This is a genomic window from Streptomyces beijiangensis (assembly GCF_017315755.1).
In the GTDB taxonomy this organism is placed as follows: Bacteria; Actinomycetota; Actinomycetes; order Streptomycetales; family Streptomycetaceae; genus Streptomyces; species Streptomyces beijiangensis.
Genome location: NZ_JAFLRJ010000026.1, coordinates 1 through 44,269, shown reverse-complemented (window position 1 = coordinate 44,269; position 44,269 = coordinate 1). Strand labels below are relative to the sequence as shown.

Sequence of the window (44,269 nt, the reverse complement as noted above, 5' to 3'; positions counted from 1 at the left end):
CTTCTGCGCCTTGTAGACGACGGAGGAGAGCGCGGGCACGGTGACCGTGGCCTTCGCGTCGGCGCCGGTCCTCACGTCGGCCGAAGTGCCGTACAGCGCACGGAGGTCGGTGCCCGCCGCGCCGGTCGGGACCTCGACCGTCTTGGCCTCGGTGGCGTTGTTGACCGCCACCAGGTAGTCGGTCCCGGTCTTGGCGTCGGTACGGGAGAAGGCGTACACCGAGTCCTTGGCGTACCGCTCCGTCTGCACGCCGTCCGTGAGCGCCGGGTTGGCTTTGCGCAGCTTGGAGAGAGCGGCGATCTCCTTGTAGAGCACCGCACTTGAGTCGTACGCGTCCGAGGCCGCCGTACGGTCGGTGCCCAGCTCGTCGTCGTCCAGGTAGTCGGCGGTCTTCGAGGCGAACATCGGCTGGCGGGCGTCCTTGTCGCCGCCCGATCCGGTGAAGCCCTGCTCGTCGCCGTAGTAGACGACCGGGTTGCCGCGCGACAGGAACATCACCTGATTCACGAGCTTGTCGCGCTGCACCAGCTCGGCGTCGCTCGCTTTCGGGTTGTCGGCCTTGAGGAAGTAGCCGATGCGGCCCATGTCGTGGTTGCCGGTGAAGGTGACCTGCTCGTACGCGTTGGCCTTGTCGGTGGTGTACCGGTAGTCCTGCGCGAAGACGTTCGCGAGCTGGGATGCGGGCGCGCCCTGGGAGGCGTACTGCCGGGCCGCGTCCTGGAAGGGGAAGTCGAGGGTCGAGTCGAGCCGGCCCTGCGTGACGTACGGGGAGGTGATCTTCGGGTCGGCGGAGTAGACCTCACCGAACATGAAGAAGTCGCTGCGGCCCCGCTTGGCGGCGTACGCGTCGAGCGCCGTCGCCCACTGGGTCCAGAAGTCCATGTCGACGTGCTTGACCGTGTCGATCCGGAAGCCGTCGATGCCGAAGTCCTCGACCCACTTCTCGTAGATCTTCTCCATGCCCTGCACGACCTCGGGACGCTCGGTCCACAGGTCGTCGAGCCCGCCGAAGTCGCCCTGGTCGGCGGACTCCCCGGCATAGGTGGAGTTGCCCCGGTTGTGGTACATCGTCGGGTCGTTGAGCCACGACGGCGTCTTCACATTCTTCTCGGCGGCGGGGACCGTCGGACTGTACGGGAAGGAGTCCACGTCGACGGCCGGGAACTTCTTCGTGCCGTCCGAATAATCAGAGTCGTCGAAGGGCACCCCGTCCTTCGTCAGATACGGGAAGGCCCCCTTCGACAGGTAGTCGTAGGACTTCTCCTCGTAGTCGACGACGTCGGCCGTGTGGTTGGTGATGACGTCGAAGAAAACCTTCATGCCCTTGTGGTGGGCCGAGTCGATCAGCTTCTCCAGGTCGGCGTTGGTGCCGAAGTGCGGGTCGACCTGGGTGAAGTCCGTGATCCAGTAGCCGTGGTAGCCGGCCGACGCGTCGGCCCCCGTGCCCTGCACCGGCTTGTTCTTGAAGATCGGCGCCATCCAGATGGCGGTGGTACCGAGCCCCTTGATGTAGTCGAGCTTCTGCGTCAGCCCCTTCAGGTCGCCGCCCTGGTAGAACCCCTTGTCCGTGGGGTCGTACCCGGTCTGCAGCCGCGATCCTGTGAGCCCGCCCTTGTCGTTCGAGGAGTCCCCATTGGCGAAACGGTCCGGCATGACGAAGTAGAACTGGTCCCGCGTCAGGTCGTTGCGTGCGGGTACGGAGGCGAGCGCGGCGTCCGAAGGCGCTGCGGGCGCCTTCGCCGCGGCGGCGACCGGTATCGCCGGCACGAGCGCCGCGCACAGCGCGGCAGCGACGGCGACAGCCGTTCTTCGCAGGGATTTCACGGGGACTCCTCGGTGGTGCGGAAGAGATTCAGAGAGCGGGAAGGGTTCAGCTGCGCCAGGTGTCGCTGAGTGCGACTTTTCCGCTCGCCGGGACAGTGGCGGTGCGATTGGCGCCGCTCTCCCAGGTGACGGTCCCGGCGGCGTTCTTGCGGATGTACTTGTACGAGAAGGCCGTGCCGGCGGACAGTGCGACGTCGAGCTTCCAGACGGGGTAGCTCGCGGGGTCGAGCTTGAGTGCGCTGCCGGTGTTCCAGCTGCCGAGCGCCGCCTGGTCGCCGGTGACGTAGATGTTCTCGCCGAGGACCGTGGTGGCGTTGACGGCGAAGGAGGCGCCCGAAGCGGTGGTGTCCCCACCGCTCGAAGTGCCCCCGCAGGTACGGGCGTTGACCTGCAGCGCGAGTGCCGTATTGGCGGCGAGCGTCGCCGTGAACTGGCCCGAACCGTTGACCGTCACACCGGTGTTGTTCTGCACGTTGCAGTAGTCACCGGCGGCCAGCGACGTCTGGAAGGTCCTGGTCAGCGCGGAGGACTCGTGGTTGATGGCGACGTACGCCTTGGAGCCCCGCCCGAAGGCGATGGCGTCTCCGCCGTTGTCCCACCAGTCGGTGACGGCCTGCCCGCGTGCGGTGTTGCGGAAGCCGACCATGGAGGCGATCTCGGTCCAGGCGTGCTGGCACTTCCACCCGTCGCTGTAACAGGCGTTGACCGTGCCGCCGTTGGGCGGACCCGCGTCCTTGTCGCTCCACTCGTAACCGGAGTTGATGTCGGGCGAGCCGTAGGGGTAGGCCAGCATGAAGACGTTCGCCAGGGTGTAGTTGGCGCCGTCCTTGTAGTTGAGGGTGTCGCCGCCGCGCTCGGTGTCGTGGTTGTCGACGAAGACGGCGGACGTGGCGCTGGACATGAAGCCCCAGCCCTCGCCGAAGTTCTTCAGATAGGCCAGGTTCTGGTTGTTGAAGACGTCCTTGAGGCTGCGGCCGTAGCGGAACTCCTGGACATCGCCGGTGCCGGTGTACTCGGTCGGCGACACGGCCTCGCCCGCCCCGTAGATCGCCTCCTGCTTCCAGTACACGCCCGGATTCGTCAGCCTCGACTTGATGTTGGCGAGGTCCGCCTCGGGCATGTGCTTGGCCGCGTCGATCCGGAAGCCGTCGACACCGAGCGACAGGAGGTCGTTCAGATAGCCGGCGATCTTCCCGCGGACGTACTCCTCGCCGGTGTCCAGGTCCGCGAGCCCGACGAGCTCGCAGTTCTGTACGTTCGCCCGGTCCTGGTAGTTGGAGATCGCCGCGGTGCAGTCGTCCATGTCGGCCGCCGAGTACAGGCCGGGATAGTTGTACTTGGTGTACGACGACCCACCGGTCCCGGTGCCCGACCCCGACGTCATGTGGTTGATGACGGAGTCCGCGACGACCTTCACGCCCGCCGCATGGCAGGTGCTGACCATGTTGGCGAAGCTCGTACGGTCGCCGAGCCGGCCCGCGATCTTGTAGCTGACGGGCTGGTACGAGGTCCACCACTGGCTGCCCTGGATGTGTTCCTGGGGCGGTGAGACCTGGACGGACCCGTAACCCGCCGGGCCGAGCTGATCGGTGCACGCCTTGGCCACCGAGTCGAACTTCCACTCGAAGAGGACGGCGGTGACGTCCTTGTCGCCGGTGGGGGCGGCGTGAGCGGGGGCGGACGCGACGACCACGGAAAGCGCGGCGGCCACCGAGAGAGCCAGCGCGGCGGAGAGGGATCTGCTTGCCATGTTTCCTCCTGCACGTGGGGGGAGGCAGCGATGAATGTTCTTGCTGCAAGGCTGCAAGCTCTTGCTGCGCAGCAGACCGTACGAGCCCCTCCGACCGCGGTCAACCCTTTGGACATGACGGGATTACACGGGGGAAACAAAGAGAATCCCCTGCGAGAAAGATCTTCCGCAAGAGATTGCAGCAATGCTAGATTCGGCTCACGCAGAGAGACCTGGGACCACCTCCCCGCCACCGCCCAGCCTGGGCAGGTCCCGGGTCTCCCTTTGCCGTCAGCGCGGTTGACGAAGTCCCGCGACGAGGAGCTCGACCAGCCGGCGCGCGTCGTACCGCGGATCGGCGTCGGCGCCGATGCACAAGTTCCCGACACCGCGCATGAGTTGGTACGCGTCCAGGCCGGAGTCGATCTCACCGGAGGCGGCGGCAGCGCCCAGGAGCTCGGTGCACACCGGCAGGAGCCGGTCGAGGAAATAGGCGTGCAGCGCCTCGAAGCCGGCACTGTCGGCCTGCAGCGCGGCAGCGAGTCCGTGCTTGGTGACCAGGAAATCGACGAACAGACCGATCCACTGCCCGAGGGCGGCGTGAGGCGTCGGACCGGCCGCCAGCAGAGCCGGGCCCGCCTCGGCGCAGGCCTCGATCTGGTGCCGGTAGACGGCGATGACAAGATCCGCACGCGTCGGGAAGTGGCGGTAGATCGTGCCAAGTCCGACGCCGGCCTTGGCCGCGATGTCACGTACCGGCGCCTCCACGCCCGACGTGACGAACACCGCGGCGGCCGCGTCGAGCAAGGTCTCGTTGTTGCGCCGGGCATCCTTCCGCTTGGACTGGCCCGCGCGCCCTGCACCCTCGTCGCTGTCGTTCACCGCGCCGCACTCTCCGCTGTCGGGCTTGCCAAAACGGAACACTGTTCCGTATCGTCAAACGGAACGGTGTTCCGTTTGCTCATGATGCCAGAGCAGGGGCCCGGCGACCAAGCCATGCAAGGCAAGGCAAGGCAAGGCAAGGCAACGGAGGACGACAACCATGCAGTACCGCACTTTGGGCCGCACCGGTGTGCAGGTCAGCTCCCTCGCGCTCGGCGCGATGAACTTCGGCACGATGGGGCGCACCACCCAGGACGAGGTCACCGCCCTCGTCGATGCCGCCGTCGAGGGCGGGATCAACCTCATCGACACCGCCGACGTGTACAGCGGCGGCGAGTCGGAAGAACTGGTCGGCAAGGCCATCGCCGGCCGCCGCGACGACATCGTGCTGGCCACGAAGGCGAGCCTGCCGATGGGCGACGAGCGCAACCACCAGGGCAGCTCGCGCCGTTGGCTGGTCACCGAGCTGGACAACAGTCTGCGCCGTCTCGGTGTCGACCACGTCGATCTCTACCAGATCCACCGGTGGGACCCGCGCACCAGCGACGAGGAGACGCTGTCGGCCCTGACCGACCTGCAACGCGCGGGAAAGATCCGCTACTTCGGCTCCTCGACGTTCCCCGCGTACCGCATCGCGCAGGCCCAGTCGGCCGCTCGTGAGCATCACCTGGGCCGCTACGTCACCGAGCAGCCCAGCTACTCGATCCTGCAGCGCGGTGCCGAGAGCCACGTGCTGCCCGTGACGGAGCAGTACGGGCTCGGTGTGCTGGTGTGGAGCCCGCTGGCCTCGGGCTGGCTGTCGGGCGCGATCCGTGAGGGCCGGACCGTCACCACCAGCCGCTCCGCGTTCCTGCCGCAGCGCTTCGACACGGCCGTCCCCGCCAACCGGGCCAAGCTCGATGCCGTCGAGCAGCTGGCCAAGGTCGCCGACGAGGCCGGCCTGACCATGATCCAGCTCGCGCTCGGTTTCGTGACCGCGCATCCCGCCGTGACCAGCGCGCTCATCGGTCCCCGCACCCTGGACCACCTGCACTCACAGCTCGCCGCCGCCGACACCGTGCTCACCGCCGACGTACTGGACGCCATCGACACGATCGTCGCCCCCGGTGTCGACCTGGCCGCGCACGAGAAGAACGACGCCCCTCCCGCCCTGCTCGACCCGGCACTCCGCCGCCGCTGAACTCCGCTGAACGCCCGCTCAGTGATCGGCGGAGGGCGACTCCGCCGAGGCGTGCAGCAGCAGGTCGCGCAGCGCCGCGGCGGCGTCCGAAGGCTCGGTGGGGGTGAGGACGACCTGGTCGGCGGTGGTCGAGGGGCCCGTGAGGGGGATGACACGCAGGCCGGGCGGCTGCTGGTCGAGTGCGGACTCCACGGTGATGCCGATGCCCGTTCCCGCGGCGACATGAGCGGCGATGGCGTGCACGCTGTCGGCGGTCCTGATGATGCGCAGGTCGGCTCCGCCGATGTGGAAGGCGGCCAGGAGGCGGTCGCAGAGACCGCTGTTGATCTGGTGGGGCCAGGTGAGCAGGGCGGTGGTGGACAGTTCGGACGCGCTCAGCTCGGTATGTCCTGCGAGGGGGTGGGTCGCGGGTACGAGCGCCATGAACCTCTTGGTGGACAGCACCTGTGCCCGTACGCCGGTGACGTCACCGGTCGCCCAGCCGATGCCGAGACCGAGCGTCTCCGCCCGCAGTCCGGTGAGCTGGGCCGTGGTCGGCATGGTCTCCGGCACGATCGTCACGTCGGGGAACCGGTCGCGCAGTTCCGGCAGGCAGCGCAACAGCAGCTGGTGGCAGGTGTACGCGGCGTGGGCGACGACGAGGGTGGTGCGGGCCCCGTCGCCGGCGGCCAGGGAGCGGCCGCGCTGCTGGAAGCGGAGCAGCTGCGCGAGGGTGGCGTGGGCGTCTGGCAGCATCGCCGCACCGAGGTCGGTCAGTGACACCCGGCGGCTGGTGCGGTGGAACAGCCGGCCGCCCAGGGTGGTCTCCAGCCGCCGTACGGCGTCGCTGACCGTGGGCTGCCCCCGGTGCAGGCGCTCGGCGGCACGGCCGAAGTGCAGTTCTTCGGCGACCGCGACGAATGCTTCCAGTTCCATCTTGTCCACGGGACCAGGCTAACCCCATCGATCGGTGTGACCGATCGCTGCATGCCGAAGTTCGGCGTTGATGCCGTGCCGTACTCAGGCTGAGATGGCTGGGCAAGCAGGGGCAGGCAGGGATCTCCCCGATGCCCCTCGTTTTCCCGCGACCGGAAGCAGCGAAAAGCACATGACACTCAACGACATTGCCCGTGAGCACGAGGCGCCGACCGTCACGGTCACAGTGGTCCACCACTCGGTGCACGGGCACACCCGGGTCCTGGCCGAGCACCTCGCCGACGGGGCGCGGCTGGTGCCCGGCGCCCGCGTGCATCTCGTCGAGATCCGCCCCGAGGACGTCGTCGCGGGCCGCTGGCACGATGCGGAGGTCATGGCGCTGCTCGAGCGTTCCGATGCGATCGTCTTCGGCTGCCCGACACTGATGGGCAGCGTGTCGGCGGTGTTCAAGGCGTTCATGGAGGCGGCGTTCACGCCGTTCACGACGCAGGCGTGGAAGGACAAGCTGGCCGGCGCGTTCACCATGTCCGCCTCGCAGAGCGGCGACAAGCTGACCGTACTGGAGCAACTGGCCGTCTTCGGGGCGCAGATGGGCATGCAGTGGATCGGCGTGGGCGACATGCCGGGCAACAACTGGAGCGGTGGCACCCGCGACGATGTGAACCGGCTGGGCTCGTGGCTGGGCCTGATGAGCCAGAGCCACGCCGACCAGGGGCCGGAGCACGCCGGATCGCGCGGCGACCTGATCACCGCGGGGCGGTACGGCGAGCGGATCGCCCGGCTGACCCAGCGCTGGGTCAACGCCGTGCCGTACGACACCCCCCGGATGACCGAACACGAGGCCCGCGCCCTGTCGGCCTCCCTCAGGGAGACCGCGGACGCGCCGGCCTAGGACCGCGCCTGCGCCGTCGAGCCACGCACCACCAGCTCCGGCTGGAAGACGAACTCCGTGCGCTGGACCGGGTTTCCGCCGATCTCCTCCAGTAGCGCGCCGACCGCGGCCGTCGCCATCGCCTGGACGGGCTGGCGCACGGTCGTCAGCGGCGGGTCGGTGAAGGCGATGAGCTGCGAGTCGTCGAAGCCCACCACCGAGACGTCGCCGGGCACGTCGAGCCCCCGGTCACGGGCGGCCCGTACGACGCCGAGCGCCATCATGTCGCTGCCGCAGACGATGCCGGTGCACCCCTGGTCGAGCAGCGCACCGGCGGCCACCTGGCCGCCCTCGACGCTGAAGAGGGTGTGCTGGACGACCCCCGACTGCCCCTCCCCCACCGCTTCCAGGAACCCCTGCTGCTTACGGCGCGACGGCACGTACCGCAGCGGTCCGACCGCGAGCCCGAGCCGCCGGTGGCCCAGGTCGGTGAGGTGGCGTACGGCCATCCGCATCGCGGCGTGGTCGTCCGGCGAGACGAAGGGCGCGCTGATCCGCTCGTTGTAGCCGTTGATCAGCACGAACGGGACCCCGCGCTCCGTGAGCGAGGCATAGCGCGACGGGTCCGACGAGGTGTCGGCGTGCAGACCCGAGAGGAAGACGATTCCGCCGACCCCCCGCTCCACCAGCTGCTCCACCAGCTCGTCCTCGGTGGCGCCGCCGGGCATCTGGGTGCACAGGACCGGGGTGTACCCGTGCCCCGCGAGCACCTGCTCCACCACCTGCGCGAACGCCGGGAAGATCGGGTTGGTGAGCTCGGGGGTCACAAGACCGATCAGTCCCGCACTGCGCTGCCGCAGCCGCACCGGGCGTTCGTAGCCCAGGACGTCGAGCGCCGCGAGCACCCGCTGACGCGTGGTGTCCGCGACGCCCGGCTTGCCGTTCAGGACCCGGCTGACCGTCGCCTCGCTGACCGAAGCCTGCGCGGCGATGTGCGAGAGCCGGGGAGCGGTCGTCACACCGCCCACCACACCGTGCTGTCCGCGGGGAGTACGAACTCGTCGCCCTCGACCGTGACTTCGGCGCTGGCGAGCAGGGTGCGGCCCGGCGTGGGGAGACGTACCCCGGCGCCCGTCGTGTTGACCGTGCAGACGAATCCCTCGCGGGCGAAGACCAGTACGCCCTCGGGTGCGTCGTGCCACTCCACCGACTCCCCTGCGCCCAGGCCAGGTTGCTGCCTGCGTACGGCGAGCGCGCTGCGGTAGAGCTCCAGCGTGGAGTCGGGGTCGCCGGTCTGCGCCTCGACGGAGAGCCCGGACCAGGTCGCGGGCTGCGGGAGCCAGCTGCCTCCGGCGCCGAATCCGTACGAGGACCCGGAGGTGGTCCACGGGATCGGCACCCGGCAGCCGTCGCGGAAGCCGTCCTGGCCCTGCGCGCGGAAGAAGGACGGGTCCTGGCGGACCTCGTCAGGGAGGTCCGTCACGTCGGGCAGGCCGAGCTCCTCGCCCTGGTAGACGTACGCCGAGCCGGGCAGCGCCAGCATCAGCATCGTCGCCGCGCGGGCGCGCCGCAGGCCCAGCTCGCGGTCTCCCGCGGTACGGATCTGGGTGCCGCCGGGCGGGTTGGCGAAGCGCGTCGCGTGCCGGGTGACGTCGTGGTTGGAGAGCACCCAGGTGGCGGGCGCGCCGACCGGCTTCATCGCGGCGAGCGAGGTGTCGATGCACTCGCGCAGCTTCTCGGCGTCCCAAGGGGTGCCCAGGTACTGGAAGTTGAAGGCCTGGTGCAGCTCGTCGGGGCGCACGTAGTTGGCGGTGCGCTCGACGGTCGGGGTCCATGCCTCGGCGACGGCGATGCGCTCGCCCGGGTACTCGTCGAGGATCTTCCGCCAGGAGCGGTAGATCTCGTGGACGCCGTCCTGGTCGAAGAACGGCATGACGTCATTGCCGAGCAGTTTCAGCTGGTCGCTGCCCCCGAGGTCCGGCAGCCCCTCCGCCTTGACGAGGCCGTGGGCGACGTCGATACGGAACCCGTCGACGCCCATGTCGAGCCAGAACCGCAGGATCGAGCGGAACTCGTCGGCGACGGCCGGGTTCTCCCAGTTGAGGTCGGGCTGCTCGGGCGCGAAGAGGTGCAGGTACCACTCGCCGTCCGCGACCCGGGTCCAGGCGGGGCCGCCGAAGATGGACTCCCAGTCGTTGGGCGGGAGTTCACCGCTCTCGCCCTTGCCCTCGCGGAAGTGGTAGCGACCGCGCAGCGGGGACGCGGGGCCCTCGGCGATGGCGCGCTTGAACCACTCGTACTGGTCCGACGAGTGGTTCGGGACGACGTCGACGATGATGCGCAGGCCCAGGTCGTGGGCGTCGCGGATCATCGCGTCGGCGTCGAGGAGCGTGCCGAACATCGGGTCGATGGCCCGGTAGTCGGCGACGTCGTAGCCGGCGTCGGCCTGCGGGGATGCGTAGAAGGGGGACAGCCAGACGGCGTCGACGCCGAGGTCGCGCAGGTAAGGAAGCCTGCTGCGTACGCCTTCGAGGTCGCCCATGCCGTCGCCGTTGGAGTCGGCGAAGCTGCGCGGATAGACCTGGTAGATCACCGCGTCCCGCCACCATCCGGTGAGGTTGCCGGCGGAGGAGTGGTCGGTGGGAGCAGCGAGGTGCTGGGTCATGACATCCCTGTGGGTTACGAGGAACGGATTACGGAGGGAACGCGTGCGGGGTGAAGACGTGTGCCGGGCTCAGCCCTTCGTGCCGCCCGCCGTCAGCCCCGTCACCAGGTGCTTCTGCACCAGGTAGAAGACGAGGGACACGGGGATGGCGATGAGCACCGCGGTGGCCGCCATGAGGTTCCACTGGGCGTCGTGCTCACTGACGAAGCTGGAGAGGCCGACGGCCAGGGTGTACTTGCCGTCGTCGAGCATGAACGTCGAGGCGAAGGCGTACTCGCCCCAGGCGGTGAGGCAGGTGTAGAACGCGGCCACGGCCAGGCCCGGACGGGCCAGCGGCAGGATGAGCCGCCAGAAGGTGCCGAACGGGGAAAGTCCGTCGACGCGGCCCGCCTCGTCGATCTCGTACGGGATCGTGTCGAAGTACCCCTTGAGCATCCAGGCGCAGTACGGCACGGCGGTCGAGCAGTAGACGAGGATCAGGGCGCCGTAGGTGTCGATGAGACCCAGGTCGGCGAGGATCACGTACATCGGCACAATGAGGACGGCGACCGGGAACATCTGGGTGACCAGCAGCACCCACATCAGCTTCTTGTAGCCGGGGAAGCGCATCCGGGACACCGCGTAGCCGGTGGTCGCGGCGATGAAGACACCGATCACGCAGGTGGCGCCGGCGACGAGTGCGGTGTTGCCGAGCCAGGTGAAGAACTGAGTGTGCTCCATCACGAACGAGTAGTTCGAGAAGGACATCTTGGAGAGGATCCGGCCGGGGTGGAGGTAGTCGTCCTTGTCCGGACCGAAGGAGAGGTAGACCAGCCAGCCGATCGGGAAGAGCGCGATGAGGCTCGCGGTCGACAGGGCGAGGTGGGAGAGGACCTTGGTCCTGGTGCTCGCCGTGCCGCGGGGCTGCGGGCGGCGGGGCGGGGAGAGAGGTCCTGGCTGCTGCGCCGCGGAGGTCTCGGTGGTCGTGGTCGTCATCGTCTTCTTTCCTGCCTTCGGTTCCAGTTCCGTGGTGGAGGGTGGAGGGCTCAGCCGATGGCCTGCTCGTTACGGGCGAGCCAGCGGCGGTAGAAGGTGGTGAAGACGATGAGGACGGAGAGCAGGAGCACGCCGTACGCCGCCGACTGCGCGTAGTCCCGCGGCTGTTGGCCGAAGCCGAGGCGGTAGGCCCAGGTGACGAGGATCTGCGCGTCGGGGGCGTTGTTGCCGAACAGCAGGAAGATGATGTTGAACTGGTTGAACGTCCAGATGATGCCGAGCAGGACGACGGTCGAGCTGACCGAGCGCAGTCCCGGCACGGTGACGTTACGGAAGCGCTGCCAGGCGCTCGCGCCGTCCATCTCGGCCGCCTCGTAGAGCTCCGAGGGGATCGACTGGAGGCCGCCGAGCAGCGAGACCATCATGAACGGCACGCCGACCCAGACGTTGACCAGGATCGCGGCTATCCGCTGAAAGAGGGTGTCCTCCAGCCAGGCGGGCTGCGGCAGATGAAGCGCGCCGAGCGCGGAGTTCACGATGCCGGAGTCGGAGAGCATGATGCGCCAGGCGAAGACGGTGACGAAGGTCGGGACCGCCCAGGGCAGGATCAGCAGCATCCGGTAGAGGGTGCGGCCGCGCAGCTTCTGGTTGAGCAGCAGGGCGAGGCAGAGACCGATGACGTAGTGCAGGACCACGCAGGACGCGGTCCAGACGACGGTCCAGATGAAGTGGGACCAGAAGCGGTCCCAGGCGGTGGGTCCCCAGAGGATGTCCGCGTAGTTGTGCAGCCCGATGAAGTCGTAGGTGGCCGCGATGTGGTTGACGCCGATGGTGCGGGCGGAGTTCATGCTGTTGGCATCGGTGAGCGTGAGATAGATGCCCTGGATCAGGGGGTATCCCACGAGGACGCCGAGGACGACCACCACGGGGGCGGTCATCGCGTAGGCGTACCAGTGCTTCTGCAGGGAGTGCCTGAAGCGCTCCACCGGCCCGCGCCGCTTGCGGGCCGCGCCGTCGACGGCAACGGTCATCGTGACACCTTCTCGGGGTTCTTCGGTACTGGGGGGTTCGGTACTGAGTGCGTACGCACAGGAGCCGCCGGGCCCGTGGAACTCACGGGCCCGGCGGCTGCCGCGTCACTTGCTGAAGGTGGGCACCAGCTTGGCGATGGCGTCCTGGAGGTTCTTCAGTCCGTCCTGCACGGACTCCTTGCCGGAGGCGATCTTCGGCAGTTCGCTGTCCATCGGGGTGAACATCGAGGAGTACTCGGCCAGTTCGGGGCGCGGCTGGGCGGCGGCGAGCACACCCTGGTAGCCGGCGATGCCCGGGTTGGCCTTGACCTCCGCGGTGTACGCGTCACCGCGGGTCGGCAGCGTGGAGTTCTTCAGGGCCACGTCGGCCTGGCTCTTGGCCGACGTCATGAAGTTGATGAACTTCAGCGTGGCGGCCTGGTGGGCCTTGTCGGAACCGGCGTACGCGGAGAGGTTGTGGCCGCCGGTCGGGGCGCCTGCCTTTCCGGTGGAGCCGGCCGGGACGGTGGCGATGCCCAGGTTGGCCTTGTCGGCGAACGCGGAGCCCTTGTAGAAGTTGGTGATCTCCCACGGGCCCTGGATGATCGCGGCGACCTTGCCGTTGACGAAGGCGTCCTGGATGTGGGCGTACGCGTCGGCGGTGCCGTCGGCCTTGTGCAGGCCCTTGCCGTCGAAGGTGCTCTTCCAGGTGTCGAAGGCCTTGACCGCGGGGGCGCCCGCGATGGTGACCTTCTTGCCGGCGGCGTCGACCTTGTCGGTGCCCTCGCCGTAGAGGAACGGCTGGGCGTAGTAGCCGGCCGTGGAGCCCCAGTAGCCGTCGACGCCCGCCTTGTCCTTGACCTTGGCGGCGTCCGCCTTCAGCTCGTCCCAGGTGGTGGGGGCCGCGGTGATGCCGGCCTTGGCGAAGAGCGCCTTGTTGTAGACGAGCGCGAGGGTGTCGGTGACCAGCGGGACGCCGTAGGTCTTGCCGTCGAACTGCGCCTGCTTGACCAGGTTGGGCTGGAACTGCGCCTGGTCCTTCAGCGCCTCCGTGCCGTCCAGCGGAAGGAAGTAACCCTTCTTGGCGAAGGCGGGGGTCCAGCCGACCTCGGAGCGCAGCACGTCCGGGGCGCCCTTGGCGCCGGCGGCGGTGTCGAACTTGTTCTGCGCCTGGTCGAACGGAACATTGACGTACTTGACCTTGACGTCCTTGTTCGCCTTCTCGAACTCGCTGATGAGCGCCTTGTACGCGGGGGCCTCGTTCGTCGCGTTCGAGGTGTCCCACCAGGTGATGGTGACCGGGCCGTCCGACTTGCTGCTGCCGTCGTCTCCGCCGCAGGCTGTCGCCGCGAGCGCAAGGGTCGCGGCCAGGGCGGTGGCCGCTATGCCACGTCGCATGTGAACTCCTTCAACAGGTGCCGCTCCATCACGGCGCCGGGTTGTCGAGGAACGTAACAAGGTTGAAAGAAGACCGAAAGACTTTGCGGCAGATTTCTGCAAGACAGCATCTTCGTTACCTCGGCGTGTCCGTTCGGTTGCCGTTCCACCCCTTGTCACGCTGGGGTTCATGGCTCTCGACCTGCCGCTGCACGGCTCGCAACGACTACCGCAAGGTCTTGCAAGACTGTTACTTTCGTGGCGCAAAGGCGTTGATCCCCATGCACGCAAGCCTCTGGAAAGGGACCGTCCATGCCGCAGGAGCTCCACTCCGTCACCCCGGCCGCCGCACCCGCGGACGGCACCGGCTGGTGGCGGGACGCCGTCATCTACCAGGTGTACGTACGGTCCTTCGCGGACAGCGACGGCGACGGCATCGGTGATCTCCGCGGCATCCGCGACCGGCTGCCCCATCTCGCCGGGCTCGGTGTGGACGCGCTGTGGATCACGCCCTTCTACGCCTCGCCCCAGGCGGACGGCGGCTACGACGTCGCGGACTACCGGGCGGTCGACCCGCTCTTCGGGGATCTGGGCGACGCGGACGATCTCGTACGGGCCGCCCATGAACTGGGGCTGCGGGTGATCGTGGACATCGTCCCGAACCACACCTCCGACCAGCACGCCTGGTTCCGGGCCGCGCTCCCCGGCGGGCCCGCCCGCGAGCGCTACATCTTCCGCCCCGGCAGGGGCGAGGACGGCAGCCTCCCGCCCAACGACTGGGAGTCGGTCTTCGGCGGCCCCGCCTGGACCCGAATCGAGGACGGTTCCTGGTACCTCCACCTCTTCGCCCCGGAGCAGCCCGACCTCAACTGGGAGAACCCCGAGGTCCACGACGAGTTCGACTCCGTCCTGCGCTTCTGGCTCGACCTCGGCATCGACGGCTTCCGCATCGATGTCGCCCACGGCATGATCAAAGCGGCCGGGCTGCCCGACGTCGGCTCCCGCGATCAGGCGCGCCTGATCGGCGGCAAGGAGCTCCCCTTCTTCGACCAGGACGGGGTCCACGAGATCTACCGCTCCTGGCGGAAGCTGCTGGACTCCTACGACGGCGAGCGCATCGGCGTCGCCGAGGCCTGGGCCCACACCCCCGAGCGCCTCGCCCGTTACGTACGCTCCGACGAGCTCCACCAGGCCTTCAACTTCGCCTTCCTGAAGTGTCCCTGGGACGCTGCCGAACTGCGCCGCGTGATCGACTCCTCCCTCACCGCGGCGGGCGCGGTCGGCGCCCCCACCACCTGGGTGCTCTCCAACCACGACGTCGTACGGCACACCACCCGCCACGGCTCCGCCGACCGCGCCCGCGCCGCCGCGCTGCTGATGCTGGCGCTCCCCGGATCCGCGTACCTCTACCAGGGCGAGGAACTGGGCCTGCCCGAGGTCACCGACCTCCCCGACGAGCTCCGCCAGGACCCGTCCTTCTTCCGCGGCGAGGGCCAGGAGGGGCTGCGCGACGGCTGCCGGGTCCCGATCCCCTGGACGCAGGACGGACCGAGTCACGGGTTCGGGCCGGCGGGGAGCTGGCTCCCGCAGCCCGCGTCCTGGGCCGCCCTCTCCGTCGAAGCCCAGTCCGGCGACCCCCGTTCGACGCTGGAGCTGTACCGCAGCGCGCTGGTCCTGCGCCGGAAACTCGACGGACTCGGCGATGGAGAGATGGAGTGGCTGGACGCCCCGGACGGTGTCCTCTCCTTCGCCCGACCCGGCCTCGTCTGCACCCTCAACACCACACCCGACGACATCCAACTCCCCGTCCCCGGACGGCTGCTCCTCTCCTCCTCCGACCTCGAATTCGCAGGCGGCGATGTCCGCATTCCCGGCGAATCCTGCATCTGGTGGGCAATCTGACATGCGACCGGTACAGTCCAACCCTGTGACCGCACGGCTAGCCGACATCGCAGCCCAGGCGGGGGTCAGCGAAGCGACGGTGAGCCGGGTCCTCAACGGCAAGCCCGGTGTTGCCGCGGCCACCCGTCAATCCGTACTCGCCGCTCTCGACGTCCTGGGCTACGAGCGTCCCGTACGCCTGCGCCAGCGCAGCGCGGGTCTGGTCGGCCTGATAACCCCTGAGCTCGAGAACCCGATCTTTCCGGCTCTCGCCCAGGTCATCGGCCAGGCACTGACCCGCCAGGGCTACACCCCGGTCCTCGCCACCCAGACTCCCGGCGGCTCCACCGAGGACGAGCTGACCGAGATGCTGGTCGACCGGGGCGTCTCCGGCATCATCTTCGTCTCGGGCCTGCACGCGGACACCACCGCCGACATGGGGCGCTACGAGCAGCTGCGCGCCAAGGGCGTCCCGTATGTGCTGGTCAACGGCTTCTCTTCGAAGGTCCAGGCGCCCTTCATCTCCCCCGACGACCGGGCCGCGATGCGCCTGGCCGTCACCCATCTGGCCTCCCTGGGCCACACCCGGATCGGTCTGGCGCTCGGCCCCCGCCGCTTCGTCCCCGTACTGCGCAAAATAGAGGGCTTCCAGGCGGCGATGCAGGACCGGTTCTCCCTCTCCCCCGAGGAGAGCGAGAAGCTCATCCAGCACTCCCTCTACACCCTGGAGGGCGGCCAGGCCGCCGCCACCTCGCTCATCTCGTCCGGCTGTACGGCGGTGGTCTGTGCCAGCGACATGATGGCACTCGGTGCCATCCGTGCCGCCCGTCAGCTGGGCTTCGAGGTCCCCCGTGACATCTCGGTCGTCGGCTTCGACGATTCGCCGCTCATAGCCTTCACCGACCCGCCGCTGACCACCATCAGGCAGCCGGTCACGGCCATGGGCCAGGCAGCCGTACGGGCGCTCCTCGAAGAGGTCGGCGGCACTCCCGCACCACACAGCGAATTCGTTTTCATGCCGGAGCTCGTCGTCCGGGGATCCACCGCGTCCGGAGCTCGTCCGCAGGGAGGAGCAGGTGCGGTCGGGACCCGCCTGAGGGATGATCTGTGAGTAGGCCCGCATCTGGCAGACTGTCTCCCTATGGGTGAAACGACCGTGAAGACACAGGAAGGCCGGACGGCCACCCCGTCACCCATCACGGACGAGGAACTTCCGGCTCCGAAACTCACGCTGCTCCGGCGACTGCGCACCCCGCGCCGCCCGCGGATCTGGTTCGAAGTCCTGCTGATCGCGGTGAGTTACTGGACGTACTCGCTGATCCGCAATGCGGTTCCCGAGCAGAAGACCCAGGCGCTGAAGAACGCCGACTGGGTCTGGAGCGTCGAGAACCATCTCTCCATCGCGGTCGAGCAGAGCGTCAACCACGCCGTGAACTCGGTGACATGGCTGATCGTGGCGATGAACTACTACTACGCCACACTGCACTTCGTCATCACCATCGGCGTTCTGGTCTGGCTGTTCCGCTTCCACCCAGGACGGTACGCGGCAGCGCGTCTCGTCCTCTTCGCCACGACCGTGGTCGCGCTCGCCGGCTATTACCTGTACCCGCTGGCACCGCCCCGCCTGATGAACGGCGGGCACTTCATCGACACGGTCCTGGTGCACCACACCTGGGGCTCGATGGCGTCGGGCAACCTCAAGAACATGTCGAACCAGTACGCGGCGATGCCCTCGATGCACATCGGCTGGTCCCTCTGGTGCGGCCTGATCATCTTCGCCCTGGCCAAGGCGCCGTGGGCGAGGATCCTGGGTCTGCTCTACCCGGCGGCGACGCTCCTGGTGATCGTCTCCACGGCCAACCACTTCTGGCTGGACGCGGTGGGCGGCATGATCTGCCTGGCCTTCGGCTTCACGGTCGCCCGCCTCTGGTACGGCGCACTTCCCCACCAGCTCCCGCGGCTCCCCACGCGCTGAGGGACCGCACCGCGGCCACGGCTCGGGCGGCTACGGCTGGGCTCCGTAGAACCTCTCCTCCACCACCGCCCGCGCCCTGCGGGTGATGCGCCGGTAGTCGTCGAGCATGTCGCCGACATGGCCCGGCTCGTATCCCAGGTACCGCCCCACCGCGCCCAGTTCGCGCCCGTCGGAGGGGAAGGTGTCGCCTGCCCGGCCCCGTACCAGCATCACCGCGTTACGGACCCGGGTGGCCAGCACCCAGGCGTCGTCCAGCGTCTGGGCTTCCTCGGTGGGGATCAGCCCCGCCGCCTGGGCCGCGGCGAGCGCCTCACGGGTGCGGGTGGTGCGCAGGCCGGGCTCGGACCAGCCGTGCTGCATCTGCAGGAGCTGGACCGTCCACTCGACGTCGCTCAGACCGCCGCGGCCCAGCTTGGCGTGGAGCGTGGGGTCGGCGCCGCGCGGCAGGCGCTCCGACTCCATCCGGGCCTTGAGGCGGCGGATCTCGCGGACCGCGTCCTCGCCGATGCCCTCCGGCGGATACCGCAGCGGGTCGATCAGTTCGATGAAGCGGGCGCCCAGCTCGGGGTCGCCCGCCATCGGCTCGGCGCGCAGCAGGGCCTGGCTCTCCCAGACCAGCGACCAGCGTCGGTAGTAGGCGGCGTACGAGGCGAGGGTGCGGACCAGGGGCCCGCTCTTGCCCTCCGGGCGCAGACCGGCGTCGATGAGCAACGGCGGGTCGGCGGTGGGGATCTGGAGCAGGCGGCGCATCTCGGCGACCACCTTGTTCGCGGCCTGCGAGGCCTCCTGCTCTTCGACCCCCTCGCGCGGTTCATGGACGAACAGGACGTCCGCGTCCGAGCCGTACCCCAGCTCGTGACCGCCGAAGCGGCCCATGCCGATGACCGCGAACCTGGTGGGGAGCGTGTCGCCCCACTCGGCGCGGACGGCGGCGCGCAGCGCGCCCGACAGGGTGGCCGCGTTCAGATCGGTGACCGCGTTGCCCACGCGGTCGACCAGGGCTCCCGGGTCCTCCTCCGCCGGGTTCTCCTCGGTGCCGTACGAACCGATGAGGTCGCCCGCGGCCGTACGGAACAGCTCCCTGCGGCGCACCCCGCGCACCGAGGCCACCGCGCCCTCGGCCGTCTCCGCGCGCCCGACCGCCGAGAGCACCTCCTGCTCCAGGGCCTGGTGGCTGCGCGGCTTCAGCCCCTCGGGGTCGCCGAGCAGCGCCACCGCCTCGGGGGCGCGGAGCAGCAGGTCGGGGGCGAGCCGTCCGGCGGAGAGGACCCGGGCGAGATTCTCCGCGGCGGCGCCCTCGTCCCTCAGCAGCCGCAGATACCAGGGGGTCTTGCCCAGCGCGTCGGAGACCTTGCGGAAGCCGAGCAGGCCGGCGTCCGGGTCGGCGGAGTCCGCGAACCAGCCGAGCAGGACGGGCAGCAGGGTCCGCTGGATGGCGGCCTTGCGGGAGACCCCGGAGGAGAGCGCCTCCAGATGCCGCAGGGCCGCCACCGGATCGGCGTAACCGAGCGCGGTCAGCCGCTGTCCTGCCGCCTTGGGGCTGAGCCGTATCTCACCGGGCGCCAGCTGGGCCACGGCGTCCAGGAGCGGCCGGTAGAAGAGCTTCTCGTGCAGCCTGCGGACCACGGAGGCATGACGCCGCCAGGCCTTGTTGAGCTCGGTGACGGGCTCGGAGCGCATGCCGAGCGAACGGCCCAGGCGCCGCAGATCGGCCTCGTCCTCGGGCACGAGGTGGGTCCGGCGCAGCTTGTAGAGCTGTATCCGGTGCTCCATGGTGCGCAGGAAGCGGTACGCCTCGTCCAGCTGAGCCGCGTCCGCCCGCCCCACATAGCCCCCGTCGGCCAGTGCCGTGAGCGCCTCCAGGGTCGAGCCGCTGTGCAGCGTCGCGTCGCTGCGGCCGTGCACCAGCTGCAGCAGCTGTACGGCGAACTCCACGTCCCGCAGTCCGCCGGGCCCGAGCTTGAGCTCGCGGTCCACCCGGTCGGCGGGGATGTTGTCGACGACCCTGCGGCGCATCTTCTGCGCGTCGGGGACGAAGTTCTCCCGCTCGGACGCCTGCCACACCAGCGGGTTCACCGCCTCGATGTACTCCGCCCCCAGCTCCATGTCGCCGGCGACCGGGCGGGCCTTGAGGAGCGCCTGGAACTCCCAGGTCTTGGCCCAGCGCTGGTAGTAGGCCAGATGGCTGGAGAGCGTCCGCACCAGCGGCCCGTTCCTGCCCTCGGGGCGCAGGTTCGCGTCGACCGGCCAGATGGTGCCCTCGATGTTCGTCTCGGAGCAGATCCGCATGAGGTGCGAGGCGAGCCGGGTCGCGGCCTGCAGGGCCTTGCCCTCGTCGGCGCCCTCGGTCGGCTCGGCGGGCTCCCCCACGAAAATCACGTCCACGTCGGAGACGTAGTTGAGCTCATGGCCGCCGCACTTGCCCATCGCGATCACCGCGAGGCGGCAGATCGCCGCGTCGGCGGGTGCGGCCGCCGACGCGATGGCGAGGGCGGCGCGCAGGGTCGCGGTCGCCAGGTCGGCCAGCTCGGCGGCGGTCTGTGCCAGATCGGTCGTACCGCAGACGTCACGGGCCGCTATGGCCAGCAGGCACCGCCGGTAGGCGACCCGCAGCGAGACGGCGTCGTCCGCCCCGGCCAGATCGCGCTCGAACTCGGCGACCCCCGGATGCAGATCCGCCCTCTCGTACGTCACGAGGGCGTGCCAGTCCGACGGATGCCTGGCCAGATGGTCGCCCAGCGCCTCGGAGGCCCCGAGCACGCCGAGCAGCCGGTCCCGCAGCGGTTTGGCGGCGATCAGTGTGTCGAAGAAGACGCGCCGCTCGTCGGGCTCCTGCGCCTCCGCGAGCCGTACGAGACCGAGCAGTGCCAGATCGGGGTCGGCCGTGGCGCCCAGGGCGTCCAGGAGCACCGGATCGGTGCGTACGGGAGCCAGCTCATCGGCGTCGAGCAGCCGCTCGGCGACGGAGGGGGCGGTGAAGCCGTGCCGCAGCAGCCGGGTGAACGTACTGCTCCTGCGCCCGGGCACCGTCATGCCGCCGCCTTCCGTGGCCCCTGAGACAAGCTCCGGAACGAGTCTGGATCAAGCTTCGGATTCCGAGCGTAGCCGCAGGGTCCGACAGCCTCCATGGGCCGGTGCGCGTCGGTGGCCGCCGGGAGGCGGGTGACGCGGGCAACAGCTATTGCTGTGCATAGCCAGTGAACCGATCCGGCCGGGTGTCCCTCTTCCCGACTGATCGGGTCCCGATCACGGTTTCTCCTCCGTTCCGGCACGACAAAGGCGTACCCCATGACATCGTTCCGCCGCCGTGGCCCCATAGCGATACTGCTCGTCGCCATCGCTGCGGGAACCGCTGCGGTCGTCGGGACGGAGGCGGCCACCTCGTCGGCACCCACGGTGACCGTCAATGGGCCGATCGTGCAGCCGGTGCGCACCGTACGTCAGTCGGTCATGCAGATCCTCGCCCACGAGGACGACGACCTGTACTTCATGAACCCCGACGTCAGCCAGGCGATCGCCTCCCACTCCAGCGTGACCTCGGTGTACCTGACCGCGGGAGAGGCCGACGGCATCAACATGGCGGGCGGCAGGGGCGCCAGGAACCACCCCCCGGCCGACAAGGCGAAGTACGCGGAGGCCCGGCAGAACGGCATCCGCGCGGCGTACGCCGAGATGGCGACGGGGAACCGCAGCAGCCCCTGGCAGCGCACCACGATGCCCACCGCGGGCGGCGGCACCGCCGAACTCGACGTGCTCAAGGCGCGCCCCCAGCTGAGCCTGGTGTGGGTGCAGCTGCACGAGGCGGGCAGCGTCGCGGGCTACCGCCCGCACAGCCTGCACGGGCTGTGGGACGGCACGGTGCAGACGCTCGGCTCCCAGCTGTCGGCCGGGACCCCGGTCGAGCGCCGGTTCTCGTACACCAGGGCCGAGGTCGTCTCGACGATCGCCGGGCTGCTCGAACGCTTCCAGCCGACCAGCGTGCGCCTGCTCGACCCGACGCCGGGACGCAACGAGAAGACCGGCAATCTCCTGGACCACCAGGACCACATGTACGCCGCGAGGTTCGCCCAGGCCGCGCTCGCGCACTACGCGACGTCCAAGAACCACCCGCACTTCACCGTGCAGAACTATCTCGGCTACTTCACCGGCAGGCTGGGGCACTCCCTGGACCCGGCGAACGCCGCCGCCAAACTGCGCACCGTCGAGACGTACGCGTGGAAGGACCACGCCGACAACTACTGCAAGTCCGCGTCCGGCTGCGGGGACCGCAAGGTCGCGGCGCACCCCTCGGGCCACGACTGGACGCAGTCCATCCGCTACACCCGCGGCGAGTCCACCTCCTGGATGCAGCCCGGCGCCGACGGCAGCCTGTCCGCGTTCGGCGTGCTCGACCAGCGCCTGGCCGTCTGGCACCGCTCCCCCGGCGCCGCGGGCACCTGGTCGGAGCCCGAGCTGAAGCCCGGCGCCGGCATCGACCCCGGTGTCTCCACGGTGAAGCTCCCTGACGGGCGGATCGCGGTCTTCGGCACCCGTACGACCATCGGCTCGACGGCGGCGGACTACCGGCGCGATGTCGTCCTCACGGTGCAGAAGACCCCCGGCGGCCGGTTCGGCGACTGGCAGTCGCTGGGCAGCCCCGAGCTCGCCGACCACTTCGGCACCTCCGACATCAGCGCCCCCGCGGTCGCCGTGGGCCGGGACGGCCGTCTCACCGTCTATCTGCGCAACAGCGCCTTCGGGCTCAGCGCCCGCACCCAGCAGGCGGACGGCGACTGGGCCAAGTGGCACTCGATCGGCGGCAAGGGACTGCACGGCGACCCGGCCGTCGCCACCGACAAGTCGGGCCGCCGCTTCGTCTTCGCCGCCACCCCCCGCTCGGTGGCGGTCTGGACCCAGCAGGCGCCGGGCGCCGCGCTGAAGGGCCCGGTCCCCACCGGCCTGCCGACGACCACGCTCCCGCTGACGGCACGCGCCGACGACGAGGGGGTGCGGCTCTACTTCCGTAAGACGGATTCAGGGAACGTACGGACGGCCCTGGTCACCGCCGGCGCGACGCCCACCGTCTCCCCGGTCACGGAGGCGGGCGGCGCGGCGGGCTTCGGCCCGGTGAGCACCACGGGCAAGGCCCTGGCGGCCCGCACGGGCTCGGGCCACCTCGGCACCGCACCCTTCCCCAAGCTCTCGGCTTCTTCCCCAAGCTCTCAACTTCGTTCGAGCAGGGGAGACCCCATTGAGCAGGGGAAACCCCATTCGACAGACATCTGGACCCAGGACAGCTACCTGTTCGCGGGCGCCCCGGCGCTGGTGACGGACAGCGCGGGCACGGCGAGCGTGGCCGCGATCGGCCTGGACGGCAAGCTGCACTGGAACCGCGTCCACTGAACCAACCCGTCCCCACGCGAGAGCGGGCCACCGGCATCTGCCGGCGGCCCGCTCTCGTACGTGACAGGTCTTGATCCTCGCGGTAAGCCGGATGAACCTGTTCCGACTCTCCCGCGAAGGGGTGGCCGATGAGACTTCGTAACGTCAGGATCCTCAGCATCTGCTTATTGGTGGCGATAACCGCGGCGAGTGCGGTCGTTCTGCAGTGGGCCTGGTCCGGGAATCCCACCAGCAATACCCTGCATTACGAGGCAGCCAAAACAGCCATGCAGGTCCTGGCGGTTTCCGTCTTCGGGAGCATCGCGGCCATAGCGACTTTCGCCTTCAACGACAGCCGGACCCAAGCCGCCAAAGAGCGCGACAGAGAGCGCGACCTCAGGATGGAGAACTGGCGGCGCCAGGTCACCACCCTGTCCGACAAACGCGACCGCCTGGACGAGTCGTACCGTTCGGCACTGGACACCACACTCGCCCTCTACCACCAAGTGAAGGCAATACGCCGGATGTTGAGGGCCGAGACCGGCAACCAGCCCGGCGGACACATCACCCTCGACATCTACGAAAAACGCATCAGCGATCTCAATGTCCAGCAGCTCGAATTCGAGACCCTCAAACGACAGGCGGAGAATCACGCATTCGGCCAACAGGACATCGAAGAATCCCTGAGAAAGGGCTTTGTGGCGATCGAATCGCATCTCGGCCAGGTGATCACCGAATACGAGACAAAACGCAGCGCGGTCGCCGCACAGCCCGCCACGGGCCTTCCCGTGAGCGACCTCCCCGAACTGGCGAAACTCCTGACCAGGGAGGGCTTCAAAGCGGGCGTGTCCGCGCACATCGACGACATCGTCAAGGTCATCCGGGAAGCGCTCCTGAAGCCTCTCGAACTACCCGACCCAGGGGCCGATGGTCCGTGACCACCGACCCCTGACGCCTACAGAACCGGCAGGTTCTTGCGGAGCTCGAAGGCGGTGACCTCGCTCCGGTACTCCTCCCACTCCTGCTTCTTGTTGCGCAGGAAGAAGTCGAAGACGTGCTCGCCGAGCGTCTCGGCCACCAGTTCGCTGCGCTCCATCAGCGCAATCGCCTCACCGAGGTTCTGCGGCAGCGGCTCGATGCCCATCGCGCGGCGCTCGGCGTCCGAGAGCGCCCAGACGTCGTCGTCCGCGCCGGGCGGGAGCTCGTACCCCTCCTCGATGCCCTTGAGGCCCGCCGCGAGGAGCACGGCGTATGTCAGGTACGGGTTGGCGCCGGAGTCGATCGAGCGGACCTCGACGCGCGCCGATCCGGTCTTGCCCGGCTTGTACATCGGGACGCGGATCAGGGCCGAGCGGTTGTTGTGGCCCCAGCAGATGTACGAGGGGGCCTCGCCGCCCGCGCCGGCGGTGCGTCCACCGCCTCCCCAGATCCGCTTGTAGGAGTTGACCCACTGGTTGGTGACGGCGGAGATCTCGGCGGCGTGCTTGAGCAGACCGGCGATGAAGGACTTGCCGACCTTCGAGAGCTGGTACTCCGAGCCCGACTCGTAGAAGGCGTTGCGGTCGCCCTCGAAGAGCGAGAGGTGCGTGTGCATGCCCGAGCCGGGGAACTCCGAGAACGGCTTCGGCATGAAGGTGGCCTGCACGCCCTGCTCCAGCGCGACCTGCTTCATGACCAGCCGGAACGTCATGATGTTGTCGGCGGTCGACAGCGCGTCGGCGTAGCGGAGGTCGATCTCCTGCTGGCCGGGCGCGCCCTCGTGGTGGCTGAACTCGACCGAGATGCCCATCGACTCCAGCATGGTGATCGCCTGGCGGCGGAAGTCCATGCCGACGTTCTGCGGGGTGTGGTCGAAGTAGCCGGAGTTGTCGGCCGGGGTGGGGACGGTCCCGTCGAGCGGCTTGTTCTTCAGCAGGAAGAACTCGATCTCCGGGTGGGTGTAGAAGGTGAAGCCCAGGTCGGAGGTCTTGGCGAGGATCCGCTTCAGTACGTAGCGCGGGTCGGCGAAGGACGGCGAGCCGTCCGGCATCAGGATGTCGCAGAACATCCGGGCCGTGCCCGGGGCCTCGGCGCGCCAGGGGAGGATCTGGAAGGTGGACGGGTCCGGCTTGGCGATCATGTCGGACTCGTAGACGCGCGCGAAGCCCTCGATGGCGGAGCCGTCGAAGCCGATGCCCTCGTCGAAGGCCTGCTCCAGCTCGGCGGGCGCGACAGCGACGGACTTGAGGAAACCGAGGACATCGGTGAACCACAGCCGTACGAAGCGGATGTCGCGCTCCTCGAGCGTACGGAGCACGAATTCCTGCTGCTTGTCCATATCTGCTGTTCCTACCCATCCTCGCCGGTCAGGCCGCCTGCCGTCCTGAGCATCGCATGCCATGGTTTCGGGTGTGTTGCCCACCGCCCCTGCCCCATTGTGAGGTACGTCCTACGCGATGAAGGTGTCCGGGTCGCTGGTCTCCCAGGCGTGCTCCCACTCCGCGGGCAGTGGATCTCCGGTGAGGAGCTGTCCGGGCTCCAGCCAGGTGAGCAGCTGCGCGTACGACGCCACCTCGTGGTGGGAGATCCTCCGGTGCAGCATGTACGGCCGCAGGTCGGCCGGGTCGCTGACGCCCATCGACGCCATGATCTGCATCGCACTGTGGACAGTCGCCTGCTGGAAGCGCTGCACGCGCCGGTACTTGTCCGCCACGTCCAGCGCCTGCGCACGCCGCGGGTCCTGGGTGGCGACCCCGACGGGGCAGGTGTTGGTGTGGCAGCGCTGCGCCTGGATGCACCCGACGGCGAACATCATGGCGCGTGCCGCGTTGGTGTAGTCCGCGCCGTGGATGAGCCGCTTGACGATGTCGGATCCGGTGGCGACCTTGCCGCTCGCGCCGATCCGGACCCGGTCCCGCAGCCCGACCCCGACCAGCGCGTTGTGTACGATCCCGAGCCCTTCGGTGAGCGGCATCCCCACATGGTCGACGAACTCCATGGGGGCCGCCCCGGTGCCGCCCTCGGCGCCGTCGACGATGATGAAGTCCGGGGTGATGTCCTCCTCGGCCATCGCCCGGCAGATCGCCAGCACGTCGCGGCGGCTGCCCACGCAGAGCTTGAAGCCTGCCGGTTTGCCGCCCGCGAGCTCGCGCATCCGGCCGATGAAGCGGATCAGTTCACGCGGGGTCGAGAAGACCCGGTGGTAACTGGGCGAGATCACGGTCTTCCCCTCGGGGACCTCCCGCACCCGGGCGATCTCGGCGTTGACCTTGGCCCCCGGCAGCACCCCGCCCATGCCGGGCTTGGCGCCCTGGGAGAGCTTCAGCGACACACAGCGCACGCTCTCGCCCGCCGCCTTGCGCGCGAACTCCTTCTCGTCGAAGTCGCCGTCGTCGGTACGGCAGCCGAAGTAGCCGGTGCCGATCTCCCAGACCAGGTCCCCACCGTGCTTCAGGTGGTACTCGGAGATCCCGCCCTCCCCGGTGTCGTGCGCGAAGCCGCCCGCCGCCGCACCCCGGTTGAGCGCCAGGATCGCCTGGGCGGAGAGCGAGCCGAAGCTCATCGCGGAGACATTGAGCAGGGCCATGTCGTACGGGCGCGTACAGCCGGGGCCGCCGATCCGCACACGCGGCGCCTCGCCGGGCACCGGGCTCGGGGCGACGGAGTGGACGAAGAACTCGTAGCCCGGTGCGTAGACGTCCAGTTCGGTGCCGAAGGGGTCCTGGTCCGCGGTGCCCTTGGCGCGCTCGTAGACCGTGGAGCGGGTGTCGCGGTCGTAGGGCATCCCGTCGTAGTCCCGCTCGATGAAGTACTGCTGCATCTCCGGGCGGATCTTCTCCAGCAGATAGCGGAGATGTCCGACGACGGGGTAGTTGCGCAGCAGCGAGTGGCGGCGCTGCAGCACGTCGTACGTACCCACGGCGGCGGCCGCGAGCAGTGGGACGGCGCCGCACCACCACCAGGGGCCGGCGAAGACCGCCAGGACGGTCAGGGCCAGCGCGACGGCCACCAGCACGGCGACCACGACTTTTCGCACCACGGTTGCTCCTCGGCTCAGGGGTCCTTCGGGTCCCCCGTTCGCGTATGCCTATACCATCTCGGGCCATGGGGGGCCTGCGGCACAACCGGGGCCTCATATGCCTCGCCCGTTACCGCAGAAGGACGCAGATCATGGCCTCCGCCAAGACTTCGAAGAACGACCGCAAGGCTCGAATAGAGGAGATGCGCCGCGCCGAGCAGTCGCGCGAGCGGCGCAGTCGCATCATCGCGATCACCGTGAGCGCGGCCGTTGTCCTCGGCCTGGTGGGCTTCGGTGCGTACATGCTCAACAAGGAGTCGGACAAGAAGGACGCGAAGAGCGCGGCGGCCAAGGCCCCCATCAAGGGCGAGAAGGACTGGGACGCCAAGAAGCTGACCCGCAACCACGTCACCAAGCAGGTCACGTACCCGATGCACCCGCCGGTGGGCGGTGACCACAACCAGGTCTGGATGAACTGCAACGGGGACGTCTACACCAAGCCCCTCAACGACATGAACGCCGTGCACTCGCTGGAGCACGGCGCGGTCTGGGTGACGTACACGGACAAGGCCTCCGCGGCCGATGTGAAGAAGCTCGGCGACAAGGTGAAGACGACCCCTTACTCGCTGATGAGCCCGTACACGAACCAGACCGGCGCGATCATGCTGAGCGCGTGGGGCAAGCAGGTGACGGTGGACAGCGCGGCCGACCCGCGGGTCAACCAGTTCTTCACCAAGTACGTGCAGGGGGCGCAGACCCCTGAGCCGGGCGCCGCCTGCACCAGCGGACTGAGCCAGTGACGCTGACCCGGACCAGGATGGCGGCCGTCGCGGCCGTCGTCCTGGCGCTGCTCTTCGCCGCCGCCGCGACGGTGGCCTCGGCCCGGAGCGACGGCGGCGGCAGCGACGGGTCCTCGTCGTCCGCTGCGCGCACGCCGGCCACCGGCTCCGCGGACGCGGGCTTCGCGCGCGACATGTCGGTCCATCACCAGCAGGCGGTGGAGATGTCCTTCATCGTCCGTGATCGTACGGACAACGCCGATGTGCGGCGGCTCGCGTACGACATCGCCAACACCCAGGCCAACCAGCGCGGCATGATGCTGGGCTGGCTGAACCTCTGGGGTCTGCCGGTCACCGATGCCGGCGCGCTGCCGATGGCGTGGATGGGGATGGGCGAGGAGCCGCCCACCGACGGGGCGTTGATGCCGGGCATGGCCACCCGCGCGCAGCTGACGAAGCTGGGCGAGGTGAGCGGGAAGCAGGCGGAGATCCTCTACCTCCAGCTGATGACCGCGCACCACAAGGGCGGCATCCACATGGCCGAGGGCTGTGTGGAGCTGTGCAAGGTTCCCACGGAGAAGAAGCTGGCGCAGGGCATGGTCGACGGCCAGAAGTCCGAGATCCAGCTCATGGCCGATCTGCTCAAGGCGCGCGGGGCGACGGCAACTGCACCGCGCTGACCTTCACTTGATCGCTTCTTGACCAATGCATACCCCTGACGTGAACAGTTCATCGGCAAGGTGTCGTACGCACGCGTCTATGCGCGTCCACCCACGATGAACCGCACCACAGGGGGTTCCATGAGATCCAGCCGCACCATGATGCGCGCCGGTGTGAGCCTGGCAGCGACACTGCCACTGCTCGCCGGCGCGCTCGCGCTGTCCATACCCACGGCCAGCGCCGACACCGCACACGGCCGTCACGCCCTGCAGGGCACCAAGCCCACCTGGGCGACGACCTCCGCGGACCGCGGCGCCACGGCCGACTCCAGCAAGGTCAGCGCGCGTGTCTATCTGGCCGGGCGCGATGCGCAGGGTCTGACGGACTACGCACAGGCGGTGTCCGACCCGCAGTCCGCTTCGTACGGGAAGTACCTGAGCCCGAAGCAGGTCCAGGCCCGCTTCGGTTCGTCCCCGGAGCAGGTCAAGCAGGTCTCCGCCTGGCTGAAGTCCGCCGGCCTCACGGTCACGGGCACCAACCAGCACTACGTCTCGGTGACCGGCGATGTCGCCGCCGCCGAGAAGGCCTTCTCCACCCAGCTCCACAACTACCGCAAGGGCAGCCACACCTACCGCGCCCCCGCGGGCACGGCGTCGGCTCCCCAGGCGCTGCAGAACGCGGTGCTCACCGTCGTCGGTCTCGACAGCGCGCCGCACGTCGTCAAGCACGACGACACGCTGCCGCCGCCGGACGCGGTCTTCCGCAACGCGGGCCCGTTCTCGTCGTACTACGGCTCGAACACCGACAAGAAGCTGCCGAGCGCCTACGGGTCGAAGGCCCCGTACGCGATCAAGGGCTACACCGGCAAGCAGCTGCGTGCCGCCTACGGTGCGGGCGACAAGACCGGCAAGGGCGTCACGGTCGCGATCACGGACGCGTACGCCTCGCCGTACATCGCCCAGGACGCCGCCAAGTACGCGGGGCTCAACGGTGACAAGGGCTACAAGAAGGGCCAGCTCTCCCAGGTCCTTCCGGCCGACTACACCAAGATCGAGGAGTGCGGGGCAGCGGGCTGGTACGGCGAGGAGACCCTCGACGTCGAAGCCGTGCACGCGGTCGCGCCCGACTCGAACATCGTCTACGTCGGCGGGGCCTCCTGCTACGACGACGATCTGCTCGACTCCCTCTCCAAGGTCGTCGACAACCACCTGGCCGACATCGTCTCCAACTCGTGGGGCGACGTGGAGGCCAACCAGACCCCGGCGCTGGCCGCCGCCTACGACCAGGTCTTCCAGACCGGCGCGGTCGAGGGCATCGGCTTCTACTTCTCCTCCGGTGACGACGGCGACCAGGTCGCCAACACCGGTGTGAAGCAGGTCGACACCCCGGCCAACTCCGCCTGGGTGACGGCGGTCGGCGGCACCTCGCTGGCCGTGGGCAAGGGCGACAAGTACACGTTCGAGACCGGCTGGGGCACCGAGAAGGCCAACCTCTCGGACGACGGCAAGAGCTGGACGGGCTTCCCCGGGCCGTTCACCTCGGGTGCCGGCGGCGGCACCAGCGCCACGGTGGCGCAGCCGTTCTACCAGCGCGGTGTGGTCCCGAACTCGCTCGCCAAGGCGAACGGCTCCAAGGCCATGCGCACCGTCCCGGACATCGCGGCGGTCGCAGACCCCAACACCGGTTTCCTGGTGGGCCAGACCCAGACCCTGCCCGACGGCACCCTGGGCTACGACCAGTACCGCATCGGCGGCACCTCGCTGGCAGCCCCGGTCATCGCGGGCGTCCAGGCTCTGGCGCAGCAGGCACGGCACGGCATCCCGATCGGCTTCGCGAACCCGTCGATCTACAGCCGTTACGGCACCCCGCTGTACCACGACGTCACGGACCACCCGCTGGGCCAGGGACAGGGTCTCGCGGTCGTACGGAACGACTTCGCCAACGGCGTGGACGCCTCCGGCGGCCTGCTGACCTCGCTGCGTACGCTCGGCCAGGACAGCTCGCTCAAGGCGGTCGTGGGCTATGACGACGTCACCGGCGTCGGCTCCCCCGCGCGCGGCTACGTGAGTTCCTTCAGCAAGCGCTAGAGACAGCGCTGGAGACAGCGCTGGAGCTAGGCACCACCGCGGTGCTCGGGGTGCACCCAGGACGCCTTCCGGAACTTCAGGAAGGCGGCCGGGGCCAGCACCCCGAGCACCAGCAGTCCGCCGCCGACGACGAGCAGATAGCGCCAGAGCGGGTCGTCGCCGAACTGGTCCGGCGGTACGAAACCGATCACGAGCGCGGCGAGCGAGGCGACGAAGCCGATGCTCGCGACCCAGGTCACGGCCGGCACCCTGAAGCCGCGTTCGACCTCCGGCTGCTTCTTCCGCAGCACGACGATGGCGACGAACATCAGCAGATACGCGATGAGGTAGATCTGCACCGTGATCACCGAGAACATCCAGTACTGGCTGGAGACGTTCGAGCTGAACGCGTAGAGGATCCCGATCAGGGTGGTGAGCACGCCCTGCGCGACCATGATGTTCTGCGGCACCCCGAATTTGTTGAACTGCTGCAGCCAGGGCGGCAGATACCCCTCCTGGCGCGAGATCAGCAGCAGCCCCTTGGAGGGCCCGGACAGCCAGGTGAGCATCCCGCCGAGCGAGGCGGCGACCACCATCACGCCGACCACCTTGGTCATCCAGCCGACGTGGAAGTAGTCGAAGAACGCCTGGAAGGCCTGCATCAGGCCCGAGGTGAGGCTGAGCTCCTTGGCCGGCATGACCCAGCTGATGGCGAGGGCGGGCAGCACGAAGATCAGCAGGACGAGACCCGTCGCGAGGAAGATCGACTTCGGGTACTGGCTGCCGGGCTTGCGCAGCGAGGAGACATGGACGCCGTTCATCTCCATGCCCGCGTAGCTCAGGAAGTTGTTGACGATCAGCACCAGGCTCGCCAGACCGGTCCACGGCGGCAGCCAGTGGTCGGCGCTCATCGGGGCGGCGGAGGGGTTGCCCTGTCCGAGGAAGACGAAGCCGAGCACGACGAGCAGCACGCCGGGGATCAGGGTGCCGATGATCAGGCCCGCGCTGGAGAGGCCGGCGACGGTCCTGGTCCCGCGGGACGAGATCAGCACCCCGGTCCAGTAGACGACGATGATCACGATCGCGATATAGAGCCCGTTGTCGGCGAGGCTCGGATCGATGACGTACGCGAACGTCGAGGCGACGAACGCCAGCAGGCTCGGGTAGTAGGCGATGGTCATCGCGAACTGGCACCAGACGGCGACGAACCCCAGCGGCTTGCCGAGCCCCTCGCTGACCCACCGGTAGATCCCGCCTGACCAGCCTGAGGCGAGCTCGGCGGAGGCGAGGGCCGTGGGGACCAGGAAGACGACGGCGGGCAGCAGATAGAGGAAGACCGCCGCGAGTCCGTAGATGGCCATCGTGGGCGAGGGCCGCAGACTGGCGACGGACGCGGTGGTCATCAGCGCGAGCGTCACCCAGGAGATGAACTGCTGTTTCGTACCGTCGCCCGCGGGGATCTCGCCGTCGCGCACCGCTTCCGTGGTCGTCATGGGCCCATGATCGACTCGGTGGGGTGGGGTCGCATGTTGTCGGGGGCTGTACGGGGCTTCTACGCGCTGCGGGCTCCGAACCACGCGTCCAGGGCCTTCTCCAGGAGCGCGTGGTCCGGCTCGCTGCCCGTTCCCGCCGACCAGGCGACGATGCCGTCGGGGCGCACCAGCAGGGCGCCGATGCCGCGGTGCGCCTCCTCGGCCGAGAGGCCCGTGGCCACCACCGTGACCCGGCTGGTCCTTTTCGCTGCCAGGCCGGTCTCCGGTGCGACGAGCACCGCGCGGCCGGTCGCCGTATGGTCCGACAGGCGTGAGCCGTCGGCGAGGCGCAGGTCGGGGACCGGGCGTCCCAGCAGGGGCATCGCCTCGTCGGGTACTCCGTCCGCGTACGGCATCTCGTACCGGGTGTCGAGGCCGCCCAGCATGCGTCCGAAGTACGCGTTGGCCTCACCGACGTCGTCGAGGAGCTCGCCCATGAGGTCGCGCAGCGCGTCCACGTGCGGGCCCGGCCGCATCAGGGCGACCTGGGCGCGCGTGTTGGCGAGTACGCGGGCGCCGACCGGGTGGCGTTCGGCGGTGTACGTGTCCAGGAGGCCGTCCGGGGCGCGGCCGGCGACGACGGCGGCCAGCTTCCAGCCCAGGTTGACCGCGTCGAGGAGCCCGAGGTTGAGGCCCTGTCCGCCGAACGGTGAGTGCACGTGCGCGGCGTCGCCCGCCAGCAGGACGCGGCCGCTGCGGTAGTCGCTCGCCTGGCGGGCGTTGTCGGTGAAGCGCGTGGCCGACTTCACCGCGGTGACGACGACGTCCGTACCCGTGACATGGCGGGCCGCCGCCTGGACCTCTTCGAGGGTGACGGGTGCGTCGCGGTCGGCGGGCGGTCCGTCGAAGCGCGCGAGGAAGAGCCGGCCGGGCATCGGTCCGTACGCCAGCATGCCGGTCTCGGTACGCCGCCAGCCGAACGGCAGCAGCACATCGGGGTCGGCGTACTCGGCGATGAACTGATGCCCCGTCATGGTCGGTTCCGTACCCGGAAATGCGAAGTCACTGAGCTTGCGCACCAGGCTGCGCCCGCCGTCGCACCCCACCAGCCAGCGGCCGCGCAGGGTCCGCGCACCGCCTTCCCCCTCGGTGTCGACGGTGACACCGTCGGCATCCTGGGAGAGCCCGGTCACGGCACGGCCGCGCTCGATCCTCACCTCGGGCGCGCCGCCCACCGCCGCCGCGTCCACCGCCGCCGCGCTCACCGCCTCCTCCAGCACCGCCTCCAGCGCCTGCTGCCCCACGACCACCATGGCCCGTCCGCTCTCGCCGCGCTTGGCGGCGTCGATGCGCCACAGCCCTGCGAAATGCCCTTTGCTGCCGAAGGCCGCCTTCTTGTTCACCGCGGCGGCGACCTCGGCGGGCGAAGCGCCCGTCTCCTCCAAATCCCGCATCCTGTCGTCGAGTTCGGGGTTCTTGGTACGGAAGTTGCCGAGCACCTGCGACAGCGCCTGAAGCGAGGCGGCCTCCAGGGCAGGACCGAGCCCCCTGCGATGCAGGGCTTCCACGGCGAGGGGGCCGATCGCCCCCGCTTTGACCGTCGGGTCGATCTCCGTGTCGCGCTCCACGACAACGGAGGAGATCCCGGCGATGCGCAGTTCATTGGCGAGCATCAGACCGGTCGGTCCTGCCCCCGCGACCAGTACGTCGGCGTCAAAGCCCTTGGTTGTGCGGCGAGTTGTCATGCGACCGAGTATGCGTCAATTCGTTTAGTCACTACAACCTTTGAGTCGAGTCCAGTTTTATCGTAGGGTGGGCGCATGACAGACGGGCAGGCCGACGCACCCCCGCTGGGGCGGCGGGAGCGCAAGAAGCAGGAGATGCGGGCCCATATCTCGGGTGTCGCCACACTGATGTTCATGGCGCGCGGCTTCGATGCCGTCACGGTGGCCGAGATCGCCGAGGCCGCCGATGTGTCCGCGATGACGGTCTTCAACTACTTCCCGCGCAAGGAGAACCTCTATCTGGACCGCGGCCCCGAGATCGTCGCCGTGCTCACCGACGCGGTACGCGACCGCGCCGAGGACGAGCCTCCACTGGCGTCCCTTCGCCGCAGGACCCTGCAACTCATCGACGACCGGCACCCGTTGAGCGGCGTCGTCGACAGCATGGGCCTCTTCCTGCAGGTGGTCATCGACAGCCCGGCCCTGAGTGCACGGTGGCGCGAGATGAGCGAGGAGGCGATTGCCGCCCTCGCGGAGGTCCTGGCCGCGGCGGCCGGCCGTACCCCGTACGACCCCGAAGTGCGGTACGTGGCGGCCTCGGTGCAGACCATCCGCGACACCCTCACCCGCGAGGCGGCACGCCGTACGGCTTCCGGCGAAAGGGCGGACGCGATCCACCCCGGCATCCGCGCCCTGGCCGACCGCCTCTTCGACGTCCTGGAGCGCGGCACCGGCCCGGACTGGGGTACGGCAGTACGCCCTCACAAGGACATCGCGTCGCTCTGACGATTAGACTGGGGACCGTGCCTCAACTACGCCTCGCACTGAATCAGATCGACTCGACCGTCGGCGATCTCACCGGGAACGCCGAGGCGATCGTCCACTGGACCCGGCACTCGGCCGAGCAGGGCGCCCACCTCGTGGCGTTCCCCGAGATGGTGCTGACCGGGTACCCCGTCGAAGACCTCGCGCTGCGCTCCTCCTTCGTCGAAGCCTCGCGGGCCGCGCTCCACGCGCTCGCGCAGCGGCTCGCCGACGAGGGATTCGGGGAACTCCCCGTCATCGTCGGATATCTCGACAGGACCGAGCAGGCCCAGCCACGGTACGGGCAGCCCGCCGGCGCTCCGCGCAACGCGGGGGCCGTGCTGCACCGGGGGCAGGTCGCGCTGACCTACTCCAAGCACCATCTCCCCAACTACGGCGTGTTCGACGAGTTCCGGTACTTCGTGCCGGGCGTGACCCTTCCGGTCGTACGCGTCCACGGCATCGACATCGCGCTCGCCATCTGCGAGGACCTCTGGCAGGACGGCGGCCGGGTGCCTGCCACCCGCAGTGCCGGGGCCGGGCTGCTGATCTCCATCAACGCCTCCCCGTACGAGATGAACAAGGACGACCAGCGCCTGGAGCTGGTGCGCAAGCGCGCCCAGGAGGCCGGGTGCACCACCGCCTACCTCGCGACGACCGGCGGCCAGGACGAGCTGGTCTTCGACGGGGACTCGATCGTCGTCGACGCGGCCGGTGAAGTCATCGCGCGCGCCCCGCAGTTCAGCGAGGGATGTGTGGTCCTCGACCTGGAGCTGCCCGCCGCGGGCGCGGTGCCCGAGGGCATCGTGGACGACGGGCTGCGGATCGAGCACGTCACGATCAGCGAGGAGCCGCTGCCCGCGTACGAGACCGAGTACGGCGGCGGTTACGCGGACCGGCTCGACGACGACGAGGAGCTCTACACCGCGCTGGTCGTGGGGCTGCGTGCGTACGCCGCGAAGAACGGTTTCAGCTCCGTCCTCATCGGCCTCTCGGGCGGAATCGATTCGGCACTGGTCGCCGCCATCGCCTGCGATGCGCTGGGCGCGAAGAACGTCCACGGCGTCTCCATGCCGTCGAAGTACTCCTCGGACCACTCCCGAGGCGACGCCGCCGAGCTGGCCAGGCGCACCGGCCTCAACTACCGGACCGTGGCCATCGAGCCGATGTTCGACGCCTATATGGCCTCGCTCGGTCTCACCGGTCTCGCCGAGGAGAACCTGCAGTCCCGGATCCGCGGCACCACCCTGATGGCGATCTCCAACCAGGAGGGCCAGATCGTCCTGGCGCCGGGCAACAAGTCCGAGCTGGCGGTGGGCTATTCGACGCTCTACGGCGACTCGGTCGGCGCGTACGGACCGATCAAGGACGTCTACAAGACGGCGGTCTTCCGCCTCGCCGAGTGGCGCAACCGCGCCGCCGCCGAGCGCGGCCAGACCCCGCCGATCCCCGAGAACTCGATCTCCAAGCCGCCCAGCGCCGAACTGCGGCCCGGCCAGGTGGACTCCGACTCCCTGCCCGACTACCCCGTCCTGGACGCGATCCTGGAGATGTACGTCGACCGGGACCAGGGCCGCGAGGCGATCGTCGCCGCCGGCTTCGACCCGGAGCTGGTGGCGAAGACGCTGCGGATGGTGGACACGGCGGAGTACAAGCGGCGCCAGTACCCGCCGGGCACCAAGATCTCCCCCAAGGGCTTCGGCAAGGACCGCAGGCTGCCGATCACCAACCGCTGGCGCGAGGGCAGCTGACGGACGTCACGGGAGAGGGGCGGCCTGCAGTTCGTGCGCGGGCCGCGCTTCTTCGCGTACGGGAACGCCTCGCGCGTCCGCCCGCCGGTCGACCCGGGCCGCGCCGACCGCGAAGACCAGGCCGAGCACGGCGAGGCCCGCGCCCGCGACGGCGGGCGAGACATAGCCGAAGCCCGCGGCGATCGCGACGCCGCCGATCCAGGCTCCGCCCGCGTTGGCCAGGTTGAAGGCGGCCTGGTTGGCGGAGGAGGCCAGCGAGGGTGCGCCCTGGGCCTTCTCCATGACCATGAGCTGGAGCGGGGAGCCGGTGACGAAGGCGGCGCCGCCCAGCAGGATCACGGCGAGACCCGCGCTCCACTGCGCCTGCAGGAACAGCGGGAAGAGGGCGAGCACGGCGGTGAGCGCGGCCAGGCCGCCGTACAGCGTGCCCCGCAGCGAGCGGTCGGCGAAGCGCCCGCCGAGCAGATTGCCCGCGGTCGCGCCGACCCCGAAGAGGGCGAGCAGGATGGTCACGCTGCCCTGAGAGAAGCCCGCGACCTCGGTGAGCATCGGGGTGATGTAGCTGTACGCGGCGAAGAGCGCGCCGAAGCCGACGACCGTGGTGCCGAGCGCCAGCCAGAGCGGCAGCGTGCGGAAGGCGGCGAGTTCACGCCGTACGCCTGCCGCCTTCGGGTCGGCGGGCATCGCGGGGATCAGGGCCACGATCGCGGCGATGGCGACCAGGCCGATCGCGCTGACCGCGAGGAAGGTCGCGCGCCAGCCGAGGTGCTGGCCCATGAGCGTGGCGGCGGGGACGCCGATGATGTTGGCGATGGTCAGGCCGAGGAACATCATCGAGACCGAACGGGCCTTGCGCTCGGGGCCGACCAGACCGGTGGCGACCACCGCGCCGACGCCGAAGAAGGCGCCGTGCGGCAGCCCGCTGACTATCCGGGCCGCGAGCAGCCAGTCGTAGCTCGGCGCGAAGGCGGAGAGCGCGTTGCCGACGACGAAGAGCACCATCAGGGCGATGAGCACGGTGCGGCGCGGCAGCTTCGCGGTGAGCGCCGCGAGCAGCGGGGCGCCGATGACGACCCCGAGGGCGTACGCGGAGACGAGGTGTCCCGCGGCGGGGATGGTGGTGTGGAGATCGGACGCGACGTTGGGCAGCAGGCCCATCATCACGAACTCGGTGGTGCCGATACCGAAAGCTCCGATGGCGAGAGCCAGCAGGGCCAGGGGCATGAGTGACCTTTCAAAAAGAGGCAGGAGGTCCGCAGCGCTTTATGTACAGCTACGGAACAAAGTCTCTCAGAAGAAAAGTCCCACCAGGGCTGTGCATTCTGGGGGACACCCCCGGACCCCCGCGCAGCGTTGCGTCAGATCTGCACGCGGGCTGCGATCGGAAGGTGGTCGCTGTCGGTCTTGGGCAGCGTCCACGACGACATCGGCTTGACGCCCTTGACGAGGATCTGGTCGATCCGCGCCATCGGGAAGGAAGCGGGCCAGCTGAACCCGAAGCCGTTGCCCGCCGCGCCCTGCGTGGAGCGCATCTGGGAGGTGATGGCGTTCAGCGAGCGGTCGTTCATCGTGCCGTTGAGGTCACCGAGCAGAATCGTCTTGCCCGTGGTGTCGGCGGCGATCGCATGGCCGAGCGCGTCCGCGCTGGCGTCGCGCTGCGACGCGGTGAATCCGGCGTCGAGCTTCACGCGCACCGACGGCATGTGGGCGACGAAGACGGCGACCTTGCCGGCCGGGGTCGCCACCGTGGAGCGCATCGCACGGGTCCAGCCCATCTGGATGTCGACGGACCTGGTGTTCGTCATCGGGTACTTCGACCAGAGACCGACCGTGCCCTGCACCGAGTGGTACGGGTAGGTGGCCGCGAGGGCGTTCTCGTACGTCGAGACCTTGCCCGACGGGATCTCCTCCAGCGCCAGGACCTGCGCGCCCGAGGACGCGACATCCTTGGCCGTGCCCACCGGGTCGGGATTGTCGGCGTTCACGTTGTGCGTGGCGACGGTGAGATTGCCGCCCGAATTCGTCTTGTCGGTGAGCAGGCCGCCGAACAGGTTCAGCCAGACGATCAGCGGCAGCAGCAGGGCGATCAGCGCGGTCGCCGAGCGGCGCAGCAGCCCGAAGAGCAGGATCACCGGGATGCCGATCATGCCCAGCCAGGGCAGGAAGGTCTCGGTGAGGCTGCCGAGGTTGCCGATCCGGTTGGGGATCTGCGCGTGGAAGAGCATCAGCAGCGCGATGAGGACCGCGAAGCCGCCGAGGACGATGCCCCGCCGCCAGATGTCCCGATCGCCGCGCCAGCGTCCGCCGAACAGGCGCCGGGGTCCGGGTCCCGGCCGCTCGGCTTCCGAGGCGCCATCGTTGGGGTTTCCCGTTTCCTCCATGTACGCCTGCGCCATACCGCTGCCCTCACTGCCTTGCCGTGCACGCCGTCCCGCCTCAGACCCTAGGCGATATCAACGGCGTTTTTCCCCGCCGCCCATGGGCGGCCGTACAGACATCAGGACGGGGGGACAGCCACAGGAGGTTGCGGCTGTGACACAACGCGCACACTTCAGACCTGCGGCTTCAACCCTTCCAGAGCAAGATCCACGAGCTGCTCGGCGAGGTCCTCGGGCAGATCGGCGTCAGGCCGCAGGATCGTACGGAGCAGCATCGGGCCGACGAAGATGTCATTGATCAGGTCGAGGGGTACGTCGGCGCGGATGGCCCCCTCCGCGACTCCCCGGTTGATGATCTCCCTGCCCAGCCGCCGCCGGGCCTCGACCACCGTGTCGTGGTACGCGTCCCAGAGCTTGGGATAACTCTTCATCTGCGCGAAGACGTTGTGCAGCAGTACGGAGGAGCGCTGGGCGAGCCCCCGCCTGCGCAGCGATTCGAGCATGGCCACGAGATCGTCGCGTACCGAGGTGCCGGGCAGTGGCGGATCCACCGGCTCGATGTCCTTCAGCACATCGACGAGCAGCTCCTCCTTGCCCTTCCACCGTCGGTAGATGGTCGCCTTGCCCACGCCCGCCGTGCGGGCGATGCGCTCGATGGAGATCTCGGCGAGGGGCGCGCCCTCTTCGAGCAGTTTCACCACGGCTTCGACGATCGACCGCTCGACCGCCTCCGAACGCGGCCTTCCGCGCCGGTTCTCCTGCCGTACGTCATCCTGCCCGGTCGAGGACACGCCCGCTCCACCTCTCATCGCACTGCGCCTGTCAGTCCGTGCCGATTGTCGCCGACACGGGCTGCTCGTCCGTCTCAGCAGCACCGCTCACCTGGGCCGGAGGCTTCCCCGGAAGGAAGAGGGCAACCACGATCGCGCCGATCAGGGCGACGATCGCACCACAGAGCGCGGTGGTGTGCATGGCGTCCAGGAAGGAGTCGTTGGCCGCGCCGACGAGCACCTTGCCCTTGTCGCCGAGAGTGCCCGCGACGCCGAGGGTCGCCTCGATGGACTCCCCCGCCGTGTGCCGCAGGCCCGGCGGGAGCAGGGACAGCTTGTCCTCGATGCCGTTGCGGTACGCGGAGGACAGCACGGAGCCGAGCACCGCGATGCCCAGCGCGCCGCCGACCTGGCGGAAGGTGTTGGAGAGCGCGGAGGCGGAGCCGGCCTTCTCGCGCGGCAGCGCCTGCATGATCACGACGCTGGTGGGCGTCATGATGTGCGCCATTCCGGTGCCCATCAGGAAGAAGATGACTTCCAGGATCCAGATCGGCGTGTCCGCGTCCAGAATCATGAAGGCGGCGAGCATCGCGGCGATGAGCAGCATGCCGCCGGTGCAGGTGGCCTTCACACCGAAACGGTCGACGACCAGGCGGGCGCGCGGCGAGAAGATGATCTGGGCCGCGGCGAGGGGGAGCATCAGCAGACCGGTCTGCAGGGGCGAGTAGCCGCGTACGGACTGGGTGTAGAAGACCGAGAAGAACGTCACGCCCATCAGGGCGAAGAAGACCAGGGCGATGGCGGAGATGGCCGCCGAGAAGACCTTGTTCTTGAAGTAGGTGATGTCGACCGACGGGTGGTCGCTGCGCTTCTCGTACAGGACGAAGCCGATCAGCACGACGAGGCCCGCACCTGCGGTGGCCAGGACGGCAGGGTCGGTGAAGTCGGCGAGCTGGCCGCCCTTGATGATTCCGTACACGAGCAGGACGAGACCGACGACGGAGAGCAGGACGCCGACGAGGTCGATCCGGCCGGGCTTGGGGTCGCGGGAGTCCGGGACGATGAAGGTCATCAGGGCGATCGCGATGATCACGATCGGGACGTTGATGAGGAAGACCGAGCCCCACCAGAAGTGGTCGAGCAGGACGCCACCGGTGATCGGGCCGATCGCGATGGCAAGGCCGACGCCGCCGGCCCAGATGCCGATCGCCTTGGGCTGCTCGTCGCGCTCGAAGACGTTCATCAGGATGGCGAGCGTGGCCGGCATGACGAAGGCCGAGCCCAGGCCCATCAGGGCGCGGAAGATGATGAGCTCGACGGGTGATCCCGACTCGGCGGCGAGCGCCGAGCCGATGCCGAAGACGGCGAGGCCGAAGAGGAGCACCTTCTTGCGGCCGAGGCGGTCACCGAGCAGACCGGCGGTGAAGAGCAGCCCGGCGAAGACCAGGGTGTACGAGTTGATGGCCCACTCGAGCTCGCTCTGGGTGGCGCCGAGGCCGACGGGGTCCGGGGTCGAGATCGTCTTGATCGCGACGTTGAGGATCGAATTGTCCAGGACCACGATCAGCAGGCTGAGCATGAGTACGGCGAGGATGGCCCAGCGGCGCCGGTGGACGGCTTCGGGTATGCGGGGCGCGGCAGGGGCCCCCGTGGATGTAGTCATGGCGTAAAGACTAGATGCATTTCGATACGAGACCGTCTCGTATTGGAAGGTTTTTACCTTGAGCGCGTCCCAGCGGGCGCGCCCGCGCGCAAAGTGCCCACGTCAGGCACATCAAGCCCGTCGAGGGGGGACCTTGAGGACCGGGGTCCGGGGCGGAGCCGCAGGAGGAGGCAAGCCCCCGGCGCGGGCCCACTTCCCTCCGCCCCGGCAATGGTGTCACCATGGATGTGGTCCGGGGACGCCGTCAGGGCGCCTCGAGATGACGAAGAACAGGAGCCGTTGCGATGACGCAACCACTTCAGGCCGCCCCGAAGAACGCCCTCTACGGCGGCCAGGGCACCCGCCGCATCACCGTCCACGACATCACCGCAGCCAAAGAGCGCGGCGAGAAGTGGCCGATGCTCACCGCCTACGACGCGATGACCGCGTCCGTCTTCGACGAGGCCGGGATCCCGGTCATGCTCGTCGGGGACTCCATGGGCAACTGCCACCTCGGCTACGACACCACCGTCCCGGTCACCATGGACGAGATGACGATGCTGGCGGCCGCCGTCGTACGGGGCACCTCGCGCGCCCTGATCGTCGGGGACCTCACGTTCGGCTCGTACCAGGAAGGCCCCGTCCAGGCGCTGCGCAGCGCGACGCGGCTGGTCAAGGAGGCGGGCGTCGGCGCGGTCAAGCTGGAGGGCGGTGAGCGCTCGCACACCCAGATCGAGCTGCTCGTCCAGTCCGGCATCCCGGTCATGGGCCACATCGGCCTGACCCCGCAGTCGGTCAACTCCATGGGCTACCGGGTCCAGGGGCGGGGCGAGGAGGCCGCGCAGCAGCTGCTGCGCGACGCCAAGGCGGTCCAGGACGCGGGCGCCTTCGCCGTCGTCCTGGAACTGGTGCCCTCGGAGATCGCGGCCGAGGTCACCCGCATCCTGCACATCCCCACCGTCGGCATCGGGGCCGGCCCCGAGACGGACGCGCAGGTGCTCGTCTACACGGACATGGTCGGCCTCACCGGCGGCAAGGTCCCGCGCTTCACCAAGCAGTACGCGAACCTCCGCCAGACCCTCGGCGACGCGGCGAAGGCCTTCGCCGACGACGTCATGGGCGGATCGTTCCCGCAGGAGGAGCACACCTTCCACTGACCACTGCCGCACGCACCGACAGCCCGCCGACATCCCCCATCGGCGGGCTGTCGGCATCCTGTCGGTGGGTTGTCAGTGGGCACTGCTCCAATAGTGGACATGACGCGAATCGACAAGAACCCCAGCAACGGCGCCAACGCCGTCGAGGTACGGGGGATGGTCAAGCACTACGGCGAGACCAAGGCTCTGGACGGCGTGGACCTGGATGTCAGGGAAGGCACCGTCCACGGGGTCCTCGGCCCCAACGGCGCCGGCAAGACCACCCTGGTGCGAGTGCTCTCCACCCTCATCCAGCCGGACTCCGGAACCGCCATGGTCGCCGGGTACAACGTGCTGACCCAGCCCCGGCAGCTGCGCCGGGTGATCGGCCTGACCGGGCAGTACGCCTCGGTCGACGAGAAGCTCTCGGGCTGGGAGAACCTCTACATGATCGGGCGGCTGCTCGATCTCTCCCGCAAGGAGGCCCGCCGCCGCTCGGACGAGCTGCTGGAGCGGTTCTCCCTGACCGAGGCGGCCAAGAAGGCCGCCATGACCTACTCCGGCGGTATGCGGCGCAGGCTCGACCTGGCCGCCTCCATGATCGGACAGCCGTCCGTCCTGTACTTGGACGAGCCGACGACCGGACTCGACCCCCGCACCCGTAACGAGGTCTGGGACGAGGTGAAGAGGATGGTCGCGGAGGGGGCGACCGTGCTCCTCACCACCCAGTACATGGAGGAGGCCGAGCAGCTCGCAGGTGAGCTGACGGTCATCGACAAGGGCAAGGTCATCGCCAACGGCGGCGTCAACGCGCTGAAGGCGAAGGTCGGCGGCCGCACGCTGCAGATCCAGCCCTCCGACCCCTCGCAGCTGACCGCGATGGCCATCGCAATCAACGACGCGGGCCTCGACGGCCTCGCGGGCTCCCAGGCCGTCCCCGACGACGGTCTGCTCAATGTGCCGATCCTCAGCGACGAACAACTGACCGCAGTGGTCGGCCTGTTGGGCGCACGCGGCTTCGGCATCACCAACATCGGCACCCATCTGCCCAGTCTGGACGAGGTGTTCCTGGCCATCACCGGCGAGAAGCCGGCCGATGCAGCCGAGGACATCGTGTCCGACGCCATTCCCCAGGAGGTCTCGGTATGAGCACCGCAACGATCACGGCGCCGCCGAAGGCCCCCGCGCCACAGACCAAGCCGGTTTCCGAAGAAGGCCGCATCGGCCTGCGCGGCAACCTGCGCCACATCGGCGCCCTGGCGCGTCGCAACACCCTGCAGATCAAGGCAGACCCGGAGTCGATGTTCGACGTCCTGCTGATGCCGATCATCTTCATCCTGCTGTTCACGTACGTCTTCGGCGGCGCGATCGCAGGCAAGGGCAATCAGGGCGACTACGTCAACTACCTGGTGCCCGGCATGATGGCGATGATGGGGATGAACATCTCCATGGCCGTCGGGACCGGTGTCAACGACGACTTCAAGAAGGGGGTGATGGACCGGTTCCGCAGTATGCCGATCGCCCGGTCCTCCGTCCTCATCGCGAAGATCGTCGTCGAGATCGGCCGGATGATGGTCGCCACGTCCATCCTGCTGATCATGGGCTTCATCCTGGGCATGAGCATCCAGACCTCGGTGCTCGGGCTCCTCGCGGCGGTCGGTCTTTCCCTGGTCTTCGGCGCCTCACTGATGTGGATCTTCATTCTGCTCGGACTCACCATGAAGACGGCCCAGGCCGTCCAGGGGATGGCGATGCTCGTGATGATGCCGCTGCAGTTCGGCTCCTCCATCTTCGCCCCGCCGACGTCGATGCCGGGCTGGCTCCAGTCGTTCACCGACTACAACCCGCTCTCCAATCTCGCCGACGCGGCCCGCGGGCTGATGATGGGCGGCCCGGTCGCCCACTCCGTGTTCCTGACGCTCGGCTGGGCCGTGGCCATCACCGTGCTCACGGCACCGCTGGCCATCCGCAAGTTCCGCGACAAGACCTGATCGCCGGTCCGTTCGAAAGGTTCTCAGCGATCGCGTCGCACGAGGGCGGTGGCCTCCTCCTTGGAGAGGTTGCCGCCTTCGGCGTATCCGGCCTCGTACTCCGCATCCCCCAGCACCGTGCGGGCCGCCGACTCGGCAGTGGCGCGGGTCTCGCGTTCCAAGGCCGTCGCGACATGAGCCGGGGGCAGCATCCGGTCGGAGGCGCCCAGCAGTTGAGCCGCTTTCAGACCCAGCTCCCGGCCACCGAGCGAGGCCATGGCTTTCGCGATGAGCCGCAGGTACGTCGGCGGCATCTGGGGCGCGACCATCTCGGTCAGCGGATCGTCGGCCAGCTCCAGGGCCCTGACCGCCAGCTCCCAGGCGGCGTCGTACTGCTGGTCCACACTCTCCAGATAGGCGCGGATCCCCACCACGAAGCCGTCGAAGACGGAGAACGACCCCCTGACGAACTCAT

Annotated in this window: 33 protein-coding genes and 1 pseudogene; 15 read left to right on the top strand and 19 right to left on the bottom strand. The window is 69.0% G+C overall.

Annotated features, from left to right (window positions below; genetic code table 11):
* The 3 genes from J0695_RS03475 to J0695_RS03465 form a co-directional block, all read right to left on the bottom strand.
* Positions 1-1,824, bottom strand: a 1,824-nt coding sequence (locus tag J0695_RS03475; protein WP_206960049.1) for an alpha-amylase family glycosyl hydrolase, incomplete at its 3' end; no start/stop codon positions are given.
* 46 nt (positions 1,825-1,870) lie between these two features.
* Positions 1,871-3,574 carry a carbohydrate-binding module family 20 domain-containing protein gene (locus J0695_RS03470; RefSeq protein ID WP_206960047.1) on the bottom strand — a complete coding sequence of 568 codons (1,704 nt, stop codon included), beginning with the start codon at positions 3,572-3,574 and terminating at the stop codon, positions 1,871-1,873.
* A gap of 270 nt (positions 3,575-3,844) precedes the next feature.
* Positions 3,845-4,435, bottom strand: a complete 591-nt coding sequence (locus tag J0695_RS03465; protein WP_206960045.1) for a TetR/AcrR family transcriptional regulator — start codon at positions 4,433-4,435, stop codon at positions 3,845-3,847.
* Between the two features lie 160 nt (positions 4,436-4,595).
* On the opposite strand from J0695_RS03465, the gene J0695_RS03460 reads away from it, so the two are divergent.
* Positions 4,596-5,615 (top strand): aldo/keto reductase, encoded by a 1,020-nt coding sequence (locus J0695_RS03460; RefSeq protein ID WP_206960043.1) that lies wholly within the window; start codon positions 4,596-4,598, stop codon positions 5,613-5,615.
* Between the two features lie 18 nt (positions 5,616-5,633).
* Here J0695_RS03460 and J0695_RS03455 read toward each other — a convergent pair whose 3' ends face one another.
* Positions 5,634-6,530, bottom strand: a complete 897-nt coding sequence (locus tag J0695_RS03455; protein ID WP_242552154.1) for a LysR family transcriptional regulator — start codon at positions 6,528-6,530, stop codon at positions 5,634-5,636.
* A gap of 172 nt (positions 6,531-6,702) precedes the next feature.
* On the opposite strand from J0695_RS03455, the gene J0695_RS03450 reads away from it, so the two are divergent.
* Entirely contained in the window at positions 6,703-7,422 is a 720-nt protein-coding gene (locus J0695_RS03450; RefSeq protein ID WP_206960039.1) for a flavodoxin family protein, read from the top strand.
* Here the strand turns inward: J0695_RS03450 and J0695_RS03445 are convergent.
* From J0695_RS03445 to J0695_RS03425, 5 genes are all read right to left on the bottom strand, one after another.
* Positions 7,419-8,432: a LacI family DNA-binding transcriptional regulator gene (locus J0695_RS03445; RefSeq protein WP_206960037.1), complete on the bottom strand. Its 1,014-nt coding sequence runs from the start codon at positions 8,430-8,432 to the stop codon at positions 7,419-7,421. The two genes, J0695_RS03450 and J0695_RS03445, sit on opposite strands and share 4 nt — an antisense overlap.
* Positions 8,417-10,066 carry a glycoside hydrolase family 13 protein gene (locus tag J0695_RS03440; protein WP_206960036.1) on the bottom strand — a complete coding sequence of 550 codons (1,650 nt, stop codon included), beginning with the start codon at positions 10,064-10,066 and terminating at the stop codon, positions 8,417-8,419. The genes J0695_RS03445 and J0695_RS03440 overlap by 16 nt, the downstream gene beginning before the upstream one ends.
* Positions 10,067-10,135: 69 nt before the next feature.
* The gene (locus tag J0695_RS03435; protein ID WP_206960035.1) at positions 10,136-11,041 is read right to left on the bottom strand and encodes a sugar ABC transporter permease; all 906 of its coding nucleotides are present in this window, start codon (positions 11,039-11,041) and stop codon (positions 10,136-10,138) included.
* 50 nt (positions 11,042-11,091) lie between these two features.
* Positions 11,092-12,072, bottom strand: coding sequence for a carbohydrate ABC transporter permease (locus tag J0695_RS03430; RefSeq protein WP_206960034.1), 981 nt, complete (start codon positions 12,070-12,072; stop codon positions 11,092-11,094).
* A 105-nt stretch (positions 12,073-12,177) separates the two neighbouring features.
* A complete protein-coding gene (locus tag J0695_RS03425; protein WP_206960033.1) occupies positions 12,178-13,449 on the bottom strand; it encodes an extracellular solute-binding protein in 1,272 nt (423 codons plus the stop codon).
* A gap of 291 nt (positions 13,450-13,740) precedes the next feature.
* Between J0695_RS03425 and J0695_RS03420 the strand changes: the two genes are divergently transcribed.
* From J0695_RS03420 to J0695_RS03410, 3 genes are read left to right on the top strand one after another with little or no spacing between them, the layout of a single operon-like run.
* Entirely contained in the window at positions 13,741-15,330 is a 1,590-nt protein-coding gene (locus tag J0695_RS03420) for a glycoside hydrolase family 13 protein (RefSeq protein WP_206960032.1), read from the top strand.
* A gap of 25 nt (positions 15,331-15,355) precedes the next feature.
* Positions 15,356-16,420, top strand: coding sequence for a LacI family DNA-binding transcriptional regulator (locus tag J0695_RS03415; protein ID WP_206960031.1), 1,065 nt, complete (start codon positions 15,356-15,358; stop codon positions 16,418-16,420).
* Between the two features lie 30 nt (positions 16,421-16,450).
* The gene (locus J0695_RS03410) at positions 16,451-17,284 is read left to right on the top strand and encodes a phosphatase PAP2 family protein (protein ID WP_206960030.1); all 834 of its coding nucleotides are present in this window, start codon (positions 16,451-16,453) and stop codon (positions 17,282-17,284) included.
* 30 nt (positions 17,285-17,314) lie between these two features.
* Here J0695_RS03410 and J0695_RS03405 read toward each other — a convergent pair whose 3' ends face one another.
* Positions 17,315-20,317 (bottom strand): bifunctional [glutamine synthetase] adenylyltransferase/[glutamine synthetase]-adenylyl-L-tyrosine phosphorylase, encoded by a 3,003-nt coding sequence (locus J0695_RS03405; protein WP_206960029.1) that lies wholly within the window; start codon positions 20,315-20,317, stop codon positions 17,315-17,317.
* 255 nt (positions 20,318-20,572) lie between these two features.
* On the opposite strand from J0695_RS03405, the gene J0695_RS03400 reads away from it, so the two are divergent.
* Together J0695_RS03400 and J0695_RS03395 are read left to right on the top strand one after the other, a co-directional pair.
* Positions 20,573-22,666, top strand: a complete 2,094-nt coding sequence (locus tag J0695_RS03400; protein WP_206960027.1) for a DUF8189 domain-containing protein — start codon at positions 20,573-20,575, stop codon at positions 22,664-22,666.
* Positions 22,667-22,794: 128 nt separating this feature from the next.
* Entirely contained in the window at positions 22,795-23,583 is a 789-nt protein-coding gene (locus J0695_RS03395) for a hypothetical protein (protein WP_206960026.1), read from the top strand.
* Between the two features lie 17 nt (positions 23,584-23,600).
* Here J0695_RS03395 and glnA2 read toward each other — a convergent pair whose 3' ends face one another.
* Both glnA2 and J0695_RS03385 read right to left on the bottom strand, forming a co-directional pair.
* Positions 23,601-24,962 carry a gamma-glutamylpolyamine synthetase GlnA2 gene (gene glnA2, locus J0695_RS03390; protein WP_206960024.1) on the bottom strand — a complete coding sequence of 454 codons (1,362 nt, stop codon included), beginning with the start codon at positions 24,960-24,962 and terminating at the stop codon, positions 23,601-23,603.
* 111 nt (positions 24,963-25,073) lie between these two features.
* Positions 25,074-26,660 (bottom strand): FMN-binding glutamate synthase family protein, encoded by a 1,587-nt coding sequence (locus tag J0695_RS03385; protein ID WP_372445695.1) that lies wholly within the window; start codon positions 26,658-26,660, stop codon positions 25,074-25,076.
* 134 nt (positions 26,661-26,794) lie between these two features.
* Between J0695_RS03385 and J0695_RS03380 the strand changes: the two genes are divergently transcribed.
* The 3 genes from J0695_RS03380 to J0695_RS03370 all read left to right on the top strand — a co-directional run bounded on the left by J0695_RS03380 (position 26,795) and on the right by J0695_RS03370 (position 30,168).
* Positions 26,795-27,442, top strand: coding sequence for a thioredoxin-like domain-containing protein (locus tag J0695_RS03380; protein ID WP_206960020.1), 648 nt, complete (start codon positions 26,795-26,797; stop codon positions 27,440-27,442).
* A gap of 17 nt (positions 27,443-27,459) precedes the next feature.
* On the top strand, positions 27,460-28,101 hold the full coding sequence (locus J0695_RS03375) for a DUF305 domain-containing protein (protein WP_206960050.1): 642 nt from the start codon (positions 27,460-27,462) through the stop codon (positions 28,099-28,101).
* A 120-nt stretch (positions 28,102-28,221) separates the two neighbouring features.
* Complete coding sequence (locus J0695_RS03370; protein WP_206960018.1) at positions 28,222-30,168, top strand: S53 family peptidase; 1,947 nt, start codon at positions 28,222-28,224, stop codon at positions 30,166-30,168.
* A gap of 26 nt (positions 30,169-30,194) precedes the next feature.
* Here J0695_RS03370 and gadC read toward each other — a convergent pair whose 3' ends face one another.
* A complete protein-coding gene (gene gadC / locus J0695_RS03365) occupies positions 30,195-31,640 on the bottom strand; it encodes a glutamate/gamma-aminobutyrate antiporter GadC (RefSeq protein ID WP_206960016.1) in 1,446 nt (481 codons plus the stop codon).
* A 59-nt stretch (positions 31,641-31,699) separates the two neighbouring features.
* Entirely contained in the window at positions 31,700-33,364 is a 1,665-nt protein-coding gene (locus tag J0695_RS03360; protein ID WP_206960013.1) for an FAD-dependent monooxygenase, read from the bottom strand.
* A gap of 75 nt (positions 33,365-33,439) precedes the next feature.
* Here J0695_RS03360 and J0695_RS03355 point away from each other — a divergent pair, with 75 nt between their 5' ends.
* Both J0695_RS03355 and J0695_RS03350 read left to right on the top strand, forming a co-directional pair.
* Positions 33,440-34,129, top strand: a complete 690-nt coding sequence (locus J0695_RS03355) for a TetR/AcrR family transcriptional regulator (protein WP_206960011.1) — start codon at positions 33,440-33,442, stop codon at positions 34,127-34,129.
* Positions 34,130-34,146: 17 nt separating this feature from the next.
* Positions 34,147-35,898 carry an NAD+ synthase gene (locus J0695_RS03350; RefSeq protein ID WP_206960009.1) on the top strand — a complete coding sequence of 584 codons (1,752 nt, stop codon included), beginning with the start codon at positions 34,147-34,149 and terminating at the stop codon, positions 35,896-35,898.
* A gap of 6 nt (positions 35,899-35,904) precedes the next feature.
* Here J0695_RS03350 and J0695_RS03345 read toward each other — a convergent pair whose 3' ends face one another.
* The 4 genes from J0695_RS03345 to J0695_RS03330 form a co-directional block, all read right to left on the bottom strand.
* Positions 35,905-37,122: an MFS transporter gene (locus J0695_RS03345; RefSeq protein ID WP_206960007.1), complete on the bottom strand. Its 1,218-nt coding sequence runs from the start codon at positions 37,120-37,122 to the stop codon at positions 35,905-35,907.
* A gap of 134 nt (positions 37,123-37,256) precedes the next feature.
* Positions 37,257-38,294, bottom strand: coding sequence for an endonuclease/exonuclease/phosphatase family protein (locus J0695_RS03340; RefSeq protein WP_206960005.1), 1,038 nt, complete (start codon positions 38,292-38,294; stop codon positions 37,257-37,259).
* A 155-nt stretch (positions 38,295-38,449) separates the two neighbouring features.
* Positions 38,450-39,085: a TetR/AcrR family transcriptional regulator gene (locus J0695_RS03335; protein ID WP_206959997.1), complete on the bottom strand. Its 636-nt coding sequence runs from the start codon at positions 39,083-39,085 to the stop codon at positions 38,450-38,452.
* Positions 39,086-39,098: 13 nt separating this feature from the next.
* On the bottom strand, positions 39,099-40,709 hold the full coding sequence (locus J0695_RS03330; RefSeq protein ID WP_206959995.1) for an MFS transporter: 1,611 nt from the start codon (positions 40,707-40,709) through the stop codon (positions 39,099-39,101).
* Between the two features lie 284 nt (positions 40,710-40,993).
* Between J0695_RS03330 and panB the strand changes: the two genes are divergently transcribed.
* The 3 genes from panB (at position 40,994) to J0695_RS03315 (ending at position 43,815) form a co-directional block, all read left to right on the top strand.
* On the top strand, positions 40,994-41,845 hold the full coding sequence (gene panB / locus J0695_RS03325; protein WP_206959993.1) for a 3-methyl-2-oxobutanoate hydroxymethyltransferase: 852 nt from the start codon (positions 40,994-40,996) through the stop codon (positions 41,843-41,845).
* 99 nt (positions 41,846-41,944) lie between these two features.
* Entirely contained in the window at positions 41,945-42,973 is a 1,029-nt protein-coding gene (locus tag J0695_RS03320; protein WP_206959991.1) for an ATP-binding cassette domain-containing protein, read from the top strand.
* Entirely contained in the window at positions 42,970-43,815 is an 846-nt protein-coding gene (locus J0695_RS03315) for an ABC transporter permease (protein WP_206959986.1), read from the top strand. Before J0695_RS03320 ends, J0695_RS03315 begins: the two co-directional genes overlap by 4 nt.
* A 23-nt stretch (positions 43,816-43,838) precedes the next feature.
* Here the strand turns inward: J0695_RS03315 and J0695_RS03310 are convergent.
* A pseudogene (locus J0695_RS03310) lies at positions 43,839-44,269 on the bottom strand (AfsR family transcriptional regulator); the annotation flags it as partial.

What these genes read in the sequence shown, in the direction of transcription:
- J0695_RS03470 (WP_206960047.1), bottom strand. Translation starts at nt 3,574, where the DNA reads ATGGCAAGCAGATCCCTCTCCGCCGCGCTGGCTCTCTCGGTGGCCGCC.
- J0695_RS03460 (WP_206960043.1), top strand. Translation starts at nt 4,596, where the DNA reads ATGCAGTACCGCACTTTGGGCCGCACCGGTGTGCAGGTCAGCTCCCTC.
- J0695_RS03455 (WP_242552154.1), bottom strand. Translation starts at nt 6,530, where the DNA reads ATGGAACTGGAAGCATTCGTCGCGGTCGCCGAAGAACTGCACTTCGGC.
- J0695_RS03450 (WP_206960039.1), top strand. Translation starts at nt 6,703, where the DNA reads ATGACACTCAACGACATTGCCCGTGAGCACGAGGCGCCGACCGTCACG.
- J0695_RS03440 (WP_206960036.1), bottom strand. Translation starts at nt 10,066, where the DNA reads ATGACCCAGCACCTCGCTGCTCCCACCGACCACTCCTCCGCCGGCAAC.
- J0695_RS03435 (WP_206960035.1), bottom strand. Translation starts at nt 11,041, where the DNA reads ATGACGACCACGACCACCGAGACCTCCGCGGCGCAGCAGCCAGGACCT.
- J0695_RS03430 (WP_206960034.1), bottom strand. Translation starts at nt 12,072, where the DNA reads ATGACCGTTGCCGTCGACGGCGCGGCCCGCAAGCGGCGCGGGCCGGTG.
- J0695_RS03425 (WP_206960033.1), bottom strand. Translation starts at nt 13,449, where the DNA reads ATGCGACGTGGCATAGCGGCCACCGCCCTGGCCGCGACCCTTGCGCTC.
- J0695_RS03420 (WP_206960032.1), top strand. Translation starts at nt 13,741, where the DNA reads ATGCCGCAGGAGCTCCACTCCGTCACCCCGGCCGCCGCACCCGCGGAC.
- J0695_RS03410 (WP_206960030.1), top strand. Translation starts at nt 16,451, where the DNA reads ATGGGTGAAACGACCGTGAAGACACAGGAAGGCCGGACGGCCACCCCG.
- J0695_RS03405 (WP_206960029.1), bottom strand. Translation starts at nt 20,317, where the DNA reads ATGACGGTGCCCGGGCGCAGGAGCAGTACGTTCACCCGGCTGCTGCGG.
- J0695_RS03400 (WP_206960027.1), top strand. Translation starts at nt 20,573, where the DNA reads ATGACATCGTTCCGCCGCCGTGGCCCCATAGCGATACTGCTCGTCGCC.
- J0695_RS03395 (WP_206960026.1), top strand. Translation starts at nt 22,795, where the DNA reads ATGAGACTTCGTAACGTCAGGATCCTCAGCATCTGCTTATTGGTGGCG.
- glnA2 (WP_206960024.1), bottom strand. Translation starts at nt 24,962, where the DNA reads ATGGACAAGCAGCAGGAATTCGTGCTCCGTACGCTCGAGGAGCGCGAC.
- J0695_RS03380 (WP_206960020.1), top strand. Translation starts at nt 26,795, where the DNA reads ATGGCCTCCGCCAAGACTTCGAAGAACGACCGCAAGGCTCGAATAGAG.
- J0695_RS03375 (WP_206960050.1), top strand. Translation starts at nt 27,460, where the DNA reads ATGGCGGCCGTCGCGGCCGTCGTCCTGGCGCTGCTCTTCGCCGCCGCC.
- J0695_RS03370 (WP_206960018.1), top strand. Translation starts at nt 28,222, where the DNA reads ATGAGATCCAGCCGCACCATGATGCGCGCCGGTGTGAGCCTGGCAGCG.
- gadC (WP_206960016.1), bottom strand. Translation starts at nt 31,640, where the DNA reads ATGACGACCACGGAAGCGGTGCGCGACGGCGAGATCCCCGCGGGCGAC.
- J0695_RS03360 (WP_206960013.1), bottom strand. Translation starts at nt 33,364, where the DNA reads ATGACAACTCGCCGCACAACCAAGGGCTTTGACGCCGACGTACTGGTC.
- J0695_RS03355 (WP_206960011.1), top strand. Translation starts at nt 33,440, where the DNA reads ATGACAGACGGGCAGGCCGACGCACCCCCGCTGGGGCGGCGGGAGCGC.
- J0695_RS03345 (WP_206960007.1), bottom strand. Translation starts at nt 37,122, where the DNA reads ATGCCCCTGGCCCTGCTGGCTCTCGCCATCGGAGCTTTCGGTATCGGC.
- J0695_RS03340 (WP_206960005.1), bottom strand. Translation starts at nt 38,294, where the DNA reads ATGGCGCAGGCGTACATGGAGGAAACGGGAAACCCCAACGATGGCGCC.
- J0695_RS03335 (WP_206959997.1), bottom strand. Translation starts at nt 39,085, where the DNA reads ATGAGAGGTGGAGCGGGCGTGTCCTCGACCGGGCAGGATGACGTACGG.
- J0695_RS03330 (WP_206959995.1), bottom strand. Translation starts at nt 40,709, where the DNA reads ATGACTACATCCACGGGGGCCCCTGCCGCGCCCCGCATACCCGAAGCC.
- panB (WP_206959993.1), top strand. Translation starts at nt 40,994, where the DNA reads ATGACGCAACCACTTCAGGCCGCCCCGAAGAACGCCCTCTACGGCGGC.
- J0695_RS03320 (WP_206959991.1), top strand. Translation starts at nt 41,945, where the DNA reads ATGACGCGAATCGACAAGAACCCCAGCAACGGCGCCAACGCCGTCGAG.
- J0695_RS03315 (WP_206959986.1), top strand. Translation starts at nt 42,970, where the DNA reads ATGAGCACCGCAACGATCACGGCGCCGCCGAAGGCCCCCGCGCCACAG.